This is a genomic window from Kumtagia sp. (assembly GCF_059502445.1).
Map to the genome: position 1 here is coordinate 56,182 of NZ_JCACER010000015.1, position 57,046 is coordinate 113,227.

General features: G+C 66.1%; 48 protein-coding genes and 1 tRNA gene (2 of these 49 running past the window's edge). 19 read left to right on the forward strand and 30 right to left on the reverse strand.

All coding sequences use genetic code 11. The annotated features are described in order from the left end of the window. Window positions 1-528, reverse strand: the 5' portion of a protein-coding gene (pncA, locus tag AC5JDC_RS06415) for a bifunctional nicotinamidase/pyrazinamidase (protein WP_495840142.1). Its footprint begins 72 nt before the window's first position; the window shows 528 of its 600 coding nt (coding positions 1-528); its start codon is at window positions 526-528; the stop codon falls past the left edge of the window. On the opposite strand from pncA, the gene AC5JDC_RS06420 reads away from it, so the two are divergent. Genes AC5JDC_RS06420 through AC5JDC_RS06440 form a run of 5 tightly spaced genes read left to right on the forward strand, consistent with a single transcriptional unit; the run spans window position 503 to window position 4,472 of the window. Then, window positions 503-931, forward strand: coding sequence for a hypothetical protein (locus AC5JDC_RS06420; RefSeq protein ID WP_495840144.1), 429 nt, complete (start codon window positions 503-505; stop codon window positions 929-931). The two genes, pncA and AC5JDC_RS06420, sit on opposite strands and share 26 nt — an antisense overlap. Then, complete coding sequence (locus tag AC5JDC_RS06425) at window positions 928-2,454, forward strand: 6-hydroxynicotinate reductase (protein WP_495840146.1); 1,527 nt, start codon at window positions 928-930, stop codon at window positions 2,452-2,454. The genes AC5JDC_RS06420 and AC5JDC_RS06425 overlap by 4 nt, the downstream gene beginning before the upstream one ends. Then, window positions 2,454-3,437: a UPF0280 family protein gene (locus AC5JDC_RS06430; RefSeq protein WP_495840238.1), complete on the forward strand. Its 984-nt coding sequence runs from the start codon at window positions 2,454-2,456 to the stop codon at window positions 3,435-3,437. The genes AC5JDC_RS06425 and AC5JDC_RS06430 overlap by 1 nt, the downstream gene beginning before the upstream one ends. After that, entirely contained in the window at window positions 3,430-4,014 is a 585-nt protein-coding gene (locus tag AC5JDC_RS06435) for an amino acid synthesis family protein (RefSeq protein WP_495840148.1), read from the forward strand. The genes AC5JDC_RS06430 and AC5JDC_RS06435 overlap by 8 nt, the downstream gene beginning before the upstream one ends. Then, on the forward strand, window positions 4,011-4,472 hold the full coding sequence (locus tag AC5JDC_RS06440; RefSeq protein ID WP_495840150.1) for a MarR family winged helix-turn-helix transcriptional regulator: 462 nt from the start codon (window positions 4,011-4,013) through the stop codon (window positions 4,470-4,472). Before AC5JDC_RS06435 ends, AC5JDC_RS06440 begins: the two co-directional genes overlap by 4 nt. An 8-nt stretch (window positions 4,473-4,480) precedes the next feature. On the opposite strand, the gene AC5JDC_RS06445 is transcribed toward AC5JDC_RS06440, so the two are convergent. The 5 genes from AC5JDC_RS06445 to AC5JDC_RS06465 form a co-directional block, all read right to left on the reverse strand. Next, complete coding sequence (locus AC5JDC_RS06445) at window positions 4,481-5,203, reverse strand: hypothetical protein (protein ID WP_495840152.1); 723 nt, start codon at window positions 5,201-5,203, stop codon at window positions 4,481-4,483. A gap of 181 nt (window positions 5,204-5,384) precedes the next feature. Next, window positions 5,385-5,747 (reverse strand): HVO_A0114 family putative DNA-binding protein, encoded by a 363-nt coding sequence (locus AC5JDC_RS06450; RefSeq protein ID WP_495840154.1) that lies wholly within the window; start codon window positions 5,745-5,747, stop codon window positions 5,385-5,387. After that, window positions 5,744-6,031, reverse strand: a complete 288-nt coding sequence (locus AC5JDC_RS06455; protein ID WP_495840156.1) for a toxin-antitoxin system TumE family protein — start codon at window positions 6,029-6,031, stop codon at window positions 5,744-5,746. The genes AC5JDC_RS06450 and AC5JDC_RS06455 overlap by 4 nt, the downstream gene beginning before the upstream one ends. A gap of 22 nt (window positions 6,032-6,053) precedes the next feature. Then, entirely contained in the window at window positions 6,054-7,778 is a 1,725-nt protein-coding gene (locus tag AC5JDC_RS06460; RefSeq protein ID WP_495840158.1) for a hydantoinase B/oxoprolinase family protein, read from the reverse strand. A 199-nt stretch (window positions 7,779-7,977) separates the two neighbouring features. After that, window positions 7,978-10,044 (reverse strand): hydantoinase/oxoprolinase family protein, encoded by a 2,067-nt coding sequence (locus AC5JDC_RS06465; RefSeq protein WP_495840160.1) that lies wholly within the window; start codon window positions 10,042-10,044, stop codon window positions 7,978-7,980. A 210-nt stretch (window positions 10,045-10,254) separates the two neighbouring features. Here AC5JDC_RS06465 and AC5JDC_RS06470 point away from each other — a divergent pair, with 210 nt between their 5' ends. Next, window positions 10,255-11,082 carry a ferredoxin--NADP reductase gene (locus AC5JDC_RS06470; protein ID WP_495840162.1) on the forward strand — a complete coding sequence of 276 codons (828 nt, stop codon included), beginning with the start codon at window positions 10,255-10,257 and terminating at the stop codon, window positions 11,080-11,082. Window positions 11,083-11,560: 478 nt separating this feature from the next. On the opposite strand, the gene AC5JDC_RS06475 is transcribed toward AC5JDC_RS06470, so the two are convergent. Then, window positions 11,561-13,777, reverse strand: a complete 2,217-nt coding sequence (locus AC5JDC_RS06475) for a transglycosylase domain-containing protein (RefSeq protein ID WP_495840164.1) — start codon at window positions 13,775-13,777, stop codon at window positions 11,561-11,563. Window positions 13,778-13,968: 191 nt separating this feature from the next. Next, the gene (locus AC5JDC_RS06480) at window positions 13,969-15,270 is read right to left on the reverse strand and encodes a calcium-binding protein (RefSeq protein ID WP_495840167.1); all 1,302 of its coding nucleotides are present in this window, start codon (window positions 15,268-15,270) and stop codon (window positions 13,969-13,971) included. A gap of 569 nt (window positions 15,271-15,839) precedes the next feature. Here AC5JDC_RS06480 and AC5JDC_RS06485 point away from each other — a divergent pair. Next, window positions 15,840-16,079 (forward strand): hypothetical protein, encoded by a 240-nt coding sequence (locus AC5JDC_RS06485; RefSeq protein ID WP_495840169.1) that lies wholly within the window; start codon window positions 15,840-15,842, stop codon window positions 16,077-16,079. 110 nt (window positions 16,080-16,189) lie between these two features. Here AC5JDC_RS06485 and AC5JDC_RS06490 read toward each other — a convergent pair whose 3' ends face one another. Then, window positions 16,190-16,459 carry a helix-turn-helix domain-containing protein gene (locus tag AC5JDC_RS06490; RefSeq protein WP_495840171.1) on the reverse strand — a complete coding sequence of 90 codons (270 nt, stop codon included), beginning with the start codon at window positions 16,457-16,459 and terminating at the stop codon, window positions 16,190-16,192. Between the two features lie 46 nt (window positions 16,460-16,505). After that, window positions 16,506-17,447: a 2-hydroxyacid dehydrogenase gene (locus tag AC5JDC_RS06495; protein ID WP_495840173.1), complete on the reverse strand. Its 942-nt coding sequence runs from the start codon at window positions 17,445-17,447 to the stop codon at window positions 16,506-16,508. Window positions 17,448-17,686: 239 nt separating this feature from the next. Here AC5JDC_RS06495 and AC5JDC_RS06500 point away from each other — a divergent pair, with 239 nt between their 5' ends. From AC5JDC_RS06500 to AC5JDC_RS06520, 5 genes are all read left to right on the forward strand, one after another. Then, a complete protein-coding gene (locus AC5JDC_RS06500) occupies window positions 17,687-18,661 on the forward strand; it encodes a complex I NDUFA9 subunit family protein (protein WP_495840175.1) in 975 nt (324 codons plus the stop codon). A gap of 140 nt (window positions 18,662-18,801) precedes the next feature. Continuing rightward, window positions 18,802-21,921, forward strand: a complete 3,120-nt coding sequence (gene addB / locus AC5JDC_RS06505; protein ID WP_495840177.1) for a double-strand break repair protein AddB — start codon at window positions 18,802-18,804, stop codon at window positions 21,919-21,921. A 276-nt stretch (window positions 21,922-22,197) separates the two neighbouring features. Continuing rightward, the gene (gene addA, locus AC5JDC_RS06510) at window positions 22,198-25,710 is read left to right on the forward strand and encodes a double-strand break repair helicase AddA (protein ID WP_495840179.1); all 3,513 of its coding nucleotides are present in this window, start codon (window positions 22,198-22,200) and stop codon (window positions 25,708-25,710) included. A 74-nt stretch (window positions 25,711-25,784) separates the two neighbouring features. Further along, complete coding sequence (gene trxA / locus AC5JDC_RS06515; protein WP_106774047.1) at window positions 25,785-26,108, forward strand: thioredoxin; 324 nt, start codon at window positions 25,785-25,787, stop codon at window positions 26,106-26,108. Between the two features lie 188 nt (window positions 26,109-26,296). Then, window positions 26,297-26,848, forward strand: coding sequence for a GNAT family N-acetyltransferase (locus AC5JDC_RS06520; RefSeq protein WP_495840181.1), 552 nt, complete (start codon window positions 26,297-26,299; stop codon window positions 26,846-26,848). A 465-nt stretch (window positions 26,849-27,313) separates the two neighbouring features. Here the strand turns inward: AC5JDC_RS06520 and AC5JDC_RS06525 are convergent. From AC5JDC_RS06525 to AC5JDC_RS06570, 10 genes are all read right to left on the reverse strand, one after another. Continuing rightward, a tRNA-Leu gene (locus AC5JDC_RS06525) sits at window positions 27,314-27,398 on the reverse strand. A gap of 118 nt (window positions 27,399-27,516) precedes the next feature. Then, entirely contained in the window at window positions 27,517-28,506 is a 990-nt protein-coding gene (locus tag AC5JDC_RS06530; protein ID WP_495840183.1) for a capsular polysaccharide export protein, LipB/KpsS family, read from the reverse strand. A gap of 383 nt (window positions 28,507-28,889) precedes the next feature. Further along, the gene (locus AC5JDC_RS06535; protein WP_495840185.1) at window positions 28,890-30,245 is read right to left on the reverse strand and encodes a UDP-glucose dehydrogenase family protein; all 1,356 of its coding nucleotides are present in this window, start codon (window positions 30,243-30,245) and stop codon (window positions 28,890-28,892) included. Between the two features lie 207 nt (window positions 30,246-30,452). Beyond that, a complete protein-coding gene (locus AC5JDC_RS06540; RefSeq protein ID WP_495840187.1) occupies window positions 30,453-31,073 on the reverse strand; it encodes a hypothetical protein in 621 nt (206 codons plus the stop codon). Between the two features lie 139 nt (window positions 31,074-31,212). Next, complete coding sequence (locus AC5JDC_RS06545) at window positions 31,213-33,153, reverse strand: glycosyltransferase (RefSeq protein WP_495840189.1); 1,941 nt, start codon at window positions 33,151-33,153, stop codon at window positions 31,213-31,215. 53 nt (window positions 33,154-33,206) lie between these two features. Continuing rightward, window positions 33,207-33,806, reverse strand: coding sequence for a class I SAM-dependent methyltransferase (locus AC5JDC_RS06550; RefSeq protein ID WP_495840191.1), 600 nt, complete (start codon window positions 33,804-33,806; stop codon window positions 33,207-33,209). A 174-nt stretch (window positions 33,807-33,980) separates the two neighbouring features. Beyond that, window positions 33,981-34,718, reverse strand: coding sequence for a hypothetical protein (locus tag AC5JDC_RS06555; protein ID WP_495840193.1), 738 nt, complete (start codon window positions 34,716-34,718; stop codon window positions 33,981-33,983). 114 nt (window positions 34,719-34,832) lie between these two features. Continuing rightward, complete coding sequence (locus AC5JDC_RS06560) at window positions 34,833-35,594, reverse strand: methyltransferase domain-containing protein (protein WP_495840195.1); 762 nt, start codon at window positions 35,592-35,594, stop codon at window positions 34,833-34,835. A gap of 50 nt (window positions 35,595-35,644) precedes the next feature. After that, a complete protein-coding gene (locus AC5JDC_RS06565) occupies window positions 35,645-37,453 on the reverse strand; it encodes a glycosyltransferase family 2 protein (RefSeq protein ID WP_495840197.1) in 1,809 nt (602 codons plus the stop codon). A gap of 2 nt (window positions 37,454-37,455) precedes the next feature. Further along, entirely contained in the window at window positions 37,456-40,170 is a 2,715-nt protein-coding gene (locus AC5JDC_RS06570) for a coiled-coil domain-containing protein (RefSeq protein ID WP_495840199.1), read from the reverse strand. A 691-nt stretch (window positions 40,171-40,861) separates the two neighbouring features. Here AC5JDC_RS06570 and AC5JDC_RS06575 point away from each other — a divergent pair. Both AC5JDC_RS06575 and AC5JDC_RS06580 read left to right on the forward strand, forming a co-directional pair. Then, window positions 40,862-42,586, forward strand: a complete 1,725-nt coding sequence (locus tag AC5JDC_RS06575) for a type I secretion system permease/ATPase (protein WP_495840201.1) — start codon at window positions 40,862-40,864, stop codon at window positions 42,584-42,586. Between the two features lie 69 nt (window positions 42,587-42,655). Further along, window positions 42,656-43,966, forward strand: a complete 1,311-nt coding sequence (locus tag AC5JDC_RS06580; protein ID WP_495840203.1) for an HlyD family type I secretion periplasmic adaptor subunit — start codon at window positions 42,656-42,658, stop codon at window positions 43,964-43,966. A 543-nt stretch (window positions 43,967-44,509) separates the two neighbouring features. Here AC5JDC_RS06580 and AC5JDC_RS06585 read toward each other — a convergent pair. From AC5JDC_RS06585 to AC5JDC_RS06600, 4 genes are all read right to left on the reverse strand, one after another. Then, window positions 44,510-45,604, reverse strand: a complete 1,095-nt coding sequence (locus tag AC5JDC_RS06585; RefSeq protein ID WP_165816152.1) for a polysaccharide biosynthesis/export family protein — start codon at window positions 45,602-45,604, stop codon at window positions 44,510-44,512. Between the two features lie 513 nt (window positions 45,605-46,117). Further along, complete coding sequence (locus AC5JDC_RS06590; protein WP_106774034.1) at window positions 46,118-46,738, reverse strand: 2,3-bisphosphoglycerate-dependent phosphoglycerate mutase; 621 nt, start codon at window positions 46,736-46,738, stop codon at window positions 46,118-46,120. 32 nt (window positions 46,739-46,770) lie between these two features. After that, window positions 46,771-47,574 carry a 4-hydroxy-tetrahydrodipicolinate reductase gene (gene dapB / locus AC5JDC_RS06595; protein ID WP_495840240.1) on the reverse strand — a complete coding sequence of 268 codons (804 nt, stop codon included), beginning with the start codon at window positions 47,572-47,574 and terminating at the stop codon, window positions 46,771-46,773. A 5-nt stretch (window positions 47,575-47,579) separates the two neighbouring features. Continuing rightward, entirely contained in the window at window positions 47,580-49,427 is a 1,848-nt protein-coding gene (locus AC5JDC_RS06600; protein WP_495840205.1) for an ABC transporter ATP-binding protein, read from the reverse strand. Between the two features lie 194 nt (window positions 49,428-49,621). Here AC5JDC_RS06600 and AC5JDC_RS06605 point away from each other — a divergent pair, with 194 nt between their 5' ends. Both AC5JDC_RS06605 and AC5JDC_RS06610 read left to right on the forward strand, forming a co-directional pair. Beyond that, a complete protein-coding gene (locus AC5JDC_RS06605) occupies window positions 49,622-49,909 on the forward strand; it encodes a type II toxin-antitoxin system RelE/ParE family toxin (protein ID WP_495840207.1) in 288 nt (95 codons plus the stop codon). A 12-nt stretch (window positions 49,910-49,921) separates the two neighbouring features. After that, complete coding sequence (locus AC5JDC_RS06610) at window positions 49,922-50,254, forward strand: addiction module antidote protein (RefSeq protein ID WP_495840209.1); 333 nt, start codon at window positions 49,922-49,924, stop codon at window positions 50,252-50,254. A gap of 16 nt (window positions 50,255-50,270) precedes the next feature. Here AC5JDC_RS06610 and AC5JDC_RS06615 read toward each other — a convergent pair whose 3' ends face one another. The 3 genes from AC5JDC_RS06615 to mepA form a co-directional block, all read right to left on the reverse strand. Further along, window positions 50,271-51,293 (reverse strand): glucokinase, encoded by a 1,023-nt coding sequence (locus AC5JDC_RS06615; RefSeq protein WP_495840211.1) that lies wholly within the window; start codon window positions 51,291-51,293, stop codon window positions 50,271-50,273. Next, window positions 51,280-51,702 (reverse strand): methylglyoxal synthase, encoded by a 423-nt coding sequence (locus AC5JDC_RS06620; RefSeq protein WP_495840213.1) that lies wholly within the window; start codon window positions 51,700-51,702, stop codon window positions 51,280-51,282. Before AC5JDC_RS06620 ends, AC5JDC_RS06615 begins: the two co-directional genes overlap by 14 nt. 70 nt (window positions 51,703-51,772) lie before the next feature. Then, a complete protein-coding gene (gene mepA / locus AC5JDC_RS06625) occupies window positions 51,773-52,864 on the reverse strand; it encodes a penicillin-insensitive murein endopeptidase (RefSeq protein WP_495840215.1) in 1,092 nt (363 codons plus the stop codon). 251 nt (window positions 52,865-53,115) lie between these two features. On the opposite strand from mepA, the gene AC5JDC_RS06630 reads away from it, so the two are divergent. Beyond that, window positions 53,116-53,598, forward strand: a complete 483-nt coding sequence (locus AC5JDC_RS06630; RefSeq protein WP_495840216.1) for an SRPBCC family protein — start codon at window positions 53,116-53,118, stop codon at window positions 53,596-53,598. 40 nt (window positions 53,599-53,638) lie between these two features. On the opposite strand, the gene AC5JDC_RS06635 is transcribed toward AC5JDC_RS06630, so the two are convergent. The 3 genes from AC5JDC_RS06635 to AC5JDC_RS06645 form a co-directional block, all read right to left on the reverse strand. Then, window positions 53,639-54,445 carry an isocitrate lyase/PEP mutase family protein gene (locus AC5JDC_RS06635; protein ID WP_495840217.1) on the reverse strand — a complete coding sequence of 269 codons (807 nt, stop codon included), beginning with the start codon at window positions 54,443-54,445 and terminating at the stop codon, window positions 53,639-53,641. 187 nt (window positions 54,446-54,632) lie between these two features. Continuing rightward, window positions 54,633-55,088, reverse strand: coding sequence for a dUTP diphosphatase (gene dut, locus AC5JDC_RS06640; RefSeq protein ID WP_495840219.1), 456 nt, complete (start codon window positions 55,086-55,088; stop codon window positions 54,633-54,635). A 142-nt stretch (window positions 55,089-55,230) separates the two neighbouring features. Then, window positions 55,231-55,701 (reverse strand): Lrp/AsnC family transcriptional regulator, encoded by a 471-nt coding sequence (locus AC5JDC_RS06645; RefSeq protein WP_495840221.1) that lies wholly within the window; start codon window positions 55,699-55,701, stop codon window positions 55,231-55,233. Window positions 55,702-55,809: 108 nt separating this feature from the next. On the opposite strand from AC5JDC_RS06645, the gene AC5JDC_RS06650 reads away from it, so the two are divergent. Further along, entirely contained in the window at window positions 55,810-56,031 is a 222-nt protein-coding gene (locus AC5JDC_RS06650) for a DUF6356 family protein (RefSeq protein WP_106774023.1), read from the forward strand. A gap of 168 nt (window positions 56,032-56,199) precedes the next feature. Beyond that, on the forward strand, window positions 56,200-57,046 hold the 5' portion of the coding sequence (locus AC5JDC_RS06655) for a purine-nucleoside phosphorylase (RefSeq protein ID WP_495840224.1). 167 nt of this gene lie beyond the right edge of the window; only the first 847 of its 1,014 coding nucleotides appear in the window; it begins with the start codon at window positions 56,200-56,202; its stop codon lies beyond the right edge, outside the window.

Here is a 57,046-nt window from a genome sequence, read left to right on the forward strand (position 1 = left end):
GCGGCAGGCGTCGAGCCGCACCGTCACATCGAAGCCCAGCCGCGCCGCGTCGAGGGCGGAAAAGGCGACGCAGAAGTCGGTCGCCAGCCCGACCAGCGTGAGCTGGCCGATGCCGCGCTCGCGCAGGTAGCCGGCGAGACCGGTCGGCGTGGTGTGGTCGTTCTCGAAGAAGGCGGAGTAGCTGTCGATCGCCGGGCGAAAGCCTTTTCGCACGATCAGCTCGGCCTTGGTCCATTGCAGGCCGGGATGGAAGGCGGCGCCCGGCGAGCCCTGGATGCAGTGATCCGGCCACAGCGTCTGCTCGCCATAGGGCATGGTGATGGTCTCGAAGGGCTGCCGGCCGGCATGGAAGGAAGCGAAGCTTGAATGCAGATCGGGGTGCCAGTCCTGAGTCAGCACGACGTGGTCGTAGTCGGCGATCAGCCCGTTGATCACCGGCACGATCGCATCGCCGTCTGCGACAGCGAGCGCGCCGCCCGGGCAGAAATCGTTCTGGACGTCGATGACGACGAGCGCTTCCTCGCTCATATGCTCTCCCATTCCGAAGACCGCCGCGCTGCAGCGGCTTGCGAAAGTCGACGCAAGCGGGGTCGGCGTCAACCCCGCATACGAGGATTCCGGCACCCCTCCCCGACCGGATTTCCGCGCGGCGGCCACGGCGTGCGGCTTTGACAATCCGCCGGCCGCTGATATCATTTGCATACGAATGAATTTCGCCGGTTTCTTCCGTCGGAAAGGCATTTGCGTGATCCGCTACGCGAAACCGAAAACGGTCGGCGAAGCCCTCGGTCTCCTGAGCGAGCGGCGGCGGCGGATCCTCGCGGGCCGAACGGATTTTTGCCCGGCGCACGGCGCACGCCCCTTCCCGTGCCGCTGCACGGGGTATCGGAAAATCGTCGCGGCGGTCTCAGCGGTCGAGCGGCACCCATGAGCGAACTCGCCGAACGCTTCGACACGCACGACCCCGGCGCGAAGCAGGTGGCGGAGAAGATCCGCTGCGATGCCTGCCCGGTGATGTGCTACATCGCCGAGGGCCGCACCGGCGCATGCGACCGCTACGGCAATGCCGGGGGGAAAATCGTGCGCTGCGATCCGCTCACTATCCTCGAGCATGCGGTCGGAGGCGGCGGCGCGATGGTGCCCTTCGGGGCGGAGGGCGAGGCGTGGAACGGCGAACTGGTCAATACGGGGCGGCGCTTCGTAACCGCGATCGGCGCCGGCACCACCTATCCCGACTACAAGCCGGCGCCCTTCATCGTCAGTCAGGAGGTTGAGGGTGTCGACCTCGTCACCGTGGTGACGGAAGGCATCTTCTCCTATTGCGGGGTCAAGATAAAGATCGATACCGACCGCCATATCGGATCTGAGACGGCGATCGTGCGGGCCCAGGGTGAGGCGGTCGGCCATGTGACCACCGGCGAATACGGCTCGCAGATGCTGTCGCTGGGCGGCGTGCACCATCTGACCGGCGGCTCCAAGCAGGAAGGCCGCGCCACCTGCGATGCGATGCTCGATTTATGCAACCGCAAGCCGGTGGAGCTCGCCATCGACGGCGGCGCGACAGTGGTGGTCGAGGCCGGCAAGGCGCCGGTGATCGACGGCAAGGTCGAGCACCGCATGCGCGTCGGCTGCGGCTCGGCCACCATTGGCATGTTTGCCACCCAGTGGCGCGGGCTTGTCGATGAGGTGGTGGTGGTCGACGACCACATCACCGGCGTGATCTCGGAGCACCAGGCCGGCAAGGTCCTGGGCTGGGAGGATACGGGGATAAAAATCGTCGGGCGGCGCTCGACGCCGGGGCGCTACTTCAAGGTGTCGGAGCCGGGCCTGGGCTGGGGCGGCACGACCATCTCCGACCCTTTGTCGATCCTCGGCGACTGGAACGCCAGGAAGGGCGCGCGTCCCGGCCTGTCGCTGCTTATGGTGTCGACCACCGGCGAGCAGTTCGCCTATTACGAGCTCGACGAGGATCTGAAGCCGGTGGAAAAGCCGTTTCCGGAGCGGCTCAGGAAATCGGTGCGGCTGATCGAGGAGAATTGCGAACCGGCGCTGTGCACCGTGCTGTTCGTCGGTGGCGCCGGCGGAAGCCTGCGCGCCGGGGTCACGGAAAACCCGGTCAATCTCACCCGCTCGGTGCAGGGTTTTGAGACCTATGTCACGGTCGGCGGCGCTCCGGTCTATGTGTGGCCGGGCGGCGGCATCACGCTGATGGTCGACGTCACCCGCGTGCCGGAAGGCGCCTTCGGCTCTGTGCCGACCCCGGCGCTGGTGGCGCCGATCGAGTTCACGCTGCGACGCGACGACTATGTGCGGCTGGGCGGCTACGAGGCTGAGATCCGCACGGTCGAGGATGTGCTGGCCAAGGGCGGCGAATATCTGAACGACCGTCGCGCCGCGATCGCCGCCCGCGAGAACCCGTGGCCGCCGCTGCAGCAGCTCCGGCGGACGAGATGATGCAGGAGCCGCGGGCCAGCTGGCTGCCGGGCGGAAGGCGGCTGCACCTCAATCACGGGCCGATCGACCTGATCGTCGAGGCGTTCGGGACGGCGGAGGAGGTGCATGCGGCCTATGCGCAGGCGGTGGCGCGTTTCCGCTCGGTGCTGGCCGAGCTGGTGGCGGAGCTGCCGGAGTTGAGGCGGGCGGCGCGTCTCGGTGCGCCGCGTGCCTTCATAGCCTCCACGGCGCGGCGCATGGAAGCCGCGGTCGAGCCGCTGGCGGAAGAATTCATCACGCCGATGGCGGCGGTGGCCGGCTCGGTGGCAGACGAGATGCTGGCTGCCATGCTGGCAGGCCGGACGCTGGAGCGGGCCTATGTGAACAATGGCGGCGACATCGCCCTGCACCTTGCGCCGGGACAGGAATTTTCGCTCGCGATTGCCGGAACCGGCCATGGCTTTGCCGATCGGGTGACGATCCGTGCCGCCGATCCGGTGCGCGGCATTGCCACATCGGGCTGGCGCGGCCGCTCCTTCTCGCTCGGCATCGCCGATGCCGTCACCGTTCTGGCGCGCACCGGCGCCGAGGCCGACGCCGCCGCGACGGTGATCGCCAATGCCGTCGACCTGCCAAAACATCCGGCCGTTTCGCGCCGGCCGGCAGTGGAGCTTGCGCCCGACAGCGACCTGGGGGCGCGGCCGGTGACGGTCGGCGTGGGCGCGCTGACGGCTGCCGAGATCGACGAGGCGCTGGCGCGCGGGCTGGCGGTTGCCGAGGCCTTGCGCTTGCGCGGCCTGATCGATACCGCAGCGCTATTCCTGGCGGGAGAGATGAGGGCATGCGACGCTCTTACCCTCCCCATTGGGCCTAAGCCGGCCGCATCGCCGCGCGCCTTGCTGAAGGACAGAGCGAGCGACGTGGAGCGAATCCTGCCCAAGGGCTTAGCAGCCGCATTAGCAGACCAACGGCCAAGACAATCCAAGGACCGCACACATGCCTGAATTTCCCATCCGCAAGGTTGCGGTCATCACCGAAGAAATCTTTCACGACGGTGGGCCGGCAGCCAAAAACCCGCGGCGGCGCGCGGCCGCCCTCGCGGTGGTGAAGAACCCGTACGTCGGCCGTTATGTCGAGGAGTTGCAGCCGGCGATGGAGGACCTGAAGCCGCTCGGCCTGATGCTGACGGACCGGCTGATCGCCGCGCTGGGCGGCGACGTCGCGGCGATCGACGGCTATGGCAAGGGCGCCATCGTCGGCACGGATGGCGAAGTCGAGCATGGGGCGCTGTGGCACGTGCCGGGCGGCTACGCCATGCGCGAGCGGCTGGGAGGGGCCAAGGCGATCGTGCCGTCGGCGATGAAGGTCGGCGGCTTCGGTGCGAAGCTCGACGTGCCGCTCGGGCACATCAACGCCGCCTATGTGCGCAGTCATTTCGACGCGATGGAGGTGGGCGCTGCCGACGGCCCCCGGCCGGACGAAATCGTCTTCCTGCTCGCCATGGCGGTCGGCGGACGGGTCCACGACCGCATGGGCGGGCTGGCGGCCGCCGACATCAAGCTGTGGGACGGGCTGAGGTGAGCGGCGAGGAGAATATCTTGAAGCTGGTCGAGGCTGGCGAGCCGGCCGCCGGGGAGTATCGGCTCGACGACCAGATCGGCTTCATCCTGCGGCGCGCCCACCAGCGCCATGTCGCGCTGTTCGCCGCCCACATCGCCGACCTGACGCCGCCGCAGTTCGCCGCACTCGCCAAGCTGCGCGACATCGGCGAGACGTCACAGAACCAGCTCGGCCAGCTCGTCGCCATGGACGCGGCCACCATCAAGGGCGTAATCGACCGGCTCAAGGCGCGCGGCATGGTCGAGCTCGGCCGCAACGACGGCGACAAGCGCCTGATCATGGTGCGGCTCACCGACGCCGGCCGCCGCGCGGTGGAAGAGCTGGTCCCGCTGGCCGAGAAGATCACTGCCGAGACGCTGTCGCCGCTGACGTCCAGGGAAGTGGATACGCTGGTCAGGCTGCTGGGGAAGATTGCCTGAGGCAGGCGCTACGCGAAGTTGCGAATGAGGTCGCTCGCCCAGGCGAGTTGCTCCCGCTCGTCATTCGTCAAAGGCAATTCTACCGCTGCCGCAAAAAGTGTTTCGGCGAGCTTCTTCGACTGAAGCCATTCCGTCACCATTGCATCGATGACCGTTTTCCCTTTTGCAATCTTCGGCATGGATTCGATGGCGAACCTGGCACACTGTAGAAGCGCCTTGGCAGACGGGTCTTTCTCCCAGGCATCGAGCGCCTGCGACGTGCTCATGCCCAGCGCGGCAATCGCCTCCAGCCATGGGATCGGATCTGCAGTGTCGACATGCCAGCCAAGCGAACGTCGCCATGCCGCTCGAACCACGTTCTCTATCGCTTGCTGTTCGACGAAAGGCCAGCTTCGCCATTTGGCGTATCCGAGTTTGGCTGCAATGACTTCCGGCGCGAAGCCAAATCGGTGGGGAGCACCAGCAACGGCGATCTCAAATATCCTCGGCAGAAAATGCCGGTAGTTGTCGGCATCACCTACTGTCCAGAGTGCCGAGTCCGCATAGAGTCCGAGTTCGTCGTCTACCAGCTCTCTCAGGGGGGTGGATGACAAAAGCCCGGCGAAACGGAGCCGATTCTCGAGCGGCGACATCTCGAGCGTGTGCGGAGCAGGATAGCGGTCGAAGACCGCATAGAGCTGCTCGATAGCGCTCCGGAGTTCAACCAAAGACTGGCTCTCCGCATCGCTCACTGTCTACTCCTCAACGAAACCCATCCGGCAGGTTATCTCAGTCCGCCGCCCCCGAACATCTCCACAGCCTGTTCCTGCGTATAGTATCCCAATGCCACGTCGCGCCGCACCGCTTCACGATCGCGCTGGCGCGGGTCGCCGACCCAGGGATAGTAAACTGTCCCCGGCGCCTTGGCGCCAACTACGCCGCGTCCCCCATGGTGATCACGGCGCGGATTTCGGAATAGCCGGCCATCAACATTCCGTCCGGGCCGACCTCGATCAGCCCGATCTGCCTCAGCGCCGACACGTCCTCATGCACGCGCTTGAAATCCCGGCCGAGCGTGCGCGACAGCTCCCTGATGCTGGCGGCAGGCCTGCGATGCAGCGCCTTGAGCAATTCATAGCGCTTTTCCGTCAGGGCAGCCGACAAGCCGGCCCAGGAGACGAAGGTGACGTTGTCTTCGGGCTGGAAAACCTCGCCCCGCTCGGCCCGATGCCACGCGTCTGCCACCCGCTTCGCCGCATCTGCCAGACTGCCGCCGACGATGATCTGCTTTCTCATCTATCGCCTCTCATCTGTTCGACTTCCGCGACGAACGCTTCGAGCAAGCCCTCGATCGAAAGGAACCGAATCGTCGATTCTTCGCCGCGAAAATGGCGATGATCGCCTTTGCCGCGCTCGTTGTCGTAGCCCAGGACGCGTTGGCCCCCGCGGACATAGACGAGGCGGTACTTGAAGCCATGTGTCGTCGGAGGCACTGGCTCCGGCAGCATCCAGACAACCATCTCGACAATGTCGCCGTCAGGGTAGACCACGCGCTCCCGGACGATCAACCTTGCCGCCATGATGGCATTTTATGCCATCAATTCAGCTGGTTTTCAACGGTTGCCGTGGAGGCCTCTCCGAGGCAACCCTCACCCCGAACATCTCCGCCGCCTGTTCCGGCGTATAGTACCCCATCGCCACGTCGCGCCGCACCAGCTCCGGGTCGCGCTGGCGCGGGTCGCCGAAGCCGCCGCCGCCGGGGGTTTCCACGCTGACGCGGTCGCCGGCCTGCAGCGGGATGTCCTGCTCCTTCGACAGATGCGGCGGCACATGGGCGACGCCGTCGCGCCACACCGTGACCTTGTTGACCGCGCCGTCGCTGCCGCCGAGCACGCCTTGCGGGCCGACGCGGCCGTGATCCATGACGAAGGAAGCGCGCGCCTCGCCGCGCAGCAGCTCGACCTCATAGGCCAGCCCGAAGCCGCCGCGCTGCTTGCCGGCGCCGCCGGAGCCTTCGCGCAGCCGGTAGTGGCGGTAGAGCACCGGAAAAGCCTGTTCCATGATCTCGACCGGCGGCGATTTGGAGATGCCGATGGTCGAGCAGCCATTGGTCAGCCCGTCGCCGCCGGCATGGCCGCCATAACCGCCGCCGGAGATCTGGTACATGACATAGTCGCGGCCGCGTGCCGGATCGGAGCCGCCCAGCGCGAAATTGCCGCTGGAGCCGGCGGGCGCGGCGGTCACCTTGTCGGGCAGCGCCTGCACCATCGCGGCGAACACGGCCTCGGCGATGCGCTGCGACACCTCCGCCGCGCAGCCGGAGACTGGGCGCGGATACTTCGCATCGAGGAAGGTGCCTTCCGGCCGCTTCACCACCAGCGGCTCGAAAGCACCGGCGCTGATCGGCACGTCGGGGAAGATGTGGCGCATGGCGAGGTAGACCGCCGACAGCGTCGTCGCCAGCACGCTGTTCATCGGCCCGGCGCAAGGCGCGCTTGACCCGGCAAAGTCGAAGATGAGCGTGTCGCCGGACTTTTCCACCGCCAGCGCGATCGTGAGCGGCTGGTCGACCACGCCGTCGGAATCGACATAGGCGGTGGAGCGATAGGTGCCGTTGGCAATCTTGGCGATATGCGCCCGCATCTGCTCGGCGGCGCGGCGGCGCAGCTCGGCGATCGCCTCGCCGACGGTGTCGTCGCCGTAGCGATCGAGAATCTGGAAGAGCCGCTCGCGGCCGACATGCAGTGCTGCCGCCTGCGCCTTGATGTCGCCGATGCGCTGGTCGGCGACGCGGATGTTGGAGGTAATGATGGCATAGATCTCGGGGTCGAGCGCGCCCTTCTTGAACAGCTTTACCGGCGGCAGCCGCAGCCCCTCCTGCTCGACCGCGGTGGCCGAGGCCGAAAAGCCGCCGGGCACCGCGCCGCCGATGTCGGGCCAGTGGCCGGTGTTGGAGAGCCAGCAGAAGATTTTCCCGCCCCGATAGACCGGCATGGCGAAGCGCACGTCCATCAGATGCGTGCCGCCGAGATAGGGGTCGTTGACGATGTAGATGTCGCCTTCCTCCGGCGGCAGGCAGCGGCCGGCGGCGATCATCTCGATGATGGTTTTTGTCGAATGCTGCATAACGCCGACGAAGACCGGCAGGCCTTCATTGCCCTGGGCGATGAGCGAGCCGTCCACGGCCGAGTAGATGCCGTCGGAACGATCGTTGGCCTCGGCGATCACCGGCGAGAAGGCGGCTCTGCTGAAGGCGAGGTCCATCTCGTCGCAGGCCTGTTGCAGTGCGGCCTGGATGACGGAGAGGGTGATGGCGTCGAGGGTCATGGCTCTGCACTCCCCCCTCCCCTTCGAGGGGAGGGAAGCCAGCTGCCGGCGGCAGCTGGCAGGGTGGGGTCGCAAAGGCAGTGTTCGACGGCCCTATTAGCGTCCCGCGCTTCAGAAGTTACCCCTCCCGACCGGCCCTTCGGCAAGCTCAGGACCGGCCACCCTCCTCCCAAGGGGGAGGGGGACGTCGGCGCCGTGCTCATCTCCCCACCTCCACGATCAAATTGCCGTCCGAATCCGAACGCGCGCGGTCGCCGGGCTCCAGCACGGTCGTGCAGTCCATCTGTTCGAGGATCGCCGGGCCGGCGATCCCGGCGTCGAGCGGCAGTTTTTCGCGCGCATAGACCGGCGTGTCGTGCCATACGCCGTCGAACCAGACGGGGCGCGTCTCGGTCAGCGCCTCGGCAAGAGTCGCGGCGCGGCCGGCCGGATCGATCAGCCGCGACAGGTCGAGCGGCGGCCGCATGCCGGTGACGGAGGTATTGAGATTGACCAGATTGGCGCGGATTTCCGGCAGCTCGACGCGGAAGCGCGCGAAATAGGCTTTTTCGAACAGCGCCTGCAATTCGGCCCGCGACACCGCGGCAGAGGGTAGCGGCACGGTGATGATGTGGGTCTGGCCGACGAACTGCATGTCGGCCGAATGGCTGAAGTTGATCGTCTCCGGTTTCACCGCCTCTTCTTCGATCAGCGCCACGCCCTGCGCGCGCTGGCGCTCCAGGATCAAGCGCATCTCCGCCTCGTCGAGGGTGGCGATCGGCCGGTTGACGGTATTGACGAAGTCGTGGCGCATGTCGGCCACCACGCAGCCCAAGGCGTTGGTGATGCCCGGCCGGGCCGGCACCAGCACGCGCGGCAGGCCGAGCTCGCGCGCCAGCGCCGACGCGTGCAGCGGGCCGGCGCCGCCGAAGGCGAACAGGGCGAAGTCGCGCGGGTCGTGGCCGCGCGCCACCGAGACCATGCGGACGGCGCCGGCCATCTTGATGTTGCCCAGCCGCAGCACCGCGCCGGCGGCGGCGAAACCGTCGAGGCCGGTCGGTCGGCCGATCCTGTCCTCGAAGATTTTCGTCACGTCCTCGACGGTGACGGGGTGCTCGACGGCGAGCAGCTTCTTCGGGTTGAGCCGGCCCAGCACGAGATTGGCGTCGGTGATGGTCGGCTCGGTGCCACCGCGGCCGTAGCAGATCGGGCCGGGGTCGGCGCCGGCGCTCTGCGGCCCGACCTGGATGAGGCCCGACGCGTCGACGCGGGCGATCGAGCCGCCGCCGGCGCCGACCGTGTGCACGGCGACCATGGGCACGTGGATCGGCATCGCGTATTCGATCTCGATCTCGTTGGAGACGGCGGGCTGGGCGTCGCGGATCAGCGCGACGTCGGTCGAGGTGCCGCCCATGTCGTAGGTGACGAGCGAGGCGAAGCCGGCGCGCCGGCCGGTATAGGCGGCGGCGATGACGCCGGAAGCCGGGCCGGACATGACCGTCTTGGCCGCCTCGCGGGTGACGTTGCGGGCCGAGATCATGCCGCCATTGCCGTTCATGATCAGGAAGTCGCGGGCATAGCCGCGCGCCTCCAGCTCGGCGCGCAGCCGCGCCACGTAGCGCTCGAGGATCGGCTGGACGCTGGCGTTGACCGCCGCGGTGACGCCGCGCTCGAACTCGCGTGCCTCCGACAGCAGCGAATGCCCGGTGGTGATGTAGCCGTTCGGCCAGAGCTCCGCGGCGATCTCGGCGGCGCGCCGCTCATGCGCCGGATTGGCATAGGCGTGCAGGAAATGGATGACGAGCGACTCGCAGCCCGCGGCGAGCAGATCTCGGACCGCCTCGCGCACCTCCTGCTCATCGAGCGGCACGCGCACCGCGCCCGAGGCCTCTACCCGCTCGGACACCTCCAGCCGGAGATCGCGGGGGATGACGGGCACGAAGCTGCCGGTCATGCCATAGGGCTGTGGCCGCGTGCGCCGGCCGAGCTCGATCACGTCGCGGAAACCGCGCGTCGTGATCATCCCGGTGCGGGCGAGCCGGCGTTCCAGCACGGCGTTGGTCGTTGTGGTCGTGCCGTGGACGATGAGGTCGATGCCGCTGACCGGGAAATCCGCCTCGGACAGTGCCGAGACGACGCCGAAGGCCTGGTTCCGCACCGTGGTCGGCGTCTTGGCGATGCGCACCTGACCGCCGCGGCCGTCGATCAGGATGAGATCGGTGAAGGTTCCGCCGACGTCTATGCCGGCGACGACGCTTCCGGCCTTCGCGGAAATATTCTCTCGCATTCGACCTATCCGAAACGCCCGGACTACCGGGCGCAGACAGTTTGGAAAGCTGTTTTCCGCCCGCAGCTTGACCTAAAACTTGTTTGTATACTAATAAACTCACGACACAAGAGCTTAGCTTCCGGGCATGCGTCACTCGACGGCGGGCCGAAGCGCCCGCCGCGCTAAGGGCGTCTGTGCGCGAAAAAAAGACGAAAAGGCGCGGCGCCGATGAATTCTCCCTTGCTGCTTGAGACGCGGGATGCGCGCCCGCTGCCGTTCCCCATTCCGGCCAACGTGCATGTCGAGACGGTGGTGTCGGTCAAGCACTACACCGACCGGCTGTTCGCCTTCCGCGTCACCCGGCCGCAGTCGCTGCGCTTCCGTTCTGGCGAGTTCGTCATGATCGGCCTGCCCAACGCGGAGAAGCCGGTGTTCCGCGCCTATTCGGTGGCGAGCCCGGCCTGGGACGAGGAGCTCGAATTCTTCTCCATCAAGGTGCCGGACGGGCCACTCACCTCGGAGCTGCAGAAGATCCAGCCGGGCGATCCGATCCTGATGCGCCACAAGGCGACCGGCACGCTGGTGGTCGACGCGCTGACGCCGGCCAGACGCCTGCTGATGGTCTCGACCGGCACGGGCATTGCCCCCTTCGCCAGCCTGCTGCGCGACCCCGACACTTATGAGAAGTTCGAGCAGGTGATCGTTACCCACACCTGCCGCGACAGGGCCGAGCTGGTCTACGGCCAGGAGCTGGTCGCCGGCCTCGCCGACGATCCGCTGATCGGCGAGTTCACCAACGGCCGCGTCACGCTCTATTCGACGACGACGCGCGAGGAGTCGCCCTTCATGGGCCGCATCACCGCACTGATCGAATCCGGCAAGTTCTACAGCGATGTCGGCATCGAAAAACTCGATCCGGCGGCCGACCGCATCATGATCTGCGGCTCCATGCACATGCTGAAGGACGTCAAGGAGCTTGCCGAGAGCCTCGGCTTCAAGGAAGGCTCCGTCAGCCATCCCGGCGACTTCGTCGTCGAGCGGGCCTTCGTCGGATAATATCAGCGGTTGTTTGTTTGACCGGTCGGTGCAGCCCCTCACCTGCCGGCATCCTCTCCCCGTGAAGAACGGCTACCGCGTTCACACATCTGATAGGATGCCGTCGGCGCCGGAGCACTTCACAACCGGTACGGCATGGATCCTAGGGTCTTCGCCTCCGCTGCGCTCCGGCTCCGCCCTAGGATGACGAAGGCGTTGATGTTACAGGCTAATCGCAACCGTTAAAGGCTCACGGGCCGCTGGCGAGTAGCCGAACCATTCCACCTTTCGTCATCCTATGGCGGAGCAGGCCGAAGGCCGTCGCGGAGACCATAGGATCCATGCCGTGGCGGCAGCGACACGCCCGACAGAGCAGAATGAAGCACTCATAAAGCAGCGCATATCAACATGATGCGCCAACGATGGAAGATGTGAGAATCCGACAGCCGTGAAGAACGGGGAGAGGGCCGCCTGCAGCGCGGTCCTGAGACAATCCACATCACCCGCCGTTGCCAAGAATAATGTCGAGGATGGAGTTCTGCCGCCGCACCGCCGGGCCCCCGACGTCGGCGCTGGGCACCGGGTGACGGATCGAGGCGGTGGGGTCGTCGGCCGTCGGGTAGGCTACGGGATCCAAGGCCGGGTCTTGCGGCAGTCCGGCGACCGGTTCGGCCGTCTGGCCGCCGACATCGCCCGCCACCGCCGCATCCGGCACGCTCTCGTCGATCAGGTGGGGCACCGGCTCCCAGCGGCCGGGCAGCTCGGCCACCGGCACGCCCTGGTGCGCGGCCGCCATGAACTCGTGCCAGGCGAGCGTCGGCAGCGCGCCGCCGGTCACCTTCTTCATCGGCCGGCCGTCGTCGTTGCCGAACCACACGCCGGTGGTGAGATTGGCGGTGTAGCCGACGAACCAGGCGTCTCGCGACTTCTGGCTGGTGCCGGTCTTGCCGGCCGCCGGCCAGCCGAAGCGGGCCTTGCGCGCAGTGCCGTCCGACAGCGTCTCTTTCATCATGGCGTTCATCATGCCGACGATCTCGGGGCTGATGACGCGCGGCGACGCGCCGGACGGATGCTCGTAGAGCACCTTGCCTTCGGCGGTGGTGACGCGGCGCACGAAATGCAGGTCGGGCCGATAGCCGCCATTGGCGAAGGGCACGTAGGCGGCGGTGAGCTCCAGCGGCGTCACCTCGGACGTGCCGAGCGCGATCGCGTTGTTGGCCTGCAGCTCGGACTGGATGCCCATGCGCTGGGCGGCCTCCACCACCGAGCCGGCGCCGACCTCCATCACCAGTTGCGCCGCCACCGAGTTCAGCGATTTGGCGAGCGCGGTGGCCAGCGTGACCTGGCCGTAATATTTGCCGTTGTAGTTCTGCGGCGACCATTTGCCGATGCGGATCGGCGCGTCGTTGCGCACGCTGTCCGGCCGCACGCCCTGCTCCATTGCGGCCAGGAAGACGAAGGGCTTGAACGCCGAGCCTGGCTGCCGGCGCGCCTCGGAGGCGCGGTCGAACTGGCTGTTGGCGTAGTCGTAGCCGCCGACCATGGCGCGCACCGCGCCGGAATTGTCGATCGACACCAGCGCGCCCTGGCTGACGTCGAGCTTGTCGCGGTTCTCGTCGATCAGCCGGCGGATCGATTTTTCGGCGAATTGCTGCAGGTCGAGGTCGATGGTGGTGTCGACGACGATGTCGGCGCGCACGTCGCCGATGAGCGCCGGCAGCTCGCCCATGACCCGGTCGGCGACATAGTTCTCGGAGCCGGTCCAGAAGGCGGCGGCGCGGGTGGCGGGCGCGCTCATCGCCGTCGTCAGCTCGTTCTCGCCGATCAGGCCCTCGTCGCGCATGGCGGCGAGCACGAGCTGCGCCCGCCGCTCCGCCGCCTGCGGGTCGCGCGCCGGCGACAGCCGCGACGGCGCCTTGAGCAGGCCGGCGAGCAGCGCAGCCTCGGAGAGCGTCACATCGCGCGCGGACTTGCCGAAATAGCGGCGCGACGCCGCCTCCACGCCGTAGGCGCCCGAGCCGAAATAGACCCGGTTCAGGTACATTTCCAGTATCTGGTCCTTGCTGTGCTCGTGCTCCAGCCACAGCGCCAGCAGCACCTCCTGCACCTTGCGCTCGATGGTGCGGTCCGGCTGCAGGAACAGGTTCTTGGCGAGCTGCTGGGTGAGCGTCGAGCCGCCCTGGCTGAAGCTGCCGTCGAGGACGTTATGCAGCATGGCGCGGGCGAGGCCGATCGGGTCGACGCCGAAATGCGAATAGAAGCGGCGGTCCTCGATCGCCATCACCGCCTGGGGGATGTAGGGCGACATCTCGTGCAGGCCGATCGCCTCGCCGCCGGTCATGCCGCGATTGGCGATCTGCGCGCCGTCGACGGCGACGATCTTGACGTTGGGCGGCCGGTCTGGGATCGACCAGTTGGCGACGCTGGGCAGTTGCGCGCCGTACCAGGCGACGAGGCCGGCAAGCCCGATGCCGGCCCACAGCATGAGCACGCAGCACCAGTAGAACAGCCGCCCCAGGCCGAGGCGGCGGCTGCGGCGCGGCGCGGCGCTACGCTGCTCCCGCCGCGCCTTGCCGGCCTCGCGTGCGGCTGGCGCGCGCTTGCGCTGCGACGGCAGCACGCGGTCGTCCTCGTCGAGCGAGAAGTCGCCGGACGCCGGACGCCGGGACGGCCCGTCGAATGTCGGCTCGATGCGCGTGCCGTTGCGTCTTGCCATTGCCTGCGTCGCTGTCCCCGTTTTTGCCGAGCGGCAACCGGTTGGAGACTAAATGCGGCGATTTAAGGGGGCGTAAACTTCTGGGGTGCGGCCGTCGTCGTAGCGATCCCGACCGTCCGTGCTTCATTTCGGAACGGGGAGGCGTGAGGCCAATCCCGAACTGGCGGCCTCCCGCCGGATGACGGTGCAGCTCAGATCACCACGAAATCCGCACTGGCGAGCGATAGTCCCGGATCGAGCTTGGCAAACAGCATGCCGCCGCCGGCCGCGCTGCCGTTGAAGTCGTAGTAGAGTTCGCCCGTATCGTTCTCGTAGATGACGCGGTCGGAGGCGTCCTGCGCGAGGCCGGTGGTGTTGGCGCGGAAAGCGGCGGCCGCCAGCGTGCCGAGTGTCGTCAGCGCGGCGAAGACGGCATTGTCGAGCTGGATTGTGTCGTTCACAGCGAGGAAGTCGGTGATGACATCGACGTTGCCGGTGGCATTCAGCGCCGAGTTGAAGACGAAGACATCCTTGCCGCTCCCGCCTGCCAGCGTGTCGTTGCCGTTGTAGCCCTTGATGACGTCGTTGCCGGCGCCCCCGGAAATCACGTTGCGGGCATTGGTGCCGAACAGATTGTCGGAAAAGTCCGAGCCGGTCAGGTTCTCGATCGAGTTGAACGTATCACCCTTGGCGTCACCGGTATTCAACGTCGGATTGGCGAGGCTGACGGTGACGCCGGCCTTCGCCGTGGTGTATGCGGCGCGGTCGATGCCCGTTCCGCCGCTCAGATAATCGGCGCCGGCACCGCCCATCAGCGTGTCGTTGTCATTACCACCGAATAGCCTGTCGTTGCCAATGCCGGCGTAGAGCCGATCATTGCCTCCCCAGCCTTTCACGTCACCGTCGACCGTCCCCAGCCGCCCATCATAAAGATCGTCGAGACTGCTCAATTGCACCTCGCCGATCATTGTGCCGGTGTTGGTGATGCTGGATTTTGCTACTCCCCCTTCATATGAGAATTGGCCGCCTTCTATCGTGCCGTTGTTCCTGATGGTGACCGATTCCGTACCTCCTGATGAAATGGCGGACTCATCCGCCTGGATCACCCCTGAATTGATGACTGTCGAGACAGTGTCGCTGCTTACGCCTACGAGGCTTATCCCCAGATAGCTGGCCGAAATGAAACCCTCGTTGATCACCGAGGAATTGAAGCAACGCAAGTCGACGGCGGCTGTCGCAATGCCGACAGTGCGAACGAAAACGCTTCCTTCTTCATAGATGTGGACGCTGTTTTTGTTGTCGATTCTGTACTCACCTCCGAGATCGATGGCGTTGTGACCTGTCGCGGCGACGTCGCCGTAGACCTGCACCTGATGATTGCTGCCGCGACCTTCGATCGTTGGTGAACTTGTAGAGACGATCGCGACGTTCTCCAGAACAAGCACACTATCGGTTTCGTTGAGGAACGCTACCGCTGTGTCCTTACTGGTGGAGATAGGAACTTGCCATGCCATCGTGTCCTCCCACGCGTTGTCCATTAGGGAATGCGGCGCATCGACCGGACCGCAGCCTTCCTTGCAACCGCATGATGTTGAAGCTTTGCCACCGCTTTATGTCGGGCAAGTCCCTGTCTGAAACAAAGCGGGTTCGATGGATGCAAAGTGCATACCTCCAACCAGTGAAGATTGAGGTAGGAAGCCGATCCTGGTCCGTGAAGGCGATTGCCGGGCTGAGTTGCAGAACTGCCAATCAATCGCCTTGTTATCATAGCGGACGGAGTAGGCCGAAAGGGATAACCACTCCAAGATATCCAATTGGATCGGCAGATACTGCGTGGTGATTTCCGGAGAGAAGAGCCATTCCTGCATAAAATCCGAAGAAATTCTTCGTCTATTTGAAAAGATCAAGCTTGCGCTTCGATGAAATCCTTGAATTAACCAAGGGTTGCCGAGAGAGGGATCGGCGACTTCGTGTCCCGCCACGGATCCTGCCGATGAGCGAACCGACGGACGATTCCCTTCTGCGCACCCTCGGCATGGTCTACGAGGCCGCCTAAGACTCCGCGTGGTGGCGCGAGGCGGTAGTGGCGATCCGGCACCTGTTTAACGGCTCACGCGCCTGCTTCGTCCGTTTCGACGGTCCTTGCCACGACACCGCCGCAGGCACCGATGACGACGAATTCAACTTGCCCGAGTCGATCGCCGCGCATGTGCGCGATCCCATCTTCCGAACGATCCTGTCCGTCCCGACGGGCACCGCGGTGGCGCGCGCCGAGGTTGCGGGTCTGGAGCAGGTGCAGCGGCGGGCACTCTGGCAGGAGTGATACCAGTCGGCAGGGCCAGCTCCTGGTGCTGCTGACGAACCTGCGGCCGCTGCCCGGTTCCACCGGCGCGCCGGCGACCGGGAGGGCGCTTCGGCCTAGGCGCGGGCGGCTCAGGGGACGTCGTCGTTGGCGGCCGGACCGCCTTCCCCTTCCAGCGTTGACAGCCGCCGCGTCACCGAGCGGCTGAATTTGAGGCGGACGCCGGCGCCAAGACTCTCCAGCGCCGCCTGCAGCGCGCGGATGACGTCGTCATCGGGCTCGGCGACCTTGCGCTCGAAGGCTTCGATGACTGCCTCGTCGACATGCGCAATCGATGCCAGCTTTGCTCGTGTGATCTCCACCAGCGCCCGGGCGGCCCTGCACATCGATCCGGTGATCATCGCGGCGCCTTCCTTCTCTAGGACAAATGATCGTACGGCGTCCCACTCAATATCCCGCCTGCCGGTCGACGAGGTCGCGCAGCGGCTCGCCGCGGTCGTGGGCGTCCATCTGCGCCAGCATCGGCCCGACCAGGTGGTCGGGATCGGAGGTGGCGGCGGCGTGCGGGGTGACGAAGACGCGCGGATGGGTCCATAGCGGGCTGGTCTTCGGCAGCGGCTCGACCTCGAACACGTCGAGGCTCGCCTCCTTCAGCGTGCCGTCGTCCAGCGCCCGCAAAATGTCGTCGTCCTTCTGCAGCCGGCCGCGGCCTGCATTGATCAGCACCGCGCCGCCGAGGCCGTTGCGCTTCCGGAGTTCCTTGAGCAGGCCGTAGTCGACGATGCCGCGCGTCGCCGCCGTCAGCGGCAGCAGCACGACCAGGATGTCGGTGGCGTTGAGGAAGGGCCGCAGGCCGGCGTCGCCGGCGAAGGCGGTCACGCCCTCGACCCTGCGCTCGGAGCGGCTCCAGCCATTGACGCGGAAGCCGAGCGACAGCAGGGCGCGGGCGGCGTCGCGGCCGAGGCTGCCCAGCCCCATGACGCCGACGGAGACGTCGCTCGCCGTGCGCTGCGGCAGCTCGCGCCAGATCTTGCGCTTCTGCTGCGCCTGGTAGGACGGGCCGAAGCGGTGATGGTCGAGCACACGCCACACCACATATTCGGTCATGTGCCGGGCGAGGTTGTCGGCCACCACGCGCACGATCGGCACGTCGGGCACCGTCGGGTCGGCCAGGATATGATCGACGCCGGCGCCGATCGAGAAGATCGCCTTGAGATTGGGCAGCCCGGCGAGGATGCTGGGCGGCTGCTTCCACACCACCGCATAAGCGATCGACGGGTCGCCCGGCCCGTCCGGCTTCGTCACCACCTCGCGGCCGGCAGCCAGAAGCTCGTGCCAACGCTGCGGGTTGAACCCGCTGACCGACAGCAGAACCTTGCCCTTGTCCATTCGCATTCCTCCTGACCCAACTGGATTAGTCTTCCCAACCGGATTCGCGCAAGGCCCTGAACGGTGGCCGGCTGGGGCCAAGGCGCGGATGCGCAAGGCGGAGCGCGTTCTTTTCAGGGAACGCGCGCGTCCGCCGCCGGCGCTTTACGTGATTTCCGCCGCATCCGCGGGCGCTTTGCCTTTTCGGCGAAACCGATTATGAGACGGTCGACAGCCAAAGGCCTGCCCGGAGCCAACAGATGACCGAGATCCTCCAGACCCCGAAACTCGTGACGGTCTTTGGCGGGTCCGGCTTCGTCGGCCGGCATGTCGTGCGGGCGCTGGCCAAGCGCGGCTACCAGGTGCGCGTCGCCACCCGCCGGCCCGACCTCGCCGGCCATTTGCAGCCGCTCGGCAATGTCGGCCAGATCCAGGCGGTGCAGGCCAATCTGCGCGTGCACTGGTCGGTCGACCGCGCCGTGCAGGACGCCGACCACGTCATCAACCTCGTCGGCATCCTCTACGAAAGCGGCAAGCAGCGCTTCGCCGCCGTGCAGGAAGTCGGCGCCCGCGCGGTGGCGGAAGCCGCGCGTGCGGTCGGCGCCGGCCTCACCCATGGCTCGGCGCTCGGCGCCGACGCCCGCTCGCAGTCGGTCTATGCCCGCACCAAGGCAAAGGGCGAAGAGGCCGTCCTCGAGACCATTCCCGGCGCGGTCGTCTACCGTCCGTCGATCGTGTTCGGGCCCGAGGACCAGTTCTTCAACCGTTTCGCCAACATGGCCCGCTTCTCGCCGGTGCTGCCGCTGATCGGCGGCGGTACCACGAAATTCCAGCCGGTCTTCGTCGGCGACGTCGCCGAAGCCATCGCCCGCTCGGTCGACGGCAAGGTCGAGGGCGGGAAAATCTACGAACTCGGCGGCCCGCAGGTTCTCACCTTCCGGCAGTGCATGGAGGAGATGCTGGAGATCATCGACCGCAAGCGGCTGCTGGTGCCGGTGCCGTGGTCGATCGCCTCGCTGCAGGGCGCGATCCTCGGGATGCTGCCCAAGCCGCTGCTGACGTCGGACCAGGTGACGCTGCTCAGGACGCACAACGTGGTGTCGGAGGCGGCGGAGCGGGAAGGCCGCACCTTCGCGACCATCGGCCTGCAGCCGCAGACCATCGCCACGATCCTGCCCTCCTATCTCTGGCGCTACCGCCCGGCCGGACAGTTCACACGGCGCACCGAGGCCTGAGCACAGGCCCGACCGTCGAGACTCCAAGTTACTTTTCGCGAAACCGTGCGTCCGCGTTCGCGTGACGCGGCCCTTGTCCGAATCTGCCGTCTGCGTGCAGATAGGGCAGGTTTCCGCGAGCGAGGTTCGAAATCATCCACATGACGACCCGGCCGCAGCCGCGCGTGCTGACCATCCCGTCCGGCCTGCCCTTCCTGCCGACGCTGGCGCAGGCGCTTGCCGACGGCCGGCTGGTGCCGGACTTCCGGGCGGACGGCGATCCGCTGGCGCTGGCCGAGGTCACCGTCTACGTGCCGACGCGCCGCGCCGCGCGCGAGCTGCGCAGCGAATTCGTCGAGCGCGCGGCCGGCCGGCCGGTGATCCTGCCGACGATCCGCCCGCTGGGCGAGTTCGACGAGGACGGAGCTGCCTTTGAGGCCGGGAGCGAGGCTGCGCTGGAACTGGATCCGCCGCTCGCCGCGATCGACCGGCTGCTGCTGCTTGCACCGATGGTGCGGTTGTGGAAGCAGCGGCTGCCCGCCCATGTGGCGGCAAAATTCGCCGAGGAGGTGGTTGTTCCGGCCTCCGCCGCCGACGCCGTCTGGCTCGCCCGCGATCTGGCCGCGCTGATCGACGAGGTCGAGACGGAAGGCACCGGCTGGACGAAGCTCGGCGAGCTGGTGGCCGGCGACCTCGCCGGCTGGTGGCAGGTGACGCTCGATTTCCTCGCCATCGTCACAAAACACTGGCCAGAGCTCCTGGCGGCCCGCCGGCGCTCCAATCCGGCCGCGCACCGCAACGCGCTGATCCTGGCGGAAGCCGCACGGCTGAAGGCTCGCCCGCCGGCCGGCCCGGTGATCGCCGCCGGCTCGACCGGCTCCATTCCCGCCACCGCGGAGTTGCTCGGCGTCATCGCCCGGTTGCCACGCGGCGCGCTGGTGCTGCCCGGCCTCGACGCCGGTATGGACGAAATATCTTGGGCAGCATTGAACGACCTCGAGCCGGAGCCGGCCATCCTCGGCCATCCGCAGTTCGGCCTGGCGAAGCTGCTGCGGCGCATCGGCGTGCCGCGAGAGGAGGTGGACGAGATCGCGTCGCCTGCGCCCGCGCTGGCGAGGCGGGGCCGGCTGGTGGGCGAGGCGTTTCGTCCGGCGGGCACCACCGACACCTGGGTCGCACGTCGCGCCGACTTCAGCGCGGAAGACGTGGCCGCCGCCTTCTCCGGCGTGGCGCTGGTGGATGCAGCCAACGAGCGCGACGAGGCGGCGGCGATCGCCATTGCGCTCAGGCGCGCCGTGGAGACGCCAGGCCGCACCGCGGCACTGGTTACCGGCGACCGCGGCCTCGCCCGCCGCGTTTCGGCCGAGCTGCTGCGCTTCGGCATCCGCGCCGACGATTCGGGCGGCACGCCGCTTTCCGGCACGCCGCCGGCGGCACTGCTCACGCTGATGCTGCGCGCCGTCTTCCAGCCCGGCGATCCGGTTCCGGTGCTGGCGCTGCTGAAGCATCCACTGCTGTCGCTCGGCCTCGGACGCACCACCGTGCGCCGCGCCGTGGAGGCGATCGAGCTCGTCGCGCTGCGCGGCGGCTATGGCAGGCCCGACGTTTCGGCGCTGGCAAAGCTGTTCGAGCAGCGCCTGGAGGCGCTCGCCGGCGCGCCTCGCAGGCCGTTCTGGCTGACCCGTCTGTCCATGGACGATCTCCGCGAGGCGCGAACCGTGCTCGCGGCGCTCGACGAAGCGCTGGCGCCGCTTACCGCCATCGCAACGGCCGGCGAGGTGCAGCTTGCCGAGATTGCCCGCGCCTCGGTCGTGACGCTGGAGGCGCTCGGGCGCGGCGAGGATGGCGGGCTCGACGCACTCTATGCCGGCGACGCCGGCGACAAGCTCGCCTCCTTCCTGCGCGGGCTGGTGGCTGCGGAAGCCGCGTACGACTTCGCGCCGCGCGAATGGCCGGACGTGTTCGACGCGCTGATAGCTCCGGAGGTGGTGAAGCCGGCACAGGGTTCCGACAGCCGCGTCGCCATCTGGGGCGCGCTGGAGGCGCGGCTGCTGTCGCCGCATACGCTGATCGTCGGAGGCCTGAACGAAGGCGTGTGGCCGCGCAAGGCAGTGTCGGACCGGTTCCTGTCGCGGGTGATGAAGATCGGCATCGACCTGGAGCCGCCGGAGCGCCGCATCGGCCAGTCCGCCCATGATTTCGAGATGGCGATGGGGGTCGAGCAGCTCGTGCTGACGCGTGCCGCGCGATCGGGCGAATCCCCCGCCGTCGCCTCGCGTTGGCTGCAGCGCATCCTCACCTTCGTCGGACCGGAAGAGGCCGGGCGGATGCGCCGGCGCGGCGCCGACTACCTCGCCTGGGCGCGGGCGCTGGATGTGCGCGGCGAGGAGATGCTGGCTCCGCGACCCAATCCCAAGCCGCCGCTGGAGATGCGGCCGCGGCATTTCTCCGTCACCGAGATCGAGACGCTGCGCCGCGACCCCTATGCGATCTACGCCCGGCGCATCCTGGAGCTCATGCCGCTCGAAGCGCTGGTGCGCGATCCGGGTGCTGCCGAGCGCGGCACGCTGTTCCACGAGATTCTGCACGATTTCTCCGCATCCGGCGTCGACCCCGCCGCGCCGCAGGCGCTCGAGGTGCTGCTCGAGGCCGGCCGCGCGTGCTTTGCCGCCTTCGCCCTGCCGGCGGACGTCCATGCGGTCTGGTGGCCGCGCTTCGCCAAGCTGGCGGCGAACGTCATCGCCTGGGAAGCGGGTCGCGTCGTGCGGGCACGCGTGCCGGAGGCGAGTGCCGCGAAGATGCCGGTCGGCCGCAGCGGCGTGACGCTCTCCGGCCGCGCCGACCGGATTGATCTGCTGCCGGCGGAGATGGCCGACATCCTCGACTACAAGACCGGCTCGTCGCCGTCCAAGGTGCAGGCGCACCGGCTGATCGCGCCGCAACTGGCGCTGGAGGCCGCGCTCCTGAGGCGCGGCGCCTTTGCCGACATCGGCCACTGCGAGCCCGCCGACCTCGCCCACGTCCGGCTGAAGGCCAATGGCGAGGTGGTGCCGGAATCCATTCTGGAGATCAAAGGCAGCATCCGCACCGCCGGCGATCTCGGCGAGGAGGCCTGGGCGCGGCTGGAAAAGCTGCTCGACCACTATGCGCTGCCCTCGACCGGCTACCTGTCGCGGGCGCTGCCCTTCCGCGAGGGCGACGTCGACGGCGACTACGACCACCTCGCCCGCGTGCTGGAATGGTCGGCCGGCGGGGACGAGACGGAGGGCGGCGATGTCTGACATCCTGACGCCCGACGCCCGCCCCTTCCGTCCTGAGCCTGTCGGATGGGCCGGACATCTCCCCCACAAGGCAGGAGATGTCGCATGCGGCCTTACCCCCACCCCTAACCCCTCCCCTCAAGGGGGAGGGGAACTGGCTTGCGTCTCCGCCAGGCGCCAATTGTCAACGATTTCGCATGGCATAGCGGCCGCAAAGTCCCCCTCCCCCTTGAGGGGAGGGGTTAGGGGTGGGGGTACGATGACGCGCGAAGGCGGGACCTCCGGGGTCGTGCCGTCATGAAGCGCACCTACCCAGTCCCCGAAGCCACCCGCGACGCCCAGGCCAGGGCGTCGGACCCGGCCAATTCCGCCTGGGTGTCGGCCAATGCCGGATCCGGCAAGACGCATGTCCTGTCGCAGCGCGTCATCCGCCTGCTGCTGGAGGACACCGACCCGGCGCGCATCCTCTGCCTGACCTATACGCGGGCGGCGGCCGCCAACATGTCGAACCGCGTCTTCACCACCTTGTCGGAGTGGACGATGCTTTCCGACGAGGCGCTGGCCGAGCGCATCGAGGCGATGGAGGGCAGGAGGCCGGGCCGCACCAAGCTGAAGCGCGCCCGCCAGCTCTTCGCCCGCGCGCTGGAGACGCCGGGCGGATTGAAGATCCAGACCATCCACGCCTTCTGCGAAGCGGTGCTGCACCAATTCCCGCTGGAGGCCAACATCGCCGCGCATTTCGAGATGCTCGACCCGCTGATGGAGGAGGCACTCTATGCCGAGGCACGTCGCGAGCTGCTGACCGGCGCGGTGGGCGCCGACGCGCCGGATCTTGCCGCCGCCTTCGCCGCGGTGCTGGAGCGCGGCGGCGAGGCCGGGCTCGACGCGCTGCTCGCCGAAATCCTGAGGAACCGCGACGGCCTGCGCGCCTTCATCGACACGGTCGCCGGCGACGATCCACCTTATGCCGCCCTGCTCGAGGAGTTCGGCTTCGCGTCGGACGTGACCCGGGCGCAGGTCGCAGCCGCGGCCTGGCCGCTACCCGGCTTCCCGCCCGCCTTCTTCAACGCCTTCGCCGCGGCGGCGCAGCAGGCCGGCGCCGGCCGCGTGCTCGACATCGTCCTGCCGGCAGCCGCGCGCGCGCTTGCCGAGTCCGATCCGGAAAGGCGGCTGCCGCTGCTCGCCGAGGCATTTCTCAGCGCCAAGGGCGAGCCGTACAAACCCACCTGGCTGTTCAGCAAGGCGTTGCTGGGGCGCCTGCCAGACCTGCCGGAGCGGTACGAGGCGGCCTGTCAGGCCATCATCCGCACCGGCGACCGGCTGGCGCTGCTTGCCATGCTGGAGAACACCCGCGCCGCGCTGACTATCGCCGACTGGCTGATCGGCCGCTACGAGCGGCTGAAGACCGGCCGCGGCTTCCTCGACTTCAACGACCTGATAACCCGCACCGTCCGGCTGCTCTCGCGCCAGGACGCCGGCCCGTGGGTGCTCTACAAGCTCGACAAGGGCATCGACCACATCCTGATCGACGAGGCGCAGGACACCAGCCCGGACCAGTGGAGCGTGGTCGGTCGCATCGCCGAGGAATTCTTCGCCGGCAAGGGCGCACGCGACAATGTGCAGCGCACCGTGTTCGCCGTGGGCGACGAGAAGCAGTCGATCTATTCCTTCCAGGGCGCGGCGCCCGAAGCCTTCGCCGCCAGCGGCCATGCTTTTTCACAGAAGGTGCGCGGCGCCTCAGGCAACTTCGAGAATGTGAGGCTGACGCTCTCCTTCCGCTCTACCGACGACGTGCTCGGTGCCGTCGACCGCGTGTTTTCGGCCGAGCAGGCTCGCCGCGGCCTCACCTTCGCCGGCGATCCGGTCGAGCACAACGCCATCCGTGCCGGCGCGCCGGGCTATGTCGAGGTGTGGCCGTCGGTCGGGGCCGATACGGTCGAGGAGCCGGACGACTGGACGATCGCCATCGACCATGCGACCGCACCGGCGGTGCGGCTGGCCGAGACCATCGCCCGCACCGTCGCGCACTGGCTGAAATCCGGCGAGGTGATCGAGGGCACGGGCAAGCGGCTGACGCCCGGCGACGTGCTGGTGTTGGTACGCAAGCGCGGCAGCTTCGTCAATGCGCTCGCCAAGGCGCTGAAGGACAGGCACATCCCGGTCGCCGGCGCCGACCGGCTGAGCCTGCCCGCCCACATCGCCGTCAAGGACATGATCGCGCTCGGCCGCTATCTGCTGCAGCCGGAGGACGATCTGTCACTGGCGGCGTTGCTGAAGAGCCCCGTCTTCGGCTTCGACGAGGAGGCGCTGTTCAGGCTGGCGGCAAGCCGGCCGGGCTCGCTCGGCGAGGCGCTCCGGGCTCGCGCCGCATCCGATCCGGACTGCGCCGAGGCGGCCGGGCGGCTGGAGCGCTGGGCCAACGAGGCGGCGTTCCGGCGGCCTTTCGAGTTCTATGCCGGCGTGCTGGGTCGGGACTGCGTGCGCGCCAGGATGATCGCGCGGCTCGGCCAGGAGGCGGGCGACATTCTCGATGAATTCCTGAATTTCGCGCTGGCGCAGGAGCGCGCCGGGCAGCCCGGCCTGGAAACCTTTTTGGCGACGCTGGAGCAGGCCGCGCCCGAGATCAAGCGCGAGATGGACCAGACACGCAACGAGGTCCGCATCATGACGGCGCATGCCGCCAAGGGCCTGGAGGCGCCGGTGGTGTTCCTGGCCGACGGCGGCTCGCAGCCGTTCAGCGCGCAGCACCTGCCGCGGCTGGTGCCGTTCGCGCCGAAGGGCGAGCTGGCGGGAGCGAAGGGCTATCTGTGGCGCGCGCCTGGCGAGACGTCCAACGGTTTCATGCGGCAGCTCGAGGCCGAGATCGGCCAGCGCGCCGACGACGAATACCGCCGCCTGCTCTATGTCGGCATGACGCGCGCCGAGGACCGGCTGATCGTCTGCGGCTTCCACGGCCGCCGGCCGCCGGCCGCCACCACGTGGCATTCGCTGGTCCGGGCGGCCCTGACCGGCGATCCGCGCTGCGTCGAGATCGATCACCCCGTGGCGGGAGCCGTCCATCGCTTTCGCGTCAACGGTGCGGTCAGCCCAGCGGCGGCGGTTGCCGAATCCGATGAGGCGCCGGCAGCAGCGCAATCCCTGCCGGAAAGCCTGCTGCGGCCCCTGCCGCCGTCGCGCGCGCTGCCGCGGCCGCTCGCACCCTCCGGCGCGGCGTCCCTGGTGGTCGAGCCGGGCGAGGCGGTGGTGTCCGGCCGCTCGCCGGTGCTCGACCCGGAGGCCGAGCCGGCCTTCGCCATCGAGCGCGGTACCGTGCTGCACAAGCTGCTGCAGGTACTGCCCGATCTGGCGGAGGAGGACCGCGAGCCGGCGGCCCGCCGCTATCTCGGCCGCGCCGCCGCGCACTGGCCGGAGCACGAGCGCGAGCGGGCGCTGGCCTCCGTCTTCGGCATCCTGCGGGCGGAAGACTTCCGGCCGCTGTTTGCCCATGGCTCGCGCGCCGAGGTGGCGGTGATGGGTCGCGTCGCCGTGCGTGGCGAGGAGCGCGCCATCTCCGGCAAGATCGACCGGCTGGCGGTGACGGCGCGCGAGGTGCAGATCGTCGACTACAAGACCAACCGCCCGGCGCCGTCCGGGCTCGACCAGGTGCCGCCGGCCTACGTGACGCAGCTCGCGCTCTATCGCTCGCTGCTGCAGCCGATCTATCCCGGCCGCGCCGTCTCGGCCGCGCTGCTGTTCACCGAGGCGCCGCGACTGATCGTGCTGCCGGCCGCGACGATGGACGAGGCCCTTGTCCGACTCACCATGGCGTGAAACAACAACTGCTTGAAGGCGATTGCCCGCGCCACTACATCTTGTACGAATTCGAACCGGAAAGGATTTCCCGCATGGCCACCGTCAAGGTCGACAAGAACAATTTCAAGGCCGACGTCCTCGACGCCGAGGCGCCGGTCGTCGTCGATTTCTGGGCCGAGTGGTGCGGTCCCTGCAAGATGATCGGCCCGTCGCTCGAAGAGATCGCGACCGAACTTGCCGGCAAGGTGAAGATCGCCAAGCTCAACATCGATGAGAACCCGGAGCTTGCCGCGCAGTTCGGCGTGCGCTCGATCCCGACGCTGATGATCTTCAAGGATGGCGAAGTGGCGGACATGAAGGTCGGGGCGCTGCCCAAGACGGCGCTGTCGCACTGGATCAACGGCGCCGTCGCCTGACCACCCGACATCGAAATCCTGCCTGCAAACCCCCGGCACCGCCGGGGGTTTTCGTTTGGCGAAGACGTTGCGCCAACCACTCGCGGATCGACAGGTTCCTGCTGGCCTGCCGGCCACCGCAATGTTGGCTCCATCGGCTCCCGTCCGCTCCGTCTATCGTGCCGGACCTTGTGCAGGAACCGCGACCCATGCCGGAAGCCACGCTCGTCCGCATTCCCTCGCTCGAGACCGCGCGGACGGTCCTGCGGGCACACCAGCCTGGCGATTTCGACGCCTATGCAAGGATGTGGACCGAGCCGGCGGTGACGCGCTTCATCGGCGGGAGGGCACGGAGCCGCGAGGAGAGCTGGATCCGCTTCCTGCGCCATGCCGGCATGTGGGCGATGACGGGCTTCGGCTTCTGGGCGATCGAGGAGAAGGAAAGCGGGCGCCTTCTCGGCGAAGCCGGTTTTCACGAACTCAGGCGCGACCTGACGCCTTCGATCGAAGGGTTTGCCGAGGCCGGATGGTCGCTGGTCCCGGAAGCGCATGGACGCGGCGTTGCGACGGAAGTCGTCGGCGCGGTGGTGGCCTGGGGCGACCGCGAGCTGCGCGGCCGGCGGCAGGTCTGCATCATCGATCCGAAGAACCATGCCTCGCTCCGGGTCGCGCAGAAGTGCGGGTTCCGCGATCCGGTGGAGGCGCGGCTCGGGGAGGAGACGGTGCTGCTGTTCGAGCGGGAGCGGATGGTTTTTGCGTAGCCTGGTGCCCGTTCACAAGCGCAAACGGGCGAATTTATCACAAGAACTGCGGTTTTCCGCGGATAAGACCCGGTTTCAGGTAAGCTTTGGCATCAACCACTGTTCCAAAGCCTGTTCGGCGACGCCGGAACTATGCCGAGAACGCGCCGTCCAAGCGGACCTATTTGATTTTTTGTCGGCACGAGATTGGTCGCGACGGCTGGATCGCGGGTACGCAGCGGGAATTTGAGCTCACCGTTCATTTTGACGGTGGCGGCATCTCTGTCGTGCGCAGACTGCTGGACGCCCGATAACCGCCGACATCCACACGCTGATAACGGAATGTCCGCAGGAACGCGCCGCCGGAACCAGAATTGACCGGTACCGCCCCACCTCGTCGGCGATGGCGTTCGCAAGGCCCATGTGACCCAGCCCTGTGTACCAGTCGGGGTCGAAAAGCCAGAAACATGAGCAAAAACAATGGAATGGTGCCCAGAAGAGGACTCGAACCTCCACTCCTTGCGGAACACGGACCTGAACCGTGCGCGTCTACCAATTCCGCCATCTGGGCAGCGCCGCTGATCTAAGCGGGCGCGGCGCGCGTGTCAACGCGGTTTTTCCCGATTGTTGGTGTCGGCGCCCTCCGCGCGGGACTTGCTACGCCGGCGCGGTCGCGCAGGCGGTTATCGTCAGGCGTAGCGCGCGACCTGCCGCCGCACGCGCTGCTCGGATTTGAGCCAGGAGACCGCGTCCTCGCAGGAGATCGGCGCGTTCGACAGGGGATGGAAGTAGCGCGGGTAAAGACAATACGCCGCGGCCAGCACCTCGCGTGGCGATAGCCGGCGCTTGCGGCGCGCCACCGGATGCCGGTCGTCGGTGAACCCCCAGCCGGAATAGAAGGGCGCGCCGAAAAGCGTCACGCTCTTGCCGCGCAAGGCAGCCTCGAAGCCGGCCAGCGAGGTGATGCAATAGACGCGGTCCGCCGCCTCCAGGCATTCGGCGAGGGAATAGTGGGGGCCGAGCACGTGATACCTGCTGCCGTTGCCGGCCAGCGCCGGCGTGGCGCCGCGGCGCTGCATCGCCACGCTCTCGGGATGGGGTCGGAAGAGAATCTCGTCGTTGGGGTTCTCGTCGAGCGCGCTCTGCAGAAGCTCGTCATTGGTCATCGGCTTCGCCGCGCCGTAGCGGATGGACAGGTCGGCCTCCACCTGTCCGATGACGAGGATCTTCCGGCTGTTCCGGCGCAGGCCGAGATCCCCGATCCGGCCGTGATCGCTCCAGAAGTTGTATTTGGTGAGACCCGAATTGGTCAGGGTGTCGAGGAGAGCGTCGGCCCGGCGCATCAGCCGCGCATCGGCGGCGAAATCATGGGATGCGAGGATGGTCTCGAGCTCCGACGGATTCCTGTAGTCGAAATGCATGGCCTTGCGGTCGAACACCAGGCTGAGCGGCTTTGTCCTGTTCACACCCAGCCCGAGGGAGCGAAGGAAGCCGTCCTCGACCACGACCAGCGGAATCCCCCCGCGCTCGCACAGGCTGCGCAATCCGCTCGGAAACTTGTAGCTCCAGGCAAAGATCTCCGGTCGCGGCATCGCCAGGATCGTCTCCAGCGTGCGCGGGCCGACGCGGGGGCTGTGACCGAGGAAGATGACGTTATGGTCGGGAAGAAAATCGACCATGAACGACTTCCATTTCGAAAACCCGACAAGAATGGCGGTTTTTCGCCCATTGTCAGGAAGATTCTTGGACAATCCGATTATTTTTTGAGCATACATGCCATCCGCGATTGCAGAGCGGATGTAGATATATGGTCTATAGATTTCCCGTTGGATCGCGTCACGCATCTTTGCTTGAAGCCGCAGCTGCTATTTTTCCTTCACGCTTGCGTCGGACAGTCAGCCGATAGTACGGCGTTTTCGTTGCGTTGCAACAACTTTGCTGCACTGCAACGATTGCGGGGCTGCTGTCTTGGAAAGCGGTTCGAGCGCCGGGCTGGCCGGTTGCCGAAGCGCCAATCGAGGCAAGGCCGAGGACCGCGCGGCACGTCGCCGGCCGGCAACGGTCAGACGGCGACGCTCTTCAGCGGTTCGGCAACCTTTTCGGCGATGCCAGGCTGGCCGATGCCGATGCCGAAATGCCGAAAACCCCGGTCTGCCATCTCGGCCGTCTTGTAGATGTTGCGCAGGTCGAAGAAGGCGTCGCCCTTCATCAGCCGCTTCAGCCGGACCACATCCAGCGCGCGATAGGCGTCCCATTCGGTTATGACGACGATGGCGTCCGAGCCCTCCGCCGCATGGTAGGGGCCGTCGCACCATTCGACATCGTCGAGCAGCTTGGCAGCCTCGGCCATGCCTTCGGGATCATGCGCGCGGATGCGCGCGCCGGCGGCCTGCAGGGCAGGCACGATCACCAGCGACGGCGCCTCGCGCATGTCGTCGGTGTTCGGCTTGAAGGTCAGGCCAAGCACGGCGACGGTCTTGCCGCTGAGATCGCCGTCCAGGGCGGCCAGCACGCGTTCGGCCATCGCCCGCTTGCGCGCCTCGTTCACGTCCACGACGGCCTCGACGATGCGGATCGGCGCGCCAGCGGAGCGGGCGGTGCTGACCAGGGCAAGCGTGTCCTTGGGAAAGCACGATCCGCCATAGCCCGGACCGGCATGCAGGAATTTCGGGCCGATGCGCCGGTCGAGGCCGATGCCGCGCGCCACCTCCTGCACATTGGCGCCGACGCGCTCGCACAGGTCGGCGACCTCGTTGATGAAGGTGATCTTCGTGGCCAGGAAGGCGTTCGCCGCGTATTTGATGAGCTCCGCCGTTTCCAGGCCCGTGAACAGGATCGGCGTCTCGTTGAGAGAGAGCGGCCGGTAGAGGCTCTGCATGACGGCGCGGGCCTTCTCGGACTCAGCCCCGACCACCACGCGGTCCGGGCGCTTGAAGTCCTCGATCGCCGAGCCTTCGCGCAGGAACTCCGGGTTGGAGGCGACGTCCACGGCGGCATCCGGGCGGATCGCCTTGATGCGGCGCAACACCTCGCGGTTGGTGCCGATCGGCACGGTCGACTTGCAGACGACGACGCAAGGGCCCGCGAGGCAGCGCGCGATCTCGTCGGCGGCCGCATAGACATAGGTCAGGTCGGCAAAGCCGTCGCCGCGGCGGGTCGGCGTGCCGACGGCGATGAACACGGCATCCGCACGCTTCATGGCGGCGGGTAGGCTCGCCGTGAACGACAGACGGCCCGCATCGCGATTGCGCGCGACCAGATCTTCCAGGCCCGGTTCATAGATCGGAATTTTCCCGGCTTCCAGCCGGGCGATGCGGCTCTTGTCCTTGTCTACGATGACGACTTCAAAGCCGAAATCCGAGAAGCAGGCTCCAGAGACAAGGCCGACATAGCCGGCGCCGATTACCGCGATTCTCACAACAGGTCCCCTTTGGTGGTTATGCCACGGAAGACCCTCCCTGAAGGCATTAGGGTCTTGGTTTGTCTATTAGTCAAGAACTTTTGCAGGTCTTCTCTATATTCACGAATTTTGTGCTGTCGAGGAAGATAAATTTGAGCGAAACCATTCGTACCGCCCGCTTCGTAAGGAAAAGGGCAGCACAAATCTGACGCCTGGAAAGAGATGTTACTCATTGTATACTTTGTATCGTTTTCCCTTTGCATAGGTGACCTCCGCATATGCGGCGATGAGCCGGGCAACATTGTTCCGTTCCACCAATCCTGGCTCGACATGGAACTCCGCCATGCGGCCGATGGTCCTGGTCGGCTTCACGAACTCCTCGACCTGATGATACGCTTCCCTGTCGACATAGTCGTCGAACAGGACAGTGACCGGACGATCGACCATCATGCAGACGGCCGCCAGGCAGGCGGGACGGAAACGGCCGTCGATCAACACGACGTCCGGCTGACGGAAGAACGGCTCGTCCCATATCGCCAGCGGATAGCGATGGAACAACTGCCATGAGCGGCTGTCCCGAGGGCGGCCCCACGTGCCTGTCGGGCCGATGTCCACATGATAGAGCATGGCCGGCGAGGGGAGGTCGGCCTCGTCGATATGGAGTTGGAGCCCCATCGCCCAGTCGCGATCGCTTTCGACGCTGAAGATGAGCTTGCCCGGCCTTTTGGAGGCCATGACGGTCGAGCCGCCCGACCCGTATTCAAGGATGACCCGTGCCGCTTCGTAGGCCGCCCGCACGCAGTCGGCCTCCGCCTCGGGCATGGTCAGCGTGTATTTCTCGTCCATGAAGCCTCACAAACAACGCCAGAGACGGATCTGAGCCCGTTCGCCCTGCCGGTCAACGCAGGCCGCCCGATAAGGCGCGGCTGCCGCGAGCCGGAATCTTGGCGGGATTGCCCGATGCGATGCAACCCGCAGCCCGAGATCATGCCGTCTCCGCTTCGGAAAACCGGGAGACATGCTCCTCGAACGAGATATGGAGTTTCTTGCGACCGCCGGCGCTTTGACGCTGCCATTCGAGCCATTGCGCCCTGTATGCCTCCCGGACCGGCGAATAGCGGTTCTCGTCATAGGCCGCGGTGCCCGACTGGGTGAGGGAATCGGCACGGTGCAGGCCGAAGGCCAGCGGCTTGTGAAGCACGCCGACCGCATTCGGCCCGAAGACGGTCCGCATCCGCTGAAGGAACTCGCTGTCGGCGCCGGTGGTGTTGGCGTCGAAGCCGCCGATTTCGTCGAAGACGCTCTTCTGCACGAACATCGACGCCGGATTGTGGTGGAGGATGAGTCCGGAGCGGCTGAGAAGAAAGCGTCCCTCCTCGTCGATCCGCGCCCATCGCGACGTCGACGCGACCAGCTCCGTCCGCAAGGACATGAACTTCAGGTGTTCCTGGATATGATCCGGGTGCCACCAGTCGTCGGAATCATGGAACGTCACATAGCTTCCCCTGGCGCTGGCCAGGACGCTGTTCTTCGACCGATAGGTGCCGACATTCGCCTTGTTGGCGACCACGGTCATGCGGTCGTCCGCCTTGGCCAGCTTCTTCAGGATATTCAGGGTGGAATCGTCGCCGCTATCCTCGACCACGACGAGCTGCAGGTTGGAATGGGATTGCGCGAGAACGCTCTCGACGGCGAAGCCTATGGTCGATTCCGCCTGGTACGCCGTCATGATCACCGTGACCAGCGGCCCCCAATTGTTGCGGGGTGGGCGGATGTTGACGATGTTCGGAAGGGCGAGCGGCCTGTCCGCATTTGCGAAAGCGATGCCGCGCAACGCGTAGGAGGCAAAACACTTGTCGATCGACATCTTGCTCAGCGCCAGATCGCCCTGCTTCAACGCGACGTTGGAGATCATCAGATGCGCGTCCGACGGGCAGTTGGGACGCCGCAGCGCCCGCTCCAGTTCGAAGCGGGCGAGCTCGTGGTCGCCCTGCGTCTCGAGCAGGAAGGCCTTGAGTATCTGATCGCGCGGCGAGAAGGTCAGCAGGTCCGCCTCCAGCCGGCCCAGCTCCTTGAGAGCCGATTTCGCATCGCCCGCCCAGGCATGGATCGACGCCTTCTTGCGCAGCAGGGCGGGCGGCTCACCCAGCCGGCTCGATCCGCGATTCAGGACGTCGATCGCCTCGCCCGCCTTTCCCACACGGGCTAACGCATTGGCATAGATGTCGAAGAATTCCTGCCACATCGAGGCCAGGACGAATGGCTGCGCCCCGTATTTTTCGAGGAAGGCGGCGCATTTCCGCGTCTGCAGGGAGTACAGGCCGTTGCGGTTGTCGACGATGATATCGGCCAGATCCAGCACCGAAACGACCTTGTCGCCAGCCGCTTCCGGATTGGCGCGCAACCATCGCCGGAAGCGGGTGACAAAGACGATGTCGTCGCGGGTAACGTAGCTTTTGACCGTTCGGAATATGTCGGACATGGATTTCCCGCACAGATCGCGGAAGATCGTGGAATCGCCCCCGCCGGCCACCGAGCCGTTGACCAGCGCATATTCGATCTCGTCGAAGACGGGTGGAGCCGGGATCGCGTCGATCTCGACGTTTCTGTCCTTGCGCGCCAGCTTCCCGGCGCGCTGGCGGGCGGTCTTGATGTATTCCTCGGCGCTGTACAGCGGATGCAGCCAGCGCGGGAACATGCCGCCGGCCAGACGGCTCAGCGCGATCCTGGCCCGCCACTGGGCCGACCCTCGCAGCTTGCGGGCGCGAGCCTCGTAGATCATCGCCAGATGAAAGTAGTAGAAGGCGAGCGCTTTCGCGTCACCTTCTATGCCGTTCCTATCTGGATTTTGCATGCGCCCGAAATGCCCATCGGCGGGATCGGCGAGACGGACAGCCTTGTCCAATCCGGGAAAGCCTTTGCTCATGTCTTCGGTCTCTGTCTGCTATCGATTGAACACGCCGGACACGCTCCGGCGCCCTAGCGGGTAATCCTATTCTCGGCCAGATCGCGGCCGAACTTGCGATTCGGATCCACGTCGTAGACGCAGATCAACCGCTTGTGCTTCGAACCCTGGAACGGCTCCTCGACCACAATCTTGTAGTTGGCTTGCCGCCCCATCCAGTCCGACACCTTTTCGTAGTCGACAGGATCGTGCACATGACCAACGGTCGTGCCAGTCCATTTGTAGGGCACCGAGATAACCACGAGATCGCTGAGCTCCAGAAGCCGCCGGGCGAAGCGCCTTGCGTCGGGCACGTGCTCGAGAACCTGCAGACAGGAACAAAGATCAAACTTCTTGCCGAAGTCGAGCTTGAAGATGTCTCCCTTGATCGGCTTCACACTCGCCGATTGATAGGGCACGCGGATATCCACGGAGACGCGCTCGGGAATCCAGTCGAACCAGTCCAGATAAGGACAATTGCCAGAGCCGACGTCGATCATGCTTTTCGCCGAGACGCCGACCGCGCGCACCATGTAGTCGATGTATCGGTAATAAAGCATGTCGCTGCGTTTGCGCCAGTAATCCTGGGTGCTGTAGGGCGAACCCCCAGGAGACATATTTCCGGTATGATCCATTGGGCTGTCCGTCCTTAGGGTATCTGGAGATTTGTCGGAGCCGGCGCCACGCGTTCGAAGCAAGTCCCGCCGACGAGACGGAGAGCCTTGTCCAATCCGGGAAAGCCTTTGCTCATATCGGCCTCTTTCTACAGCTCGTGATCGACTGCCGATCGCCGCCCTTCCTCCCGCCGATCATCCTGCGGCCGCCTCCGTTGCGGCAACTGCAATCGATCCAGGATAGGCGGCTTCTATAGCCTCCAGAAACGGCCCCCTCTTCGGAGGGTTATGCCCGGCCTGAATATCAGCGTAAAAATTGAAGGAAAATTCCCGCCGAAGATCATCTGGCAACTTTGAGACATAGCTTTGAATACGCTTACAATGATTCAAGTAATGGAATCTATCCTCTGTATTTTGCCAGTATGCTACTTTTGCTCTTGCCCGGTAGAATGGGATATTCTTCACCAGTGACGTTCTTTCGCCCCACATAGCCAACGAATCCGTGAAATCTGGACGAAAGCGTGCCACAAACCGTGACACGGCCCGTTCGCGATAGCGCATGATGTCGGCCTGCGGGTTGAAGACGACGGCACCATCGCACCGGTTTCGCAAGGCAGCCATGAGGGCGGCGAAACCGCCGGCCGAGGATCCGACGCAGACGATCTCCGCATCTTTCCCGACCGTCTTGACGCAAGCGTCCTCGACCACGCCCATCAGGTCGTCGAACACGCCGCCGTTCTCGCCCGCGACGTACCAGCCGATCTGCAGGTCATCGCTGCCGTCGACCGACGGATCGCTGACACACAGAACGGGATTGGCAAAATCGCTTGCCCACGTCCATCGTTGAAACGTGGGGCCCTGGCCCAGCAGATGAGCCGGAACCTCTCCATTGAAGAAGACGAAAATCCGCGAATGATCCGGATTGTTCCGCAAAAACAGATGTCCACGCCTTGCGCAGGCGCCAACCTCAACCTCCCTGAGGTCGGACACCTCCCGTATGCCCACGGGGACCCGATTTGCGTCGGCTGCACTCAAGACCGTCATTACTCAAACCCGTTTGACCGGGAAAACGGAAGCGCCACAAAGACGCCACCACCGCTGCGGGATGTTGGATGCCAGAAGGTCACTCTCCGCAAAGTAGTTGCGAAGATCATAATTCTTGTCGATGTCGAAAATCGCACCGATCGTACGGTCGAAGTCCAGATTACCAAAGATTCGATAGTGATCGTACTGATTGAATTTTTCGGACCTATCCTTGGCTGCCATCTTCGGATTCAGATCTTCGCGATAGTAGCCGCCGACCCGCATCGGCACCGAGAAGAGCTGATAGCCACCCTGCCGGACCGAACGTTGCAGCTTCTGCAGTACGACTGCGTAGTTGTACGGAAGATGCTCGAGGACGTGGTTGTGCACGATCAGGTCGTAGTGATCGCGCTTGAGCGTGTCCAAATCCATGCATAGATCGAACTGCCTTATGGGCATTCCGATGTCGTATCGGTCAGGGTCCAGATCACACGCTTCGTATCCCGACGAGGAAAGCGACTGGAAGAATTTCGACAGGCCGGGCTCCGGAGCGAAATGGAGGATTCTCGCCCGAGGCTTCAACCTGACGACCTTGTCGATGAACAGCTTGGTGACACGCGTGCGCTCCACCGAATGGCAGGTCGAACAACGGGAATTCTTTCGTCCGTTGAAGTCGTAGAATTCTGTTCCCTGACAGATGGGACAGCGCATTTGAAGCTGCAGGGGGCGGGTAACTCTGGCGTCCACTTCATTCTCCAATTTTCCGAGCTTCGAACGGTCATACAAAGGACTGATCCTTCACATGACGGAATGCCTCCCTGCCGTAGTCGCTTTCCCTAGGTAAAATCGATCGTCCTGGCGGCTTCGCAGGCTGCCCCCGGCACGATGATTGTCGTGTTTTCTCTAGTCAGCAGTTCGAAGAATTCGTCACAGAACCGCTGGGCATACATGGGCCACTCGACGTCATTCCTCGGATCCATCACGTGCGTGATCCCGTAGCGGATGGTGCCGTCCCAGGCAGCCGCCATCATCTGGCGCACGACTGCGGGATCGGAACAATCGCCCTGAAGATGCTCGTCGACGACGATCGCGGATTCGTCCCGCGTGAACATCTGCCGCGGTATCATCCGCCTTTTCGCCTCTTCCTGTTCCGGCGTCAGACGCTCAGCCCCGCGTTCGTGCCAATGCCTGCAAATCTCCCGGTAGTAGTGCCGCAGCCCGTAATATGATGTGCTCACATGCGTGAGCTTGGTGCGGGTCAGAGAGCTCTCGTCGTCGAGCGCAAAGGCCATCGGGCAATCGCGCAACAGCTTCCTCACCGATTCCGCGCCGAAAGCATTCTCCACCCGCCAGATGTATTCGGTGTCGGCGGATACGCGCACATTGTCCCAGCCGCCGAGCCGGTCGAGCACCACGCGCCGGCACAGGAAGGAGGAGTGGCTCCAATGGATGATCTGATCGGAGAGACGCCAATTGGTGGTGAAACGCATGTTGCGCTGCACCCGCGCCCAGTGCGTCAGCACGCCGACCAATTCGGGATTCTCGTCCAGTTCCCTGATCTGTTGCTCGATCTTCTGCGGATGCGACCAATCGTCGGCGTCGTGCGTGGTGATGAAGGCGCCTGAAGCGAACTCCAGCCCGCGGTTGCGTGCGGGGTAGGCCCCGCGATTCTGCTCCTGGCGCACCGGCATGATCCGGCTGTCCGACTCGGCGAGCCGGCACACTGCCTCATAGGTGTCGTCGGGACTGCAATCGTCGACGACGATGATTTCGATGTTGTCGTATGTCTGCTCGCACAGCGACCGTATGGCCACGTCTATGAAGCGGGCCGCGGAATAGGCCGGCATGACGACGGAGACCTTTCCGACATCGCGCTGCCGGCAGGGCGTGGGCACAGCTTCGAGGTTTGAAAGGGCCAGGGGCTCGTCCGCGTTCCTGAGCCTTATCTCGGCCAACCCCCTTTTTTGAAAGGGCTTGTTTATCTCCGCCAGCCGCGCCTCGTCATTGTCCTGCACGTTGGCCATGGCCAGATGCACGTCCGAATCGACCAATTGCGGGCGGATTTTTCCGAAGGCGGCGGCAGCGCCCGCCACGTCTCCGAACTGCAGGCGAAGAAACCCGAGCTTCATCTGCAGTTCCTTCGACGAGCCGACCCGCGAGGAGACGTATTCCGTCCTCAGCAGGAGTTCGAGCGCGCGCTGCCACTCGCCGCGGTAGTCCAGCCATGTAGCCAGCTTCGAGGCCGCAAACAGTCTGGCCTTGTCGGAGTAGCCTTCCGCCCGGGCGATTTCCTCCAGCTCCACGGCGGCACTCTCACCCAGGCCCGCCCACAGCTTGCGGTACAGCCGGCGCCCGATGTCCACGTCGCTCGTATCGACCCTGTAGGCCCGCCCTTGCGTCTGCCCGTGCAGCACATAATGGACGACGGGGTTCAGGCCGGAATCCTCGACGTCGGGGTAGCGCTCCACGTAATATCTGGTGTCGAAATTCTTGCCGGGGTTGCGGCCGAGGCGCGCGCCGTACTTCAGATAGTGCTCTGCGGGGTCCATCCCGAGGATGCCTACGTCGGGATACTGGTCGCGATACCACTTCGAATGAAGCTGACCGGAGTTCCTTAGATGCCGCAGTTGCTCCTGAAGCTCCATCCTCAAGCCTTTCGTCTCTGCTTCTCCGTCAACGGCCTGCTCTTGGCCCTACCGTGAAGTTCATAGTGGACGAGCGCATTCTCCCCGGACCTGGATACGTCCCGGTTGGCTCCGTAATAAGCCATGGTATCGAAGCGAGGACCTGGGTTTCGTCCTTCGTATGCACCATAAAAAAGATAATGCTGCGCTGCGTCAAGACCCACTTCGGCAATATCGCTATAAGTCTCCAAGTACCATCTGCTGTCGAAGAACTCAGATGCACGTATAACGTCCAGCGCCTCACGACTTTGCTTGGTGGGGAATCTACTTGTCAGCCCACGATTAAGGCTTATCTTGCCGCTTTTTAATGCAGATGCCCTGATCTCGTTTTGAATTTGCTTCTCAGTGAGCAGCTGCTCATTGGCATCACGAAGTGCAGAAATTTCGCGCTCCAGCGCGTTGCGGGTGGCATCGCGCTCGTCAGCGATGCTGGTGATGCGGGCGATCTCCTCGAATCTCCGTGCGAGATTGCTGCGCGCCTCCTCGAACTCGGCCTTCAAAGTCTCTTCCGCGACGCTGCTGGCCTCCAGCTCACGCTGCAGGCGGCGCGCTTCCGCCGCAGCTTCCTTCCTGGACTCATCGAGCGCCTGAGCGGCCTCGTCGCGACTCTTCTCCATGAGGTCTCGGTCGGCTCGCAGCTTCGACAGCGCGGCGCTGGCGCTTGCCAGTTCCGCCTTCAAAGTCTCTTCTGCGGCGCGGCTGGCCTTCAGTTCGCGCTGCAGGCGGCGTGCTTCCGTGCCGGACTCCTGGCGCGCCTCCTTGAGCGCTTCGACGGCCTCGCCATGGTTTGCAACGAGCAGATCGTGCTCGGACTGCAACCGCGTCAGCGAGGCGCTAACGGCCGCCAGTTCGGCGCCGCGCTGCTCGCAAAGCTCGGTCATGCGCGCAAGCTCGTCGAAACGGAGCGCAAGAGCGGACTGCGCCTGATGCAGCTCTACCCTGACGTCCGCCTCCACGACTTTGTTCTTCGCGAGCTCCCGGTTGAGGTGCTGCACTTCGCTTTCGGCGGCCGACCGGGCCTGCTTCAGTTCTTCGATCTCGTCGCGCAGCGCCACGGCGTCGGACCGGTGCTGCGCGGCCTCGCCCTCCAGCCGCTGGCGGTCGCGTTCATGCCGCGCTTCGTCCTCCTGACGTTCGGCGCGCAGTTGCGACAGCTCGGCGTCGCGGCGCCCGATTTCGTCGTGCCACGCTTCCCGTTCGGAGCCGCGCTCCGTCTCCAGCTTGGTCAGCAGCCCGCGCACGTGCGCCAGTTCGTCGTCTCGGCCGGCGGCTTGCAGGCTCCGCTCGGCCTCCGCCGCCCTCTGCCGTTCGAGCTCTCCGGCCAGCGATGCGATTTCGGCGTCCTTGGCGTTCAGGCCCTGCTCCAGACCGGCCCGTTCGGCAAGCTGCGCCCGGAGTTCGTCCTCCAGCGTGCCTCGCCGTGCCAACTCCTCCTCGGCGCGCCGGTAACCGGCAGCCGCTTCCGCCTGCGCGGCTCTCGCCTCGTCACGCTCCCGGACCAGTTCCCTCAGCGCTTCTTCCTGGGCGGCCAGTGCCGCGTTCAGATCGCGCTCGACCGTCTCCCGCCGACCGATTTCGCCGGCAAGTTGCTCCGCCCCGACCCGGACTGCGGCCAGTTCCTCGTCGCGCGCGGCAAGCCGGGCCGCCATCTCGTCAAAAGTCGCTTGATTGGCGGCCCTTGCGCTCTCCGATTCGGCCCATGCGTCCTGCAACTGGGCGATGCGCCCTTTCGCCTCGGCCAATTTCGCCGACCTTTGCGCTTCGCCGGTATCCAGTCTGGAGGTGAGATCGAAGATCGTGGACTGGAACGATGCGATCTGGCGGCTGCGGGCGTCGTAGGCGCGCCCGCTCTCCTCGAGCTTTCCGCGCAGCTCGGTGACCTCCGACTGCAGTCTTGCCGCCTGCTCGACATGCATGGCCAGCGCCGCGCTCGAATCCGCCTGCCTTGCTTCGAGCGCATGCATCGCCTGCTCGGCCGCATGCGCCTGCCCGAGCCGCGTGAAGATGGTCTGGACGGCCCCGTAGCCGTGGCCGCCCAGCGTCAGCTTGGCCAGTTGCTGCAGCCGTTCGTTCTGCAGTGCCTCGCGGAAGAAAACCGTCAGCCCAGGGCCCTGCTCGAACCCGATCCTGGTCGCGGATTCCAGGGCGAGAGCGTCTATGCAGTCTTTGCCGACCTGCTCGTCGACATGATCCAGGCCCTCGAAGATGACCACGCACCGCTCGGACAACTGCGACTTCAGCGCCCGGAGGAGGCTGTGCTGCTCCTCGTCCAGCAACGCCTGCGATACGTAGAGCAGGTCGATGCCCGCTATGCGGCTGCGGCCCTCCCAGCCCTTGCGGGGGAGGATGAATGAAAAGTCCGAATAGTTCTCGTCATTGTAGCGCCGCTGGTCCTCGGCAATCCCCGCGACAGCGGAGGCAAAGCACCTGGTTTCCAATCCGTTCCGCTCGACCGACTGGCACATCGCGAAATAGGCTACGCCGTCGCCGATCTCGGGTGCCAGGAAGACGGTCGGCCGCACGACCTCGGTCAGCCAGAACAGAGCGGGAATGTTGGGCAAGAGCCTGGAGGCGCGCACATATCGTGCCTTCCAGAAGAGCGAACGGGAGGCGAGGGGCTGCACGGATTGCAGGCTCGGTTCCTGCGCGTAGTGCGTGATACCCTTGTCAGCGTCCATCACAGTCCGTTCCCTTCTTCGCATGAGCTTCACCATGTCTGTGCGACCCCGTCGGGGTCGAAAACTCAATCCTGCAGATGGAACCGTCCAGTCCGGCTATCGAGACTCCGTATCGGCCGCCGGAGGGCGGGCACTCTGCAAAACCAGCACTGCCTTACGGAGAGGCAGGCGCACGTCGATCGTTCCCCGTCCGGCCTGCTCAGGCAGCCCGTAGCGTCCCGTCATGCGGCCATGCCGCTCGCCAATCGCTGGTGACATCATTTGGTCAACAATGATGACCTATGAGTACAACCGATGGAAGCGCGGTGTCTAGTCGCGGCGCGCCCCAGTTCCGGGCGGTGGCCAGGAGCATTTCGTGGCGATCGTCACCCATACGAGTGGGAGGATGAGCCGCGGGCAGCGCACTGCCCGCGGTAAAGTCTTTGCCGCCGCTGTCCGTGATGTCTCAAGTCAAGCCGCCAGGTCGAGCGGCGGGCCGTCAACTCATGCCTACCCGAGCCTTTGGCCGGCGGGAGAAGGGATAGCTCGCGCTTTACCAAATCGCCGATTGGTTACACACTTGGCGCCCGGCGGCATTGTAGGGTGAGCGGTTCGGCAGTATAACCGGGAGCTGAGCTTGGGTGTCGTTCGGGGCAAAACAGCCGCCCGCGCGAAACTCTTTGTTAAAATTTTGTCGTCTTGCGGGCCTTCAATGAAGCCGAAGAATATCTTCAACGATGGGCTGCGGTCCTATCGATCCGTCCTCGGGTCGGTGGTGGTGTTCAGCGCGGCGATCAACATTCTGATGTTCGTCGGCCCCCTCTACATGCTGCAGGTCTACGACAGGGTGCTGCAGAGCCGCAGCGAGATGACGCTGCTGGTGCTGACCGGCATCGCCGTGGCCATGCTTGCGCTATACGGCGTGCTCGAATGGATACGCTCGCGCGTGCTGGTGCGGGCGGGGCTGCGCTTCGACAACACGGTTTCAGGCCCGCTGTTCTCCCGCGTCGTTTCGGCCAGCCTGACGCAGCCCGGTACAAAGTCCGAATTCGCGCTCATGGACGTCGACCGGTTGCGCGAATTCCTGACCGGAACGGGGCTGATCGCCATCTGCGACGTGCCGTGGGTACCGGTCTTCCTGGTCGTCTGCTTCATGTTCCATCCCTGGATCGGCTGGCTGGCGACCGGCGGCGCGGCCCTCATCTTCGTGCTGACGCTGCTCAACGAGGTGCTGACGAAGAAGACCCTCAACGATGCGAGCACAAGCTCGCAGACCGCCCAGCATTTCGCCACGACGACGCTGCAGAACGTCGAGGTGATCCGAGCGCTGGGCATGGAGCAGAACCTGCGCGACCGGTGGTCAGGTATGCACCGGCGCATGCTCGAGTTGCAGGCGGGCGCCAGCGATCGGGCCGGAGTCCTGCTGTCGACGTCGAAATTCGTGCGGATGGCCCTTCAGGTGGCGATCCTCGGCCTGGGTGCCTATCTCGCGCTGGAAAACAAGATCACTCCCGGCATGATGATCGCCGCCTCGATCATGATGGGGCGGGCGCTCGCCCCGGTCGACCAGGTGGTCGGTCAATGGAAGCAGTTCATCGGCGCCAGGCAGGCCTATGGCCGGCTGCGGGACCTGTTTGCGCGCATTCCCGATGAACCCGAGCGGACCAAGCTGCCGCGGCCGCAGGGAGGCCTCGCCGCCGAGCAGATCATCGTGGCGCCCCCGGGGTCGCGCACGCCGATCGTCAGCGGCGTCACCTTCTCGCTCCAGCCGGGAGAAACCATGGCGCTGGTCGGCCCGAGCGGCGCCGGTAAGTCCAGCCTTGCCAGGGCACTGGTGGGCGTCTGGACACCGCTCGCAGGCGCGGTGCGCCTGGACGGGTCGGAGCTTTCGCACTGGAACAAGGACGAACTCGGCGACTATCTCGGCTATCTGCCCCAGACGGTCGAGCTCTTTGGCGGAACGATCGCGGAGAACATCGCGCGGTTCAAGGATGCCGAGGCGGAGGACGTCATTCTCGCCGCGCAGCGCGCCGGCGTGCATGAGATGATCCAGAACCTGCCCGACGGCTACGAGACGCAGATCGGCGTCGGCGGCCGGCAGCTTTCCGGCGGCCAGCGGCAGCGCATCGGCCTGGCGCGTGCCCTGTTCAACGATCCGGCCGTCGTCATCCTCGACGAGCCGAACGCAAATCTCGACATGGAGGGCGAAGAAGCCCTGCTGCGGGCGCTGAAGGATCTGCGCGACCGCAAGCGCACCGTCATCTTCGTGAGTCACAAGATCGGGCTGCTGGCGCTCAGCGACAAGTCGCTGATCCTGGCGGAAGGCCGGATGCGCGCCTTCGGGCCGACGAAGGACGTGCTGCAGCCGAAGGCGGTAGCGCCGCTGCCGGCGGTCGAGGAGCAGCCGGGCTCCCGCACCCGGCTGGTCGTCAATTGACGAGGCACGAACGGGGATCGCGAATGCGCGGCAGGCGGCATCGCGCCGGCGAGATGGCAGGATAGGACGATGACGCCCAAGAAGACGCCCGAGAAGAGCTTCTCTCCGGCCCCATACGTGGTCGCCGGTTATGCGACGATCGCGCTCGCCTTCGGCGTGTTCGGAACCTGGGCGGCGACGGCGCCGCTGTCCAGCGGCGTGGTGGCGCATGGTGTCGTTGTCGTCTCTACCAATCGCAAGATCATCCAGCACCTGGAAGGCGGCATCGTTTCCGAAATCACCGTCAAGGACGGCGACGTGGTCGAGGTCGGCGACGTGCTCGTCCGCCTCGATCCGACGCAGGCGGTCGGCAATTTCACCGTGCTCAGCGAACGCCTCGCCCTCTTGCGCGCCGCCGAAGCGCGGCTGGAGGCCGAGAGCATCAATGCGGACGACATCACCTTCCCGCCGGACATCTTCGACCCGCAGAGCACGGAAGAGCCCGCCTACATCAAGCTGCACCGCACGCTCTTCCGCGACCGCAAGGCGACCAGGGACGGACAGACGAGCATTCTCAATGCCCGCGCCACGCAGCTGGAGGAGGAATCGCGCGGACTGACATCGCAGCGCAAGTCGATCGAAGACCAGCGCGGCTCGCTGGTCGAGCAGATCGAGCGCATGGAGGAGGGCCAGCGCAAGGGCTATGTGTCGACCAACCATGTGGCGCAGCTGATGCGCGGCCGCATGGAACTGGAAGGCAATCTCGGCCGCCTCATCGCCGACATGGCCAAGGCCAACGAAGCGATCGCCGAGACGAAGCTGCGGGCGCTGCAGCTCAACCAGGAATTCGTCGAACGCGCCAGCACGGAGCTGCGCGAGGTCCGCGACCAGGTCGCCGAAGTGTCCGAGCGCGTCAAGCAGGCGCAGGACATCCTCGATCGCACCGTCATCCGCGCTCCGGTCAGGGGGATGGTGCAGGACATAAAGATCCACACCAAGACGGGCGTCGTCCGTCCGGCCGAAGCGATGATGGAGATCGTCCCGATCAACGACGAATTCATCATCAACGCGCGGGTGCGTCCGATGGACGTCGACGAGGTGATGATCGGCGGCAAGGCCGAGGTGCGCTTCCCCGGCTTCTCCAGCCGGCTGACCCCGGTGATCTTCGGATCGGTGCAGGTGCTGTCGCCCGACATCATCATGCCGGAGAACCCGCAGATCGAGCCCTACTACAACGCCCGCATCAGTGTGGCGGAGAAGGACATCCCGGACACGATCCGCGGCCGCCTGCAGGCGGGCATGCCGGCGGAGATCATCGTCAGCGGCGGCGAGCGCACGCTCGTCCAGTACCTGGTGAAGCCGCTGACCGATTCCTTCGCCAAGGGCATGCTGGAGCAGTAGCGGCCCGGGTCCCCTCGGGGCGGGCGTTGGCGCGCCCTCGACCATGCCGGAGCCCGCGGTCGTCAGGGACTATCCGGGAAGGGCATTCCGGCATGTCTGGGGCCGAGACATCTGCACCAGGTGATGCCCGAGGCGAGCGCGTCGCCCGATCGGGATCGAATGGCCGTGGGTCGATCGGCGCCCGCTCGTACCCACAGCTTGTGTTGAGCGTTCGCGCCGTCCCTCATCGCCCTGCTAAAATTAGGCACTTCTCCCCGGATTCCTTCGACTAGCCCAGGACGGAAAGGACGCTGTGGCTGCCGAACTCGCCAATCGGCACCGCTGGAGACTTGCGAAGAAGCCGCGGCAGGCGACTCCTCCCGTTCTAGCGGGGAGAGCGCAACCATTAGGCTGGCAGGTGAGGGGCGGCGCAGACGGTCAAGATGAACGGCAGAGCGGAATGCGGCCGAGAGGATCTCGGCACATGGCATCCCAATCGTCGCGGCGTGACTATAGCCGCGTCACCGATCGGTCGGTCATGGATGACGTTGACGGCGCCGCGCGTCAGAACGAGCTGACGGCGCGGGCGATCACGAAGGTCTGCGCCACGGCGCTCATGAAGCGGAAGATTTCCACCGACGGATGCTGCGCCAGATAGAGCACGTCCTTGTTGCGCATCGGGAAGTTCTGGCCGACCAGATAGGCGTCGGGCTTGGACAGATCGATGCGGTAGACGATCGGATACATGTCCGCCGCGTTCGGATGCATGCCCTTGGAGGCAAGCACCTGGAAGCGCTGCTCGCCGAGAATCGACCGCAGCACCGGCGCATATTCGTAGCGGAAGATGAACAGGCCCCGCGGATTCGCCCGCGACGCATTGGCGCCGCCGGCCAGTGCCGCCGCCTCGATCACGCTGATGCTGGCGGCGCCGAGCGGGATCTTCGCCGTCTTGCCCGTCGACCCGAGGACCGAGAAGGTCTGCGGATCGTGCGTCAGGAAGAGCTGGTCGCCCGGCCGTGCAAAGATGTTCTCCGACGGCCGGTCGATCAGCGTCTGCAGCAGCGCCTTGCCGGTCCTGCCGCCGCGCGTCAGCGTCACGAAGGTGTCGTAGGGCGGGTTGGTGGGGCCGCCGGCCTTGGCGATGACGTCGGTGAGCCGCTCGCTGGACAGGCCGAGCGGGACGACCGACGGCTTGCCCACCACGCCGTTGACGGCGATGGTGCGCGATGCGTTCTCGGCGAGCCCGACGATCACGTCCGGCTCGACGGCCCGCGTCTTCAGCGACTGGACGATCGAGTTGCGGGCCGCTTCCAGCGTGTTGCCGGCGAACTGCACGGCACCGATATAGGGCACCGGCGCCCGCCCGTCGGGCTGCACGGTGACGGTGACCGACGTCGCCTTGTTGTCCTGGGTGGAGAACAAGCCGTCCGGCCCCGCCTCGAAGATGGTGATCTGCAGCACGTCGCCGACGCCGATCGTCGGATTGACGCCGCCCTTGCCGAGCCCGAACGTTTTGTTGAAGGCCGGGCTCTGGTAGGCGGCCACGACCGAGGCGACATTCGGCGTCATGTCGACCACGTCGAAGACGTATTGCTGCTTGGGGTTCTGGCGCGGGTTCTGACCCTTGTTGTCGGAAGCGGACACGATCGAGGAGGCCATCGGGCCGTCGCCGGAGAAAGCATTGCAGCCTGCGACCAGCATCGGCAGCAACGCGGCAACGACGACCCTGCGAGCCGTCAGACCTGCGCGTCCGCTGCGAGCGGAAGAAAGCTCTATCAGACAGTCACTTGCCAAACCAATTCCCTCTGCCTCGCCGACTCTGTCCCCGCGGCTCCGTCCGGCAGCACGCGAAGACATGACGGACTGGACCCAAAGCGTCAATGTCAAACTCCGTCGGATCATTAGCATTGAAACTGCAGCGTAAACGCTTCGCTAACCGAGAGCCTCCGGCGAGTCGCCGAACTGCTCCCAACACATTGTTTTTGCTTGGTTTGGTGCCGCCGTGTCGAATTGAGCACAGATGGCAACTTTCTTGCGGCCGAATGACCCATCCCGGCGGCAGACGCCATCCGCTCCGCCGGAGGCGATCCGGTCTGTCCAACGGGCGAACCACCGCATCGCGACCGGCCGCGGCCGAATCGAGCAGACGATGGGCCGGATTCCTTTCCGACCCTAGGCCGTCAGAACCTCCTTCGAAGCCACGGTCGAATCGGCGTTCAGGCGGTAGACGATCGGCACGCCGGTGCCGAGTTCCAGCTTCACCACCTCTTCCTTGGACAGGCCGTCGAGGGCCATGATCAGGGCCCGCAGCGAGTTGCCGTGCGCGGCGACCAGGACGGTGCCGCCGCGCAGCACATGCGGCTGCATGTCGTGCAGATAATACGGCCAGACGCGGGCGCCGGTGTCCTTCAGGCTTTCGCCGCCGGGGGGCGCGATGTCGTAGGAGCGGCGCCACACATGCACCTGCTCCTCGCCCCACTTCTGGCGTGCGTCGTCCTTGTTCAGCCCGGACAGTTCGCCGTAGTCGCGCTCGTTGAGCGCCTGGTCGCGGATCGTCTCGAGGTCGCTCTGGCCGACGGCGTCGAGGATGTGCTGGCACGTCTTCTGCGCCCGTTGCAGCACCGAGGTGAAGGCGAGATCGAATTTGAGCCCGCGCGCCGCCAGCGTGGCACCGGCGGCCTTGGCCTCCGCATGGCCCTGCTCCGTCAGGTCGACGTCGCGCCAGCCGGTGAACAGGTTCTTCAGGTTCCAGTCGCTCTGTCCGTGGCGGACCAGCACGAGTGTTCCGGACATTCGTTACCCCTTGTTGCGGTTGACTGCTGCGCTCATGCCAGTCCGAGCACGTCGCGCATCGAATAGAGGCCGGGCTTGCGCCCGTGCGCCCAGAGGGCCGCCCTGACCGCGCCGCGCGCGAAGATGGCGCGGTCCTCGGCGTTGTGGGTGAGCACCACGCGCTCGCCGGGACCGGCGAGGATCACCGAATGGTCGCCGACCACCGAACCGCCGCGCAAGGTGGCAAAGCCGATGGCGCCCTCCGGCCGCGGGCCGGTATGCCCGTCACGCACCCGCACGCTGTTGTCGGCAAGCCCGATCTCCCGCCCCGCGGCCGCGGCCTGCCCGAGCAGCAGCGCGGTGCCCGACGGCGCATCCACCTTGTGGCGGTGGTGCATTTCCACCACCTCGATGTCGAAATCCTCCGGCCCGAGTGCCCTGGCCGCTTGCTCCACCAGCACGGCGAGAAGGTTCACGCCGAGGCTCATATTGCCGCTCTTGACGACGGTGGCGTGGCGGGCCGCCGCGGCGATCCTGGCATCGTCTTCCGCCGAGCACCCTGTCGTGCCGATGACGTGGACGATACGGGCCTGCGCGGCATAGCCGGCGAACTCCACGGTCGCAGCAGGAACGCTGAAATCGAGCACGCCGTCGGCCTTGGCGAAGACCGGCAGCGGATCGTCGACGATCGGCACCCCGAGCGGGCCGACGCCGGCCAGTTCCCCGGCATCGCGGCCAAGAAACGGCGAGCCGGCGCGCTCGATGGCGCCGGCGACGCGCACCCCGGCAACCTGCTGCACCGTGCGGATCAGCGTCTGGCCCATGCGGCCGGCTGCACCGACGACGACGAGTCCCATCTCGCTCATGCCGGTGCTCCCGTCCGCTTGGCGCGCTTTGCCGGATCCGCCGCGCGCTTGATGTCGTTCACCAGCCCGAGGCCCTTCGAACTCTGAACGCGGTGGAAGCGCGCATAGACCCCGTGCGGATCGGCGAGCAGCGATTGATGCGTACCTTCCTCGACCACGAGGCCGTTCTCCAGAACCACGATCTTGTCGGCATTTACCACCGTCGACAGGCGGTGCGCGATCACGATGACGGTCCGGCCCTGCATGACGGTGGCCAGCGCGTCCTGGACGCGCGCCTCCGATTCGGTGTCGAGCGACGATGTGGCCTCATCGAGCAGCAGGATCGGCGCATTGCGCACGATGGCGCGGGCGATCGAGACACGCTGGCGCTGGCCGCCCGACAGGGTCACGCCATTCTCGCCGACCAGCGTGTCGTAGCCCTGCGGCTGCTCGCGGATGAATTCGTCCGCCGCCGCCAGTTGCGCGGCCCGCTGCACCTCGGCTTCCGTGGCGCTCTCGCGCCCGTAGCGGATGTTGTCGCCGATCGAGCCTTCGAACAGATAAGGCTGCTGCGATACGAAGGCGATCTGCTCGCGCAGCGACCGCTTCGTCACTTTGGCGATGTCCTGGCCGTCGATCAGGATCGAGCCGCCTTCGACATCATAGAAGCGCTCGAGCAGAGCCGTCAGCGTCGACTTGCCGGCACCCGACGCCCCGACGATCGCCGTCATCTTGCCGGCCTCGGCAACGAAGCTGACGCCATGCAGCACCGGCAGGTCCTGGTTGTAGCCGAAGCGCACGTCGTCGAAGCGTACCTCGCCCTTCGTCACATCCAGAGGCCTGGCGTCGGCGACGTCGCCCTGCCGGGGCTTCAGGTCGAGGATCTCGTAGATCATGCGCGCATTGACCAGCGACCGCTCGAGGCTGACCTGGACGCGGGCGAGTCGGCGCGCCGGGTCATAGGCGAGCAGCAGCGCCGAGATGAAGGAGAACACCGCGCCGGGCGGCTGCTGGCTGAATGTCGAGCGGTAGCCGGCATAGACCACCACCAGGGCAACGACCGCGCCGGCGAGAATCTCCGATATCGGCGTGAGGCGCTCGGAAACGCGGGCGATCTTGTTGTTGCGCCACTCCGCGTCCTTGATCAGCTTGGCGATCCGCCGCGACAGCTGCTCCTCCATGGTGAAGGCCTTCACCACGGCGATCCCCTGGGTCGATTCCTGCATGGCGCCGAGCAGGCGGGAATTGACCTCGACGGATTCGCGGCTGATGCGCCGCATGCGCCGCATCAGGTTGTTGACGGCGTAGACGAGCGGAGGTCCGATCAGGAAGGCGAAGATCGACAGCATCGGATCCTGCATCACCATGACGGCGACCAGGGCGACCAGCGTGACGACGTCGCCAACGACGGCCCTCAGGGTGGTGCTGAGCAGGTCGCGCACGCCGCCGACGTTCTGGCTGATCTGGGCGGCCAGCTGGCCGGAGCGCATCGACGTGTGGAAGTCGACGCCGAGCCTCATCAGATGGTCGAACAGGCGCTGCTGATAGCGCGCCACCATGTTGTTGCCGACCCTGGCGAGGATGACCGACTGGGCATAGCTGGCGAAGCCGCGGATCAGAAAGGCGGCGAAGATGGACACGCTGATCAGGACGATCAGGTCGCTGCGCTGCTTGTAGAAAATCTGGTCGATGACGTCGCGCATGATCCATGCGCCGAAGGCCGTCGTCGCCGCCGTTGCCAGCAGGCATAGGCCAGCGGCCACGTAGCTGCGCACATAGTCACGGCCGTTCTCGGAGAGGATGCGCCGGATGATGGCGATGACCTCACCTGGATCGGCCCGCCTCTTGTCGTGTTTGGTTTTCAATTCCGGTTCGGCTCGCGTTTCTTTGGCCGGCACGCGGCCGGCGGCTCCTCATAGCGGCAACGGGCGGCCTTGCCTATGGCTTCCGCACGAACAAACGGCCATGTGACGTCCGCGCCGCCCAGGAAGGACACATCGCCGCAAGGCGTGAGAAAAGTATTTGCCCGGTCCGCAGGTCGCCTATAGGCTACCGACGCATGATCGAGGTCCGCCAAAGTCCGCCATTTGCGCAGTGGCTGCGCGGCTTGCGTGACGCAAATGCAGCGGCCCGCATCCTGCAGCGCATCCGTCGGATGGAGCGGGGCAATCCTGGTGACGTCAAGCCGGTCGGCGGGCCGGTCATGGAGATGCGCGTCGACTACGGGCCAGGCTATCGGGTCTACTACATGCAGCGCGGCGCGGCTCTCGTCGTTCTTCTGTGCGGTGGGGACAAGCGGAGGCAGCAGGCGGACATACAGCGAGCCTTGGACATGGCTGACAATTGAAAGGACTGAGAGATGGACACGACTCGCTTTGATGCGGCCGAATATCTCGATACCCCGGAACTTCAGGCGGCCTATATCACAGCCGCGCTCGAAACCGGTGATCTGGCCGAAGTGCGGGACGCTATAGGACTCGTTGCTCGTGCACGAGGAATGGCCGACATCGCTGCAGCCGCAAAGCTTAACCCCAAAAGCCTGTACAAGGCGCTGGGCGACAGCGGCAATCCCGAATTCGCGACCGTGCTGTCCGTGCTGAACGCGCTTGGCCTGACGCTGTCGGCAACGCCTACCGACAAGTCGCAACGGGCCAGACGGAAGCGTGCTTCGCCCCAAAAATCCGCTGCCTGAATGTCGAAGATACCGTTCAGCTGCGCCAGCGCCGGCCGCGGGTTTCGACGCCGAACCGCTGCGGCGCGCGGGCGTAGGCGGCGAGCCCGGCGAGTGCCGCCAGCGTGTGGGTGATGACGTAGACCGGCATGCCCCGCATCATCTCGGTATGCGGCGCCTTGTCCTCGAAGGCCGCCCGGAATCGCGGCTCGCGCAGCGCCGGCACGATCTTCTGGGCAATCCCGCCGGTCAGGAACACGCCGCCCTGGCTCTTGAACACCAGCGCCAGGTCGCCGGCGGTGCGGCCGAGGCAGGTGACGAAGAAGGCAAGGGCCTCCTCCGCCACCGGATCGGTACGCTCGAGCGCGGCGGCGGTGATCTCGGCCGGCGTGGTGAAGCGCGGCGTTCCGCCGTCGGCCAGCGCGGTAGCGCGGTAGGCGTTGACCAGGCCGCGGCCGCACAGGATCTGCTCGCCGGAGATGCGCCCCTCGATCGGCTCGAGATGCGGAAAAATCTGGCGGTCGCGGTCGGTGCGCGGACCGATGTCCATATGGCCGCCCTCGCCCGGTACCGGTATCCACAGGCCGCGCGAATGGATGAGGCCGGCGACGCCGAGGCCAGTTCCCGGCCCGAGCACGACGCGGGCGGCGCCGGCCTCCGGCGCCCCGCCGCCGATCTTCTCCATATGCTCCTCGCCGAGTGCCACGACGGCGAGCGCCTGCGCCTCGAAATCGTTGAGCACGACGATGTCGGAGAGGCCGAGGCTGCCGAACATGCCCTTCGGCCGCACCACCCAGGGGCAGTTGGTCAGCGCAATCTCGTCACCGTCCACCGGACCGGCCACGGCGATGACGGCGGATTTCGGGCGGATTGCGGCATCGTCCAGGACCGCGGCCTGGATGGCTTCGTCGATCGTCGGGAAATCGGCGGTGCGCACGACGCGCGGCGCGCCAGCCTCGGCATCGGCCGATTCGACGACGGCGAAGCGGGCATTGGTGCCGCCGACGTCGCCGATCAGGATGGGAAAGCGAAAACCGTCCTCGGCCTCAGCCATGCACATCGTCCTCCCTTGCGGAAGCGCGGCTTGCGCCGTTCTCGTAGTCGCGAAGGATGATCTCGGCGGTCGCCCGGTTGAGCGCCATCGGTATGTCGTAGACGATCGCCAGCCGCATCAGGGCCTTCACATCCACGTCATGCGGCATCGGCGTCAGCGGATCAACGAAGAAAATGAGGGCATCGACCTTTCCCTCGGCGATCAGCGCGCCGATCTGCTGGTCGCCGCCGAGCGGACCGCTCTTCAGGCGCTGGAGCCGCAGGCCCGGGCAGGCGTCGAGAACGCGGGCGCCGGTCGTGCCCGTGGCGACGATGTCGCAGGTCTCGAGGAAGCCGACATGGCCGCGCGCGAAGGCGACCAGGTCGTCCTTCTTCTCGTCATGCGCGATCAGCGCCAGCCGCAATCGGGATGCCATGGGCTGGCCTCCACCGTTAAACCGATTGAAGGCTCATAGACGGGAACTGTGCGCGGGGGAAGCCGCCGGATTAGGACCCCGGCCTGGGACGCGGCAGCGGAATGCCGATCTCCGGTGTAGGCGCGAACGCGTTGAGCGGGATGGCGCCGGTGGAGGCGACCGCTGGTGCGCTTCCCGCCGGCTCGAGCACCGCCGGCGCCGCTGCTTCCGCCGCCGCCACGGCCATGGCATCGGCGCCCGGTCCGACCGTGACCGCCGCTTCCGAGACCGGTTCCGGGGCGCTGAGGACGGCACGGCATTCCTTCGGCAGGCTCGCCATGGTCATGATGTCGCGCGCTTTCGGCCTGTCCGGGTTCTTGTTGGGCCGCCACGGTTCTTCGGTGAACCACCAGGCAAGTGATTCGTCGCAGCCCTCGCCGCGCACCGTCTCCGCCTGCTTCTTGCAGCCGGTCGAACCGGGCTGGCAACCGATACGGATGTGGAAATGGTAGTCGTGACCCCAGAACGGCCGAACCTTGCGCAGCCACGACCGGTCGCCGGTCACCGTCTCGCACAGCTTCTTCTTGATTCCCGGATGGACAAGAATGCGCTCGACTTCCGGATAGCTCGCCGCCCGCTTCAGGAGCCGCGCATGGGCCTTCGTCCAAATGCGATCATCGACGGTGAGCCCGCCCTTGCGGATCATGGAGATCGCCGACATGTTCTCGCGCTCCTCCGCGGTCAGGCGGCGGTCCGGCATCGGCGTCAGCCAGATGTCGGCGTCGAGGCCGATCTGGTGCGAGGCGTGGCCGGTCAGCATCGGGCCGCCACGCGGCTGCGAGATGTCGCCGACGAGCAGGCCCGGCCAGCCGTCGGCGGTCGCCTGGCGCGACAGCTTCTCGACCAGGTTGATCATCACAGGGTGGCCCCAGCGGCGGTTGCGCGACAGCCGCATCGCCTGCCAGGTCGGTCCGTCGGTGGCGATGGCGAGGCCGCCGGAGAAGCAGCCCTTCGAATAGAAGCCGTAGGACTTCGCCGCGGTCGCGGCCGGCAGCCGCTGACTGCCGAACAGATCCTTGGCGAGTTCGGCCGACTGCGCCGGCTGCGCGGCCGGAACGGCAAAGGCCAGCATCGCGGCAAGGACGGCGGCGGCCCGCGCCGCCCGTGCGATCAGAAACGTCATGCGGTCTTCCCCGGGGTCCGGCCCCCTCGCCAGCCTGACGCCGGCTGGTAAACGAAGCATGAATCGGCAGCGTGGCGAAATTTGGTACGACGCATCCGCCCGCAAGGCAGCCCGGCGGCATCGAGATCGAAAGGGCAGGAATTTTGCCCCGGTGGTGTCGGCATGCGAGACTGCCATACGTCATAAGAGCGGCACCGTGCGCTCGGCGCGCGTCAACGGCCCCGAACAAACAGTCCATGTGGAGACAGGATATGAACCCCACCGCCCAGACCTCCCGCCCCTCCGAGCGCGAGCTCCTGCTCACCCGCGTCATCGACGCACCGCGCGAAAAGCTCTACCGGGCCTGGACGGATCCCGAGATCATCACGAAATTCTTCGCGCCGAAGCCGTGGTCGACGCCGCGCGCCGAGCTCGACGTGCGGCCCGGCGGCAGCAACCTCATCGTGATGGCCGGTCCCGACGGCACGGAATTCCCGAATCACGGCGTCTACCTCGATGTCGTCGAGAACCGGCGCCTGGTCGTCACCGATGCCTATGTCAGGGCTTGGGAGCCGTCGGAGAAGCCGTTCATGACGCTCACCCTCACCTTCGACGACGAAGGCGGCAAGACCCGCTACACGGCACGGGTAACCCACTGGTCGAAGGAAGATTGCGACGCCCACGAGAATATGGGTTTTCACGAGGGCTGGAGCCAGGTCACCGACCAGCTGGAGGAGCTGGTGCGGACACTCTGAGATCCGCATCGCCGTTCTGGCGGGCGGGAAAGCCCGCCCATCACTCCTTGCCGGAAAACAGCGCCTCGAGTTCGCCGAAGGACATGGTTTCGCGGGCGAATTCGAAGGTGCCGGCGCCGAGCATCTCGTTGGCGGCGCGCCGCAGCGCCCCGAAGGCGTGGGCGGTCAGCTTAGAGCCCAGCGAGATGCGCTTGGCGCCGGCCTCCGCCAACGCGGCGACGCTGAGGCCGGGCACCGCCAGCACGTTGACTGGCCGGGGCACGGCCGAACAGATGGCGCGGATGGTGGCGACATCGGAGATGCCCGGCGCATAGAGCACGTCGGCGCCGGCGTCGGCGAACGCCTGCAGGCGCTTGATCGTGTCGTCGAGATCGGGGCGCTCCCACTGGAAATTCTCGGCGCGCGCCGTGAACACGAAGTCCTTCTTCAGCGCCCTGGCCGCCTCGGCCGCCGCCGCGACCCGCTCGACCGCGAGCGAGAAGTCGTAGATCGGATCGTCGGGATCGCCGGTGTGGTCCTCGATCGAGCAGCCTGCCAGGCCGGCCGCTTCGGCGGCGAAGATGGTCTCGGCGGCGCTGTCGGGGCTGTCGCCCTTGCCCTTCTCCAGGTCGGCGGAGACCGGCACCTCGACGGACGCGACGATGTCGCGGCAATGCGCGACCATCGCCTCGAAGCCGACGCCACCGTCGACCAGCCCGCGCGAGAAGGCGAAACCGGCGCTGGTGGTGGCGAGCGCCTTGAAGCCGAGCGAGGCCAGCAGCCTGGCCGTGCCCGGATCCCAGGGATTGGGCATCACGAAGATGCCCGGCGCCTCGTGGAGGCTGCGGAACGTGCTGCCCTTGTCCATGGCATTGCCTGTTTAGCCGAGTTGTGACCGTCAGATCCTGCCTGCACCGGCGCGGTCGCCGGGGCTGCGCGGGATTCTCCGCAGCAATCATGTCAAAACTCGGATGGAACTGCACCCATTTCTCGCCGGCGGAGGTCCGCCCGCTGAAGGCTCCTGCCGCCGGGATGGCCGGCTTTTGGCGACCGGCTCAGGCGGTGCCGGTGGAACCGAAGCCGCCGGCGCCGCGCGCCGTGCCGCCGGCCAGGCTGCGCTCCTCGATCGCGGCGTGCGCCACCGGCGCGATCACCAGCTGGGCCACCCGCATGCCGCGGGTCACTGTAAAGTCGTCGTCACCGAGATTGACGAGCAGCACCTTCACCTCGCCGCGATAATCCCAGTCGATGGTTCCCGGTGTGTTGAGGCAGGTGATGCCGTGCTTGAGGGCAAGGCCGGAGCGCGGCCGCACCTGCCCCTCGAAACCTTCCGGGATTTCCAGGATGAGCCCGGTCGGCACCAGCGCGCGCCTTCCCGGCAGGATCAGGATCGGCCGGTCGTCGGCGACGGCGGCGCGCAGGTCCAGGCCGGCCGCGCCGGCGCTTTCATAGGCAGGCAAATCGAGGCCATGCGCGTGCGGGAGGCGGACGACGCCGAGGGACGGTTTCATCGAGATGCCCTTGTGGTGAACTGGCGCTGTCTGGCCCGTCGCGCTCTTCGATGCAACGCGGCCGCTCACGAATCCCCAACTACGAGAAGAGCCGCCTCCTCGTCCAGCAGAAACGCGTGAAGCGAATCAACCTCTGGAGTTTCTATCTGACCTCCACCGGTACGACCGTCGTCTCGCGTATCTCCTCCATGACGAAGGAGGCGGAGACGTCGGACAGCGGCACCTTGGCGATCAGCCGCTGGTAGAGCCGGTCATAGGCCTTCACGTCGGCGACGCGGGCGCGCAGCACATAGTCGAGGTCTCCCGACATGCGGTAGACGCCGGTGATCTCCGGCAGGCTGGTGACTGCGGCGCGGAAACGGGTCAGCCAGTCGGGATCGTGGTTGGAGGTCCGCACCATGATGAAGACCGAGAGGCCGACGCCGAGCTTTTCCGGATCGACCAGCGCGACGCGGCCGGTGATGACGCCGGCGTCCTCCAGCCGGCGTATGCGGCGCCAGCAGGCGTTGCGCGACAGATTCACGCGCGCAGAGACGTCGTCGACCGAGAGCATGGCGTCGCGCTGCAGCTCCGCCAGGATGCGGCGGTCGATGGTGTCGATTTCACTCGTCATCTTGGGATGATCGTCCCAAACATTCTCCAATTCAAGAGACGAATTGGGAAAAGCAGTCGCTGCAACGGACCTATCATGCCACCGTTCGGCAATAATGGAGGACGGCAGATGACAACGCGGCTGGCAAGACTGTTTCACGATCATCCCGCTTCCGTCGGCGAGACCTATTTCGGCCACATGGCGTTTGCCGCCGGATTCTCCGCGCGGCTGTTCGCGGCGGCGTTTGCGGCGCTGGTCCACGCCGTCCTGCCCTTCCTGTTCGAGACCACCGCCAGCCGCATCGTCCGCGACCTGCATCAGCGGACGCATAATCGACAGCCGGATGCGTAACGGCCGCGTCGCTTTGCATCGACACGCCGACGAAGGCGGCAGTCCGGGCGTCGGTTCACAATTCTGTCATGCACGATTCCGCCTTCCCCGATCGGATCGCCGGCGGCATGGTGATCGCGTCAGGTCGAAACGATTCATGCGAGAACATAGATGCAAGGACGATTGAAGTTGGCTGCCCTTTTCGGGCTCGTGGCAGCCACCCTTTCCGGCACCTGGAGCCTTCAGGCACGCGCCGGCGAGCCGATCAAGCCGAAGGTGCTGGTAATCACCATGTTCGGCGAGGAAGCAAAACCGTGGCTCGCCGGCAAGAAGCTCGACACCAAGGTGAAGGTGCCCGGTCTGTCCGGCGAATATCCGGAGGTGTCCTGCGATTCCGAAGGGCTCTGCCTGATGACGACGGCGATGGGCTTCTCCAATGCGGCAAGCTCGGTGGCGGCGCTGGTGTTCGGCAAGCAGTTCGACCTCGGCCAGACCTATTTCCTGATCGGCGGGATCGCCGGCGTCGATCCCAAGGACGGCACGCTGGGCTCGGCGCTGTGGGCGCGTTACGTTGTCGACGGCGGGCTGCGCCACGACATCGATCCGCGGCAGATTCCGCAGGATTGGCCGGACGGCATGGTGGCGCTCGGCGCCAAGCGACCGGGCGAGAAGGCCGGCTGGGGCGCGGGCACCGAGGTTTACGCTCTCAACTCGGCTCTCGCCGAAAAGGCGTTCGAGCTGACGAAGTCCGTCGAACTCGCTGATGGCGACGATGCCGCCCAATATCGCAGCCGCTATGAGGAGGAGGCCGCGCGCGGCAAGCCGTCGGTCAAGCTGTGCGACACGGTCTCGCTCGACACCTACTGGCACGGCTCGAAGATCGGCGATGCCGTCGAGCGGTGGACGGCGCAGGTGTCCGACGGCAAGGCGAACTACTGCACCACGCAGATGGAGGACAATGCGACGCTGACGGCGCTGAAGCGCGGCGCCGATGCCGGGATTCTGGATTTCAGCCGGATCGCGGTGCTGCGGACGG

What these genes read in the sequence shown, in the direction of transcription:
- AC5JDC_RS06420 (WP_495840144.1), top strand. Translation starts at nt 503, where the DNA reads ATGACGACGAGCGCTTCCTCGCTCATATGCTCTCCCATTCCGAAGACC.
- AC5JDC_RS06425 (WP_495840146.1), top strand. Translation starts at nt 928, where the DNA reads ATGAGCGAACTCGCCGAACGCTTCGACACGCACGACCCCGGCGCGAAG.
- AC5JDC_RS06430 (WP_495840238.1), top strand. Translation starts at nt 2,454, where the DNA reads ATGCAGGAGCCGCGGGCCAGCTGGCTGCCGGGCGGAAGGCGGCTGCAC.
- AC5JDC_RS06435 (WP_495840148.1), top strand. Translation starts at nt 3,430, where the DNA reads ATGCCTGAATTTCCCATCCGCAAGGTTGCGGTCATCACCGAAGAAATC.
- AC5JDC_RS06450 (WP_495840154.1), bottom strand. Translation starts at nt 5,747, where the DNA reads ATGAGAAAGCAGATCATCGTCGGCGGCAGTCTGGCAGATGCGGCGAAG.
- AC5JDC_RS06455 (WP_495840156.1), bottom strand. Translation starts at nt 6,031, where the DNA reads ATGGCGGCAAGGTTGATCGTCCGGGAGCGCGTGGTCTACCCTGACGGC.
- AC5JDC_RS06460 (WP_495840158.1), bottom strand. Translation starts at nt 7,778, where the DNA reads ATGACCCTCGACGCCATCACCCTCTCCGTCATCCAGGCCGCACTGCAA.
- AC5JDC_RS06465 (WP_495840160.1), bottom strand. Translation starts at nt 10,044, where the DNA reads ATGCGAGAGAATATTTCCGCGAAGGCCGGAAGCGTCGTCGCCGGCATA.
- AC5JDC_RS06470 (WP_495840162.1), top strand. Translation starts at nt 10,255, where the DNA reads ATGAATTCTCCCTTGCTGCTTGAGACGCGGGATGCGCGCCCGCTGCCG.
- AC5JDC_RS06475 (WP_495840164.1), bottom strand. Translation starts at nt 13,777, where the DNA reads ATGGCAAGACGCAACGGCACGCGCATCGAGCCGACATTCGACGGGCCG.
- AC5JDC_RS06480 (WP_495840167.1), bottom strand. Translation starts at nt 15,270, where the DNA reads ATGGCATGGCAAGTTCCTATCTCCACCAGTAAGGACACAGCGGTAGCG.
- AC5JDC_RS06490 (WP_495840171.1), bottom strand. Translation starts at nt 16,459, where the DNA reads ATGATCACCGGATCGATGTGCAGGGCCGCCCGGGCGCTGGTGGAGATC.
- AC5JDC_RS06495 (WP_495840173.1), bottom strand. Translation starts at nt 17,447, where the DNA reads ATGGACAAGGGCAAGGTTCTGCTGTCGGTCAGCGGGTTCAACCCGCAG.
- AC5JDC_RS06500 (WP_495840175.1), top strand. Translation starts at nt 17,687, where the DNA reads ATGACCGAGATCCTCCAGACCCCGAAACTCGTGACGGTCTTTGGCGGG.
- addB (WP_495840177.1), top strand. Translation starts at nt 18,802, where the DNA reads ATGACGACCCGGCCGCAGCCGCGCGTGCTGACCATCCCGTCCGGCCTG.
- addA (WP_495840179.1), top strand. Translation starts at nt 22,198, where the DNA reads ATGAAGCGCACCTACCCAGTCCCCGAAGCCACCCGCGACGCCCAGGCC.
- trxA (WP_106774047.1), top strand. Translation starts at nt 25,785, where the DNA reads ATGGCCACCGTCAAGGTCGACAAGAACAATTTCAAGGCCGACGTCCTC.
- AC5JDC_RS06520 (WP_495840181.1), top strand. Translation starts at nt 26,297, where the DNA reads ATGCCGGAAGCCACGCTCGTCCGCATTCCCTCGCTCGAGACCGCGCGG.
- AC5JDC_RS06530 (WP_495840183.1), bottom strand. Translation starts at nt 28,506, where the DNA reads ATGGTCGATTTTCTTCCCGACCATAACGTCATCTTCCTCGGTCACAGC.
- AC5JDC_RS06540 (WP_495840187.1), bottom strand. Translation starts at nt 31,073, where the DNA reads ATGGACGAGAAATACACGCTGACCATGCCCGAGGCGGAGGCCGACTGC.
- AC5JDC_RS06545 (WP_495840189.1), bottom strand. Translation starts at nt 33,153, where the DNA reads ATGAGCAAAGGCTTTCCCGGATTGGACAAGGCTGTCCGTCTCGCCGAT.
- AC5JDC_RS06550 (WP_495840191.1), bottom strand. Translation starts at nt 33,806, where the DNA reads ATGGATCATACCGGAAATATGTCTCCTGGGGGTTCGCCCTACAGCACC.
- AC5JDC_RS06565 (WP_495840197.1), bottom strand. Translation starts at nt 37,453, where the DNA reads ATGGAGCTTCAGGAGCAACTGCGGCATCTAAGGAACTCCGGTCAGCTT.
- AC5JDC_RS06570 (WP_495840199.1), bottom strand. Translation starts at nt 40,170, where the DNA reads ATGGACGCTGACAAGGGTATCACGCACTACGCGCAGGAACCGAGCCTG.
- AC5JDC_RS06575 (WP_495840201.1), top strand. Translation starts at nt 40,862, where the DNA reads ATGAAGCCGAAGAATATCTTCAACGATGGGCTGCGGTCCTATCGATCC.
- AC5JDC_RS06580 (WP_495840203.1), top strand. Translation starts at nt 42,656, where the DNA reads ATGACGCCCAAGAAGACGCCCGAGAAGAGCTTCTCTCCGGCCCCATAC.
- AC5JDC_RS06585 (WP_165816152.1), bottom strand. Translation starts at nt 45,604, where the DNA reads ATGGCCTCCTCGATCGTGTCCGCTTCCGACAACAAGGGTCAGAACCCG.
- AC5JDC_RS06590 (WP_106774034.1), bottom strand. Translation starts at nt 46,738, where the DNA reads ATGTCCGGAACACTCGTGCTGGTCCGCCACGGACAGAGCGACTGGAAC.
- dapB (WP_495840240.1), bottom strand. Translation starts at nt 47,574, where the DNA reads ATGGGACTCGTCGTCGTCGGTGCAGCCGGCCGCATGGGCCAGACGCTG.
- AC5JDC_RS06605 (WP_495840207.1), top strand. Translation starts at nt 49,622, where the DNA reads ATGATCGAGGTCCGCCAAAGTCCGCCATTTGCGCAGTGGCTGCGCGGC.
- AC5JDC_RS06610 (WP_495840209.1), top strand. Translation starts at nt 49,922, where the DNA reads ATGGACACGACTCGCTTTGATGCGGCCGAATATCTCGATACCCCGGAA.
- AC5JDC_RS06615 (WP_495840211.1), bottom strand. Translation starts at nt 51,293, where the DNA reads ATGTGCATGGCTGAGGCCGAGGACGGTTTTCGCTTTCCCATCCTGATC.
- AC5JDC_RS06620 (WP_495840213.1), bottom strand. Translation starts at nt 51,702, where the DNA reads ATGGCATCCCGATTGCGGCTGGCGCTGATCGCGCATGACGAGAAGAAG.
- mepA (WP_495840215.1), bottom strand. Translation starts at nt 52,864, where the DNA reads ATGACGTTTCTGATCGCACGGGCGGCGCGGGCCGCCGCCGTCCTTGCC.
- AC5JDC_RS06630 (WP_495840216.1), top strand. Translation starts at nt 53,116, where the DNA reads ATGAACCCCACCGCCCAGACCTCCCGCCCCTCCGAGCGCGAGCTCCTG.
- AC5JDC_RS06635 (WP_495840217.1), bottom strand. Translation starts at nt 54,445, where the DNA reads ATGGACAAGGGCAGCACGTTCCGCAGCCTCCACGAGGCGCCGGGCATC.
- dut (WP_495840219.1), bottom strand. Translation starts at nt 55,088, where the DNA reads ATGAAACCGTCCCTCGGCGTCGTCCGCCTCCCGCACGCGCATGGCCTC.
- AC5JDC_RS06645 (WP_495840221.1), bottom strand. Translation starts at nt 55,701, where the DNA reads ATGACGAGTGAAATCGACACCATCGACCGCCGCATCCTGGCGGAGCTG.
- AC5JDC_RS06650 (WP_106774023.1), top strand. Translation starts at nt 55,810, where the DNA reads ATGACAACGCGGCTGGCAAGACTGTTTCACGATCATCCCGCTTCCGTC.